At 67.9% G+C, this 53,444-nt stretch carries 53 protein-coding genes, 1 tRNA gene and 3 pseudogenes; 16 read left to right on the top strand and 41 right to left on the bottom strand.

Features of this window, described 5'->3' with window-relative positions; genetic code table 11:
* Positions 1-126: 126 nt before the first annotated feature.
* The 23 genes from ACFVYE_RS39955 to rpsJ all read right to left on the bottom strand — a co-directional run bounded on the left by ACFVYE_RS39955 (position 127) and on the right by rpsJ (position 11,998).
* On the bottom strand, positions 127-783 hold the full coding sequence (locus ACFVYE_RS39955; RefSeq protein WP_114246103.1) for an adenylate kinase: 657 nt from the start codon (positions 781-783) through the stop codon (positions 127-129).
* Positions 783-2,102, bottom strand: a complete 1,320-nt coding sequence (secY, locus tag ACFVYE_RS39950) for a preprotein translocase subunit SecY (RefSeq protein ID WP_093540755.1) — start codon at positions 2,100-2,102, stop codon at positions 783-785. Before secY ends, ACFVYE_RS39955 begins: the two co-directional genes overlap by 1 nt.
* Before the next feature lie 215 nt (positions 2,103-2,317).
* Entirely contained in the window at positions 2,318-2,773 is a 456-nt protein-coding gene (gene rplO, locus ACFVYE_RS39945) for a 50S ribosomal protein L15 (protein WP_018550610.1), read from the bottom strand.
* A 1-nt stretch (position 2,774) separates the two neighbouring features.
* The gene (rpmD, locus tag ACFVYE_RS39940; RefSeq protein WP_018550611.1) at positions 2,775-2,957 is read right to left on the bottom strand and encodes a 50S ribosomal protein L30; all 183 of its coding nucleotides are present in this window, start codon (positions 2,955-2,957) and stop codon (positions 2,775-2,777) included.
* Positions 2,957-3,562, bottom strand: a complete 606-nt coding sequence (rpsE, locus tag ACFVYE_RS39935) for a 30S ribosomal protein S5 (RefSeq protein WP_030914151.1) — start codon at positions 3,560-3,562, stop codon at positions 2,957-2,959. Before rpsE ends, rpmD begins: the two co-directional genes overlap by 1 nt.
* A gap of 47 nt (positions 3,563-3,609) precedes the next feature.
* Positions 3,610-3,993: a 50S ribosomal protein L18 gene (gene rplR / locus ACFVYE_RS39930; RefSeq protein ID WP_093540756.1), complete on the bottom strand. Its 384-nt coding sequence runs from the start codon at positions 3,991-3,993 to the stop codon at positions 3,610-3,612.
* A 2-nt stretch (positions 3,994-3,995) separates the two neighbouring features.
* A complete protein-coding gene (gene rplF / locus ACFVYE_RS39925) occupies positions 3,996-4,535 on the bottom strand; it encodes a 50S ribosomal protein L6 (protein WP_030914145.1) in 540 nt (179 codons plus the stop codon).
* Between the two features lie 21 nt (positions 4,536-4,556).
* Complete coding sequence (gene rpsH, locus ACFVYE_RS39920) at positions 4,557-4,955, bottom strand: 30S ribosomal protein S8 (RefSeq protein ID WP_037688013.1); 399 nt, start codon at positions 4,953-4,955, stop codon at positions 4,557-4,559.
* A 224-nt stretch (positions 4,956-5,179) separates the two neighbouring features.
* On the bottom strand, positions 5,180-5,365 hold the full coding sequence (locus ACFVYE_RS39915; protein WP_003948630.1) for a type Z 30S ribosomal protein S14: 186 nt from the start codon (positions 5,363-5,365) through the stop codon (positions 5,180-5,182).
* Positions 5,366-5,367: 2 nt separating this feature from the next.
* Entirely contained in the window at positions 5,368-5,925 is a 558-nt protein-coding gene (gene rplE / locus ACFVYE_RS39910; protein WP_037688009.1) for a 50S ribosomal protein L5, read from the bottom strand.
* Positions 5,925-6,248 (bottom strand): 50S ribosomal protein L24, encoded by a 324-nt coding sequence (gene rplX / locus ACFVYE_RS39905; RefSeq protein ID WP_028439250.1) that lies wholly within the window; start codon positions 6,246-6,248, stop codon positions 5,925-5,927. The genes rplE and rplX overlap by 1 nt, the downstream gene beginning before the upstream one ends.
* 2 nt (positions 6,249-6,250) lie before the next feature.
* Positions 6,251-6,619, bottom strand: coding sequence for a 50S ribosomal protein L14 (rplN, locus tag ACFVYE_RS39900; RefSeq protein ID WP_003966950.1), 369 nt, complete (start codon positions 6,617-6,619; stop codon positions 6,251-6,253).
* 107 nt (positions 6,620-6,726) lie between these two features.
* Positions 6,727-7,011 carry a 30S ribosomal protein S17 gene (gene rpsQ, locus ACFVYE_RS39895; protein ID WP_030977953.1) on the bottom strand — a complete coding sequence of 95 codons (285 nt, stop codon included), beginning with the start codon at positions 7,009-7,011 and terminating at the stop codon, positions 6,727-6,729.
* Positions 7,011-7,235, bottom strand: a complete 225-nt coding sequence (gene rpmC, locus ACFVYE_RS39890; protein WP_015035581.1) for a 50S ribosomal protein L29 — start codon at positions 7,233-7,235, stop codon at positions 7,011-7,013. The genes rpsQ and rpmC overlap by 1 nt, the downstream gene beginning before the upstream one ends.
* Positions 7,235-7,654 carry a 50S ribosomal protein L16 gene (rplP, locus tag ACFVYE_RS39885; RefSeq protein WP_014047785.1) on the bottom strand — a complete coding sequence of 140 codons (420 nt, stop codon included), beginning with the start codon at positions 7,652-7,654 and terminating at the stop codon, positions 7,235-7,237. The genes rpmC and rplP overlap by 1 nt, the downstream gene beginning before the upstream one ends.
* Before the next feature lie 5 nt (positions 7,655-7,659).
* A complete protein-coding gene (rpsC, locus tag ACFVYE_RS39880) occupies positions 7,660-8,496 on the bottom strand; it encodes a 30S ribosomal protein S3 (RefSeq protein WP_037688007.1) in 837 nt (278 codons plus the stop codon).
* Positions 8,496-8,843 (bottom strand): 50S ribosomal protein L22, encoded by a 348-nt coding sequence (gene rplV / locus ACFVYE_RS39875; protein ID WP_004571827.1) that lies wholly within the window; start codon positions 8,841-8,843, stop codon positions 8,496-8,498. Before rplV ends, rpsC begins: the two co-directional genes overlap by 1 nt.
* Positions 8,844-8,883: 40 nt before the next feature.
* Entirely contained in the window at positions 8,884-9,165 is a 282-nt protein-coding gene (gene rpsS, locus ACFVYE_RS39870; RefSeq protein ID WP_003966956.1) for a 30S ribosomal protein S19, read from the bottom strand.
* A 12-nt stretch (positions 9,166-9,177) separates the two neighbouring features.
* Positions 9,178-10,014: a 50S ribosomal protein L2 gene (gene rplB, locus ACFVYE_RS39865; protein WP_093773282.1), complete on the bottom strand. Its 837-nt coding sequence runs from the start codon at positions 10,012-10,014 to the stop codon at positions 9,178-9,180.
* A gap of 39 nt (positions 10,015-10,053) precedes the next feature.
* Positions 10,054-10,377 carry a 50S ribosomal protein L23 gene (gene rplW, locus ACFVYE_RS39860; RefSeq protein ID WP_014154589.1) on the bottom strand — a complete coding sequence of 108 codons (324 nt, stop codon included), beginning with the start codon at positions 10,375-10,377 and terminating at the stop codon, positions 10,054-10,056.
* Positions 10,377-11,027, bottom strand: coding sequence for a 50S ribosomal protein L4 (gene rplD, locus ACFVYE_RS39855; protein WP_093897249.1), 651 nt, complete (start codon positions 11,025-11,027; stop codon positions 10,377-10,379). Before rplD ends, rplW begins: the two co-directional genes overlap by 1 nt.
* A 4-nt stretch (positions 11,028-11,031) precedes the next feature.
* Positions 11,032-11,676 (bottom strand): 50S ribosomal protein L3, encoded by a 645-nt coding sequence (rplC, locus tag ACFVYE_RS39850; protein WP_031080467.1) that lies wholly within the window; start codon positions 11,674-11,676, stop codon positions 11,032-11,034.
* 13 nt (positions 11,677-11,689) lie between these two features.
* Positions 11,690-11,998, bottom strand: coding sequence for a 30S ribosomal protein S10 (rpsJ, locus tag ACFVYE_RS39845; RefSeq protein WP_003948644.1), 309 nt, complete (start codon positions 11,996-11,998; stop codon positions 11,690-11,692).
* Positions 11,999-12,507: 509 nt separating this feature from the next.
* On the opposite strand from rpsJ, the gene ACFVYE_RS39840 reads away from it, so the two are divergent.
* Together ACFVYE_RS39840 and ACFVYE_RS39835 are read left to right on the top strand one after the other, a co-directional pair.
* Positions 12,508-14,178 (top strand): RNA ligase family protein, encoded by a 1,671-nt coding sequence (locus ACFVYE_RS39840; protein ID WP_383972822.1) that lies wholly within the window; start codon positions 12,508-12,510, stop codon positions 14,176-14,178.
* Positions 14,179-16,440 (top strand): poly(A) polymerase, encoded by a 2,262-nt coding sequence (locus tag ACFVYE_RS39835; protein ID WP_389608606.1) that lies wholly within the window; start codon positions 14,179-14,181, stop codon positions 16,438-16,440. It begins immediately after the preceding gene.
* On the opposite strand, the pseudogene ACFVYE_RS39830 reads toward ACFVYE_RS39835, so the two are convergent.
* A pseudogene (locus tag ACFVYE_RS39830) lies at positions 16,380-16,811 on the bottom strand (Scr1 family TA system antitoxin-like transcriptional regulator); the annotation flags it as partial. The gene ACFVYE_RS39835 and the pseudogene ACFVYE_RS39830 overlap by 61 nt on opposite strands.
* A gap of 565 nt (positions 16,812-17,376) precedes the next feature.
* Here ACFVYE_RS39830 and ACFVYE_RS39825 point away from each other — a divergent pair.
* The 3 genes and pseudogenes from ACFVYE_RS39825 (at position 17,377) to ACFVYE_RS39815 (ending at position 19,291) form a co-directional block, all read left to right on the top strand.
* A complete protein-coding gene (locus ACFVYE_RS39825) occupies positions 17,377-18,351 on the top strand; it encodes a helix-turn-helix domain-containing protein (RefSeq protein WP_383972818.1) in 975 nt (324 codons plus the stop codon).
* A gap of 183 nt (positions 18,352-18,534) precedes the next feature.
* Positions 18,535-18,804: pseudogene (locus ACFVYE_RS39820) on the top strand (amidase domain-containing protein); the annotation flags it as partial.
* 43 nt (positions 18,805-18,847) lie between these two features.
* On the top strand, positions 18,848-19,291 hold the full coding sequence (locus tag ACFVYE_RS39815) for a hypothetical protein (RefSeq protein WP_389608605.1): 444 nt from the start codon (positions 18,848-18,850) through the stop codon (positions 19,289-19,291).
* A gap of 136 nt (positions 19,292-19,427) precedes the next feature.
* On the opposite strand, the gene ACFVYE_RS39810 is transcribed toward ACFVYE_RS39815, so the two are convergent.
* Positions 19,428-19,679: a hypothetical protein gene (locus ACFVYE_RS39810; protein WP_383972814.1), complete on the bottom strand. Its 252-nt coding sequence runs from the start codon at positions 19,677-19,679 to the stop codon at positions 19,428-19,430.
* A 303-nt stretch (positions 19,680-19,982) separates the two neighbouring features.
* On the opposite strand from ACFVYE_RS39810, the gene ACFVYE_RS39805 reads away from it, so the two are divergent.
* Both ACFVYE_RS39805 and ACFVYE_RS39800 read left to right on the top strand, forming a co-directional pair.
* Positions 19,983-20,441 carry a GNAT family N-acetyltransferase gene (locus ACFVYE_RS39805; protein WP_389608604.1) on the top strand — a complete coding sequence of 153 codons (459 nt, stop codon included), beginning with the start codon at positions 19,983-19,985 and terminating at the stop codon, positions 20,439-20,441.
* Between the two features lie 209 nt (positions 20,442-20,650).
* Complete coding sequence (locus ACFVYE_RS39800; protein ID WP_389608607.1) at positions 20,651-22,720, top strand: PIG-L family deacetylase; 2,070 nt, start codon at positions 20,651-20,653, stop codon at positions 22,718-22,720.
* A 104-nt stretch (positions 22,721-22,824) separates the two neighbouring features.
* Here ACFVYE_RS39800 and tuf read toward each other — a convergent pair whose 3' ends face one another.
* From tuf to rpsL, 4 genes are all read right to left on the bottom strand, one after another.
* Entirely contained in the window at positions 22,825-24,018 is a 1,194-nt protein-coding gene (tuf, locus tag ACFVYE_RS39795; protein WP_093897236.1) for an elongation factor Tu, read from the bottom strand.
* Positions 24,019-24,178: 160 nt separating this feature from the next.
* Positions 24,179-26,308 carry an elongation factor G gene (gene fusA, locus ACFVYE_RS39790; protein WP_383971089.1) on the bottom strand — a complete coding sequence of 710 codons (2,130 nt, stop codon included), beginning with the start codon at positions 26,306-26,308 and terminating at the stop codon, positions 24,179-24,181.
* A 38-nt stretch (positions 26,309-26,346) separates the two neighbouring features.
* Positions 26,347-26,817, bottom strand: a complete 471-nt coding sequence (rpsG, locus tag ACFVYE_RS39785) for a 30S ribosomal protein S7 (protein WP_093897234.1) — start codon at positions 26,815-26,817, stop codon at positions 26,347-26,349.
* A 2-nt stretch (positions 26,818-26,819) separates the two neighbouring features.
* Complete coding sequence (rpsL, locus tag ACFVYE_RS39780; protein ID WP_003948652.1) at positions 26,820-27,191, bottom strand: 30S ribosomal protein S12; 372 nt, start codon at positions 27,189-27,191, stop codon at positions 26,820-26,822.
* A gap of 382 nt (positions 27,192-27,573) precedes the next feature.
* On the opposite strand from rpsL, the gene ACFVYE_RS39775 reads away from it, so the two are divergent.
* The 6 genes from ACFVYE_RS39775 to ACFVYE_RS39750 all read left to right on the top strand — a co-directional run bounded on the left by ACFVYE_RS39775 (position 27,574) and on the right by ACFVYE_RS39750 (position 34,722).
* Positions 27,574-28,320: a Crp/Fnr family transcriptional regulator gene (locus ACFVYE_RS39775; RefSeq protein ID WP_383971087.1), complete on the top strand. Its 747-nt coding sequence runs from the start codon at positions 27,574-27,576 to the stop codon at positions 28,318-28,320.
* 154 nt (positions 28,321-28,474) lie between these two features.
* Complete coding sequence (locus ACFVYE_RS39770; RefSeq protein ID WP_383971084.1) at positions 28,475-29,254, top strand: hypothetical protein; 780 nt, start codon at positions 28,475-28,477, stop codon at positions 29,252-29,254.
* A complete protein-coding gene (locus ACFVYE_RS39765; protein ID WP_389608603.1) occupies positions 29,251-31,419 on the top strand; it encodes a hypothetical protein in 2,169 nt (722 codons plus the stop codon). Before ACFVYE_RS39770 ends, ACFVYE_RS39765 begins: the two co-directional genes overlap by 4 nt.
* Positions 31,420-31,457: 38 nt before the next feature.
* Positions 31,458-33,089 (top strand): hypothetical protein, encoded by a 1,632-nt coding sequence (locus ACFVYE_RS39760; protein ID WP_389608602.1) that lies wholly within the window; start codon positions 31,458-31,460, stop codon positions 33,087-33,089.
* Entirely contained in the window at positions 33,086-33,595 is a 510-nt protein-coding gene (locus ACFVYE_RS39755; protein WP_383971075.1) for a Pycsar system effector family protein, read from the top strand. The genes ACFVYE_RS39760 and ACFVYE_RS39755 overlap by 4 nt, the downstream gene beginning before the upstream one ends.
* A gap of 23 nt (positions 33,596-33,618) precedes the next feature.
* Positions 33,619-34,722 (top strand): M48 family metalloprotease, encoded by a 1,104-nt coding sequence (locus ACFVYE_RS39750; protein ID WP_389608601.1) that lies wholly within the window; start codon positions 33,619-33,621, stop codon positions 34,720-34,722.
* 94 nt (positions 34,723-34,816) lie between these two features.
* Here the strand turns inward: ACFVYE_RS39750 and ACFVYE_RS39745 are convergent, their stop codons facing one another.
* The 10 genes from ACFVYE_RS39745 to ACFVYE_RS39700 form a co-directional block, all read right to left on the bottom strand.
* Positions 34,817-38,716, bottom strand: coding sequence for a DNA-directed RNA polymerase subunit beta' (locus ACFVYE_RS39745; protein ID WP_382223464.1), 3,900 nt, complete (start codon positions 38,714-38,716; stop codon positions 34,817-34,819).
* Between the two features lie 129 nt (positions 38,717-38,845).
* Positions 38,846-42,331 carry a DNA-directed RNA polymerase subunit beta gene (rpoB, locus tag ACFVYE_RS39740; RefSeq protein ID WP_093897232.1) on the bottom strand — a complete coding sequence of 1,162 codons (3,486 nt, stop codon included), beginning with the start codon at positions 42,329-42,331 and terminating at the stop codon, positions 38,846-38,848.
* Positions 42,332-42,928: 597 nt separating this feature from the next.
* The gene (rplL, locus tag ACFVYE_RS39735; protein WP_030914109.1) at positions 42,929-43,312 is read right to left on the bottom strand and encodes a 50S ribosomal protein L7/L12; all 384 of its coding nucleotides are present in this window, start codon (positions 43,310-43,312) and stop codon (positions 42,929-42,931) included.
* 85 nt (positions 43,313-43,397) lie between these two features.
* Positions 43,398-43,958 carry a 50S ribosomal protein L10 gene (gene rplJ / locus ACFVYE_RS39730; RefSeq protein ID WP_327273523.1) on the bottom strand — a complete coding sequence of 187 codons (561 nt, stop codon included), beginning with the start codon at positions 43,956-43,958 and terminating at the stop codon, positions 43,398-43,400.
* A 275-nt stretch (positions 43,959-44,233) separates the two neighbouring features.
* Positions 44,234-45,130: a hypothetical protein gene (locus ACFVYE_RS39725; RefSeq protein ID WP_383971069.1), complete on the bottom strand. Its 897-nt coding sequence runs from the start codon at positions 45,128-45,130 to the stop codon at positions 44,234-44,236.
* A gap of 162 nt (positions 45,131-45,292) precedes the next feature.
* Positions 45,293-46,015 (bottom strand): 50S ribosomal protein L1, encoded by a 723-nt coding sequence (rplA, locus tag ACFVYE_RS39720; RefSeq protein WP_266358741.1) that lies wholly within the window; start codon positions 46,013-46,015, stop codon positions 45,293-45,295.
* Between the two features lie 81 nt (positions 46,016-46,096).
* A complete protein-coding gene (gene rplK / locus ACFVYE_RS39715) occupies positions 46,097-46,531 on the bottom strand; it encodes a 50S ribosomal protein L11 (protein WP_006126872.1) in 435 nt (144 codons plus the stop codon).
* Positions 46,532-46,707: 176 nt separating this feature from the next.
* Complete coding sequence (nusG, locus tag ACFVYE_RS39710) at positions 46,708-47,607, bottom strand: transcription termination/antitermination protein NusG (protein ID WP_383971065.1); 900 nt, start codon at positions 47,605-47,607, stop codon at positions 46,708-46,710.
* Positions 47,608-47,680: 73 nt separating this feature from the next.
* Positions 47,681-47,968: a preprotein translocase subunit SecE gene (secE, locus tag ACFVYE_RS39705; RefSeq protein WP_327273526.1), complete on the bottom strand. Its 288-nt coding sequence runs from the start codon at positions 47,966-47,968 to the stop codon at positions 47,681-47,683.
* A 106-nt stretch (positions 47,969-48,074) separates the two neighbouring features.
* Positions 48,075-48,147 (bottom strand) — tRNA-Trp (locus ACFVYE_RS39700).
* Positions 48,148-48,372: 225 nt separating this feature from the next.
* On the opposite strand from ACFVYE_RS39700, the gene ACFVYE_RS39695 reads away from it, so the two are divergent.
* Complete coding sequence (locus ACFVYE_RS39695; RefSeq protein WP_383971062.1) at positions 48,373-49,599, top strand: pyridoxal phosphate-dependent aminotransferase; 1,227 nt, start codon at positions 48,373-48,375, stop codon at positions 49,597-49,599.
* A gap of 246 nt (positions 49,600-49,845) precedes the next feature.
* Positions 49,846-50,853 (top strand): annotated as a pseudogene (locus ACFVYE_RS39690) (adenosine deaminase); the annotation flags it as partial.
* Between the two features lie 62 nt (positions 50,854-50,915).
* On the opposite strand, the gene ACFVYE_RS39685 reads toward ACFVYE_RS39690, so the two are convergent.
* On the bottom strand, positions 50,916-51,521 hold the full coding sequence (locus tag ACFVYE_RS39685; protein ID WP_383979419.1) for a TetR/AcrR family transcriptional regulator: 606 nt from the start codon (positions 51,519-51,521) through the stop codon (positions 50,916-50,918).
* Positions 51,522-51,608: 87 nt separating this feature from the next.
* Between ACFVYE_RS39685 and ACFVYE_RS39680 the strand changes: the two genes are divergently transcribed.
* A complete protein-coding gene (locus ACFVYE_RS39680) occupies positions 51,609-52,244 on the top strand; it encodes an NAD(P)-dependent oxidoreductase (protein WP_383979416.1) in 636 nt (211 codons plus the stop codon).
* A 12-nt stretch (positions 52,245-52,256) separates the two neighbouring features.
* On the opposite strand, the gene ACFVYE_RS39675 is transcribed toward ACFVYE_RS39680, so the two are convergent.
* Positions 52,257-53,312: a UDP-N-acetylmuramate dehydrogenase gene (locus ACFVYE_RS39675; protein ID WP_389608600.1), complete on the bottom strand. Its 1,056-nt coding sequence runs from the start codon at positions 53,310-53,312 to the stop codon at positions 52,257-52,259.
* Positions 53,313-53,444: the final 132 nt, after the last annotated feature.

Below are 53,444 nucleotides of genomic sequence, written 5' to 3'. Positions count from 1 at the left end.
CCCTCTCTCATGGGCTCTGCTTAGATGGGGGGGGGGGGGGCCCTAAAAAACCCATCCGCCCAAAACCGCCGCCCGCGCCCCCCATGGACGCCGCGGCCGACTGCACAAGTACTGCGGGGTTTTCTCTCAGCCCTTGGCGGACTTGAGAGCCTCCATCGCCCGCTCGGTCACATCGGTGACCTTGCCGAGCGCGGAGATGGTGACCACCAGGTTCTGGGCCCTGTAGTAGTCGATGATCGGCTCGGTCTGCGTGTGGTAGACCTCCAGCCGAGTACGAACCGTGTCCTCGGTGTCGTCGTCGCGCTGGTACAACTCGCCGCCACAGGTGTCACAGACGCCCTCGGTCTTCGGCGGGTTGTACGTCACGTGAAAGACGTGCGAGCCGTCGTTCCGGCAGATCCGGCGGCCGGCGATGCGCTTGACCACCTCGTCCTCGGGGACCTCCAGGTCCAGGACCGCGTCCAGCTTGGTGCCCTCGTCCTTGAGCATGGCGTCAAGAGCCTCGGCCTGACCCACATTGCGCGGGAAGCCGTCCAGCAGGAAGCCGTTCTCGGCGTCCGGCTGGGACATGCGGTCCTTGGCCATCCCGATGGTGACCTCGTCCGGCACCAACTGCCCTGCGTCCATGAAGGCGCGGGCCTGCTTGCCAAGGTCGGTGCCCTGGCTGATGTTGGCACGGAAGAGATCGCCCGTGGAGATCTGCGGAATCGACAGGTTCTTGGCAAGGTACGCAGCCTGCGTTCCCTTGCCGGCACCGGGCGGCCCGACGAGGACGATTCGCATCAGCGGAGGAACCCTTCGTAATTGCGCTGCTGGAGCTGACTCTCGATCTGCTTCACGGTCTCCAGCCCCACACCCACGATAATCAGGATGCTCGTCCCGCCGAACGGGAAGTTGGCGTTCGCACCACCGAAGCCGGCCAACGCCATCGTCGGCACAAGAGCGATCAGACCCAAGTACAGCGAGCCCGGCCAAGTGATCCTGTTGAGCACGTAGCTCAGGTACTCGGCAGTAGGTCGACCAGCCCGGATACCCGGGATGAACCCACCATACTTCTTCATGTTGTCGGCGACTTCCTCGGGGTTGAACGAAATCGCCACATAGAAGAAGGCGAAGAAGACGATCAACAGGAAGTACGCCGTGATGTAGTACGGGTGGTCGCCCTTGACGAAGTTGTCCTTGATCCAGGTCGCCCAGCCCGCAGTGGAGTTGGAGAACTGGACGATCAGGGCCGGGATGTAGAGCAGCGAAGAAGCGAAGATGACGGGAATCACACCCGCCTGATTGACCTTCAGCGGAATGTACGTCGAGGTACCGCCGTACGACCTGCGGCCGATCATGCGCTTCGCATACTGCACCGGGATACGGCGCTGGGCCTGCTCGACGAAGACGACGAGGCCCACCATCACGAAGCCGATCAGGATGACGGTGCCGAACTCGATCCAGCCGTCGGCCAGCTTGCCGCTGGTCTTGATGGCCCACAGGGCGCCGGGGAAGCTGGCGGCGATCGAGATGAACATCAGGATCGACATGCCGTTGCCGATGCCGCGGTCGGTGATGAGCTCACCGAGCCACATGACGGCCGCGGTACCCGCGGTCATCGTGATCACCATGACGATGGTCGTGAAGATCGACTGGTTCGGCACGATCTGGTCGGCGACCGGGCAGCCGCTGAACAGCGCGCCACTGGTGGCGGTGGCCACCAGGCCGGTGCCCTGGAGGATGGCGAGCGCGACGGTCAGATAACGCGTGTACTGCGTGATCTTCGCCTGCCCGGACTGCCCCTCCTTCTTGAGCGCCTCGAGTCGGGGAATCACCACGGTCAGCAGCTGAAGAATGATGCTGGCCGTGATGTACGGCATGATGCCGAGCGCGAAGATCGTGATCTGCAGCAGTGCACCACCGCTGAACATGTTCACCAGGCCGAAGAGGCTGTTGTTGCCCTTGCTGGCCTGATCAACACAGGTCTGGACGTTCTCGTAGCTCACTCCCGGTACCGGGATGTGTGCCCCGAGCCGGTAGAGCACGATGATGCCGAGCGTGAAGAGCAGCTTCTTGCGCAGGTCGGGCGTCTTGAACGCCCGGGCGAACGCGGTGAGCACGGTGCCTCCTGCGACCCCCGCGCAATGCGTAGAGGTGACGGTCTTGAGGATCGACGAATACGTAACAGTCAAAGGTCCCCGGGCGGGCGCCCAGGGGGTTACCACACAACAACGCACGCCACCTTACCGGCGACCATGCCCACCTAGGAACGACCAACCGGGGATGCCCCATATGAGAGGCATCCCCGGTCGGATGTTCAGGCCATCGAGTTGTCTCAGACGAGCTCGGTGACGGTGCCGCCGGCGGCGGCAATCTTCTCCTTGGCGGAGCCGGAGACGGCGTCAACCGAAACCTGCAGTGCCACGGAGATCTCGCCCTGTCCGAGGACCTTGACGAGGTGGTTGTTGCGCACCGCACCCTTGGCGACCAGGTCGGCCACGGTGACCTCTCCACCCTCGGGGTAGAGCGTCGCGAGCTTGTCCAGGTTCACGACCTGGTACTCGGTGCGGAACGGGTTCTTGAAGCCCTTGAGCTTCGGGAGACGCATGTGGAGGGGCATCTGCCCACCCTCGAAGCGCTCCGGAACCTGGTAACGGGCCTTGGTGCCCTTGGTGCCACGACCGGCGGTCTTACCCTTGGACGCCTCACCACGACCCACACGGGTCTTGGCGGTCTTGGCGCCCGGGGCGGGCCGGAGGTCATGGGCCTTCAGCGGCTTGTTCTCCGCCATGTCAGTCGACCTCCTCAACCGTCACGAGGTGGCGGACGGTGTGCACCATTCCGCGGAACTCGGGGCGGTCCTCCTTGACAACCACGTCGTGCAGGCGCTTGAGCCCGAGCGAACGAAGGGTGTCGCGGTGGTTCTGCTTGCTGCCGATGTACGACTTCGTCTGCGTGATCTTGAGGCGAGCCATTACGCACCCGCTCCCGCACGTGCACGAAGCAGAGCCGCGGGGGCGACGTCCTCGAGGGGCAGACCACGGCGAGCCGCGATCTCCTCGGGACGCTGCAGGCCCTTGAGGGCCGCCACGGTCGCGTGCACGATGTTGATCGCGTTGTCGGAGCCGAGCGACTTCGACAGGATGTCGTGAACGCCGGCGCACTCCAGAACGGCGCGCACCGGGCCACCGGCGATAACACCGGTACCGGGGGAAGCAGGCTTCAGCAGGACGACGCCCGCAGCCTTCTCGCCCTGGATCGGGTGAGGAATGGTGCCCTGGATACGCGGAACCTTGAAGAAGTTCTTCTTGGCTTCTTCCACGCCCTTGGCAATGGCCGCGGGAACTTCCTTGGCCTTGCCGTAGCCGACACCGACGGTGCCGTCACCATCGCCCACCACGACCAGCGCGGTGAAGCTGAAGCGACGACCACCCTTCACAACCTTGGCGACGCGGTTGATCGCGACAACGCGCTCAACGTACGCGGTCTTCTCGGCGGCAGCTGCGCCGCCGTCACGGCCCTTCCGGTCCCGCCGCTCGCCGCCACCGGCACCGCTTCCGCGGCGCTGGGGTCCAGCCATTGGATTTACCTCTCTCTGTTACGTCCGCTGTGCGTAGGAACCGGGGCTTAGAACTTCAGCCCGGCTTCACGGGCGGCGTCAGCCAGAGCGGCAATCCGCCCGGCGTACTGGTTACCACCGCGGTCAAACACGACGGCCTCGACGCCTGCGGCCTTGGCACGCTCAGCGACCAGGGCGCCGACCTGCTTGGCCTGGGTGCTCTTGTCGCCCTCGCCACCACGGATGGAGACGTCCAGGGTCGACGCCGACGCGAGCGTGTGGCCCGCGATGTCGTCGATGACCTGAGCGACCATGTGGCGGTTGGACCGCGTCACGACCAAGCGCGGACGCTCCGGCGAACCGGAGATGTGCTTGCGGACACGGATGTGGCGACGCTTGAGGGCGGCACGCTTGTAGGCGTCGCCCTTGGCGATCTTTACGCCGTATGCCATGGCTACTTACCAGCCTTTCCGACCTTGCGGCGGATGACCTCGCCGGCGTACTTGACGCCCTTGGCCTTGTACGGGTCAGGCTTCCGCAGCTTGCGGATCTTGGCCGCGGTCTCGCCGACCTTCTGCTTGTCGATGCCCTCGACGGAGAACTTCGTGGGGGACTCCACCTTGAAGGTGATGCCCTCCGGGGCCTCGATCAGGATCGGGTGGCTGTAGCCCAGGGCGAACTCCAGGTTGGAGCCCTTCGCCTGGACGCGGTAACCGACACCACTGATCTCGAGCGCCTTGGTGTATCCCTGGGTCACACCGGTGATCATGTTCGCCACCAGCGTGCGGGACAGGCCGTGAAGGGCCTTGTTCTGACGCTCGTCGTTCGGGCGGACGACGTTCAGAACGCCGTCCTCACCCTTGGTGACCTCGATCGGCGACGCAACGGTGTGCGAGAGGGTGCCCTTGGGGCCCTTCACTGCGACCGTACGGCCATCGATGGTGACGTCCACACCGGCGGGAACCTGGATGGGGAGCTTGCCGATTCGCGACATGAGCTATTCCTCCGTTCCCGACTACCAGACGTAGGCGAGGACTTCCCCACCTACGCCCTTCTTGCTGGCCTGCTGGCCGGTCAGGAGACCGTGGGACGTGGAGATGATCGCCACGCCCAGGCCGCCGAGGACCTTCGGCAGGTTGGTGGACTTTGCGTATACACGCAGACCCGGCTTCGAGATTCGCTTGATGCCGGCGATCGAGCGCTCGCGGTTCGGGCCGAACTTCAGCTCGAGGACGAGGTTCTTACCAACCTCGGCGTCCTCGACCTTCCAGCCGGTGATGAAGCCCTCCTGCTGGAGGATCTCCGCGATGTGCGACTTGATCTTGCTGTGCGGCATCACGACGGAGTCGTGGTACGCCGAGTTCGCGTTACGCAGACGCGTGAGCATGTCTGCGATGGGATCAGTCATGGTCATGAATTGGCCTTCGGCCTCTCTCGCCGGGGTTTCCTGTATGCGCCATCCCTCTCCCTACTCAGAGGCAGGACGGGTGCGGTGCGGGGACCTACGGCGTAGTAAGTCGGTCTTGGGCGGCAGGCGCCCAACCCCACAAGCCTACGGCATGTGAGGGCGGGCTCCTGCCGACCAGATGCTTACCGAGAGCTTCCGTCAATTCCCAACGCCCAGAGGGCGAAGGAGAATTACCAGGAGCTCTTGGTCACGCCCGGCAGCTCGCCACGGTGAGCCATCTCACGAAGGCACACGCGGCACAGGCCGAACTTGCGGTAGACGGAGTGGGGCCGGCCGCAGCGCTGGCAGCGGGTGTACCCGCGAACGCCGAACTTCGGCTTACGGGCGGCCTTAGCGATCAGAGCCTTCTTCGCCACGGTCAGTTCTCCTTGAACGGGAAGCCGAGGTGACGAAGGAGGGCACGACCCTCGTCGTCATTGGTCGCCGTGGTGACCACGGTGATGTCCATGCCCCGGACCCGGTCGATCTTGTCCTGGTCGATCTCGTGGAACATGACCTGCTCCGTGAGACCGAAGGTGTAGTTGCCACGGCCGTCGAACTGCTTCGGCGACAGGCCACGGAAGTCACGGATACGCGGCAGCGCGAGCGACAGCGTACGGTCCAGGAACTCCCACATCCGGTCACCACGAAGGGTGACGTGGCAGCCGATCGGCTGACCCTCGCGCAGCTTGAACTGCGCGATGGACTTGCGGGCCTTGGTGACAGCCGGCTTCTGGCCGGTGATCGTGGTGAGGTCGCGCACGGCGCCATCGATCAGCTTGGAGTCGCGGGCGGCGTCGCCCACACCCATGTTGACCACGATCTTGACCAGGCCGGGAATCTGCATGACGTTCTCGTACGAGAACTCCTCACGCAGCTTGCCGGCGATTTCCTCGCGGTAGCGCGTCTTGAGACGCGGCGCAGTGGTGGCAGTCATCAGATGTCCTCACCGGTCCGCTTGGCAACGCGGATCTTCTTGCCCTCGTCGTCAAAGCGGTAGCCGACGCGGGTGACGACCTTGTTGCCGTCCTTCTCCACGACCAGCTGAACGTTGCTGACGTGAATCGGGGCCTCGGTGGTGACAATGCCACCCGTCTGCGAGCCGCGAGCCGTCTGACCGGCCTTGGTGTGCTTCTTGACCCGGTTGACACCCTCGACGAGGACGCGGTCCTGAGCGGGGTAGGCCACGATGACCTTGCCCTGCTTGCCCTTGTCCTTACCGGTGATGACCTGAACCAGGTCGCCCTTCTTGATCTTCATGCTTACAGCACCTCCGGCGCGAGCGAGATGATCTTCATGAACTTCTTCTCGCGCAGCTCACGGCCCACCGGGCCGAAGATACGGGTGCCGCGGGGGTCGCCGTCGTTCTTCAGAATGACGGCGGCGTTCTCGTCGAAGCGGATGTACGAGCCATCCTGACGACGACGCTCCTTGACGGTGCGAACGATGACGGCCTTGACGACGTCACCCTTCTTCACGTTGCCACCGGGGATCGCGTCCTTGACGGTGGCGACGATGACGTCACCGATGCCCGCGTAGCGGCGACCCGAACCACCGAGAACACGGATGGTGAGGATTTCCTTCGCACCCGTGTTGTCGGCGACGCGAAGTCGCGACTCCTGCTGGATCACGTCTATCTCCTGATCGTCTGCCGGTTCCCGGCGGGGGCCACTCCGTTACCGGAGCGGACCCCCACCGAGCCTGGCGGAACTTGCCTGAGGGGAATGCCCCTCAGGAATTACTTGGCCTTCTCGAGGATCTCGACGACGCGCCACCGCTTCGTGGCGGACAGCGGCCGGGTCTCCATCAGGAGGACGCGGTCGCCGACGCCTGCGGCGTTCTGCTCGTCGTGCGCCTTGAGCTTGTTCGTACGGCGGATGACCTTGCCGTACAGCGCGTGCTTGACACGGTCCTCGACAGCGACGACGACGGTCTTGTCCATCTTGTCGCTGACGACCAGACCCTCACGGGTCTTGCGGAAACCGCGGTCGGTGTTCGTCTCAGTCACAGTCTTCTCGCTCATCAGGCGCTCTCCACCGTCTCGATGCCCAGCTCGCGCTCGCGCATCAGGGTGTAGATCCGGGCGATGTCCTTACGGACGGACTTGAGCCGGCCGTGGTTCTCGAGCTGCCCGGTCGCCGCCTGGAAGCGGAGGTTGAACAGCTCTTCCTTGGCCTCGCGGAGCTTGTTGAGGAGCTCCTCGTTGCCCAGCTCGCGCAGCTCGGACGCCTTGGTACCGGCCGACATCACGACTCACCTGCCTCGCGCCGAACGATCCGGCACTTCATCGGAAGCTTGTGAGCAGCGCGGGTAAGCGCCTCACGAGCAATCTTCTCGTTCGGGTAGGACAGCTCGAACATCACCCGACCCGGCTTGACGTTCGCGATCCACCACTCGGGAGAACCCTTACCGGAACCCATGCGGGTCTCGGCAGGCTTCTTCGTCAGGGGGCGGTCCGGGTAGATGTTGATCCAGACCTTGCCGCCACGCTTGATGTGGCGGGTCATCGCGATACGAGCTGCCTCGATCTGACGGTTCGTCACGTACGCCGGGGTCAGCGCCTGGATGCCGTACTCGCCGAACGCAACCTGCGTGCCACCCTTGGACATACCGCTGCGCTTCGGGTGGTGCTGCTTGCGGTGCTTGACCCTACGGGGGATCAGCATTTCGGTCAGGCCTCCGTTCCGGTGCTCTCAGCCGGAGCAGCGGCGGCGGGAGCGTCGGCCTTGGGGGCCTCGGCTGCCGGCGCGGACTGCTGCGGCTTGCGACCGCGACCGCCACGCTCGCCACCGCGGCCACCACGGCCGGCCGGGCGGTCAGCGCCGCCACGGGCCGGGCGGTTGCCAGCGCGGGCAGCAGCGTTCTCGGCGCGGACCTCGGCGATGTTCTTGACATCGCCCTTGTAGATCCAGACCTTCACACCGATGCGGCCGAAGGTCGTCTTGGCCTCGAAGAAGCCGTAGTCGACGTTCGCGCGGAGCGTGTGCAGGGGCACACGGCCCTCGCGGTAGAACTCCGAGCGGGACATCTCGGCGCCGCCGAGGCGGCCACCGCACTGGATCTTGATGCCCTTGGCGCCGGCCTTCATCGAGCTCTGCATGCTCTTGCGCATGGCACGACGGAAGGAGACGCGGGAGGAGAGCTGCTCGGCGACGGCCTGGGCCACCAGCTGAGCGTCCACCTCGGGGTTCTTGACCTCGAGGATGTTCAGCTGGACCTGCTTGCCGGTCAGCTTCTCCAGCTCGCCACGGATGCGGTCGGCCTCGGCGCCACGGCGACCGATGACGATGCCCGGGCGGGCGGTGTGGATGTCAACGCGGACGCGGTCGCGGGTGCGCTCGATCTCAACCTTCGAGATGCCGGCCCGCTCCATGCCCTTCGTCATCATGCGACGAATGGCGACGTCTTCCTTGACGTAGTCCTTGTACAGCTTGTCGGCGTACCAACGGGACTTGAAGTCCGTGGTGATGCCGAGCCGGAACCCGTGCGGGTTTACCTTCTGGCCCATTACCGGGTTCCTTCCTTGCTGCTGACGACCACGGTGATGTGGCTGGTCCGCTTACGGATCCGGTAGGCACGGCCCTGAGCACGCGGACGGAACCGCTTCAGGGTCGGGCCCTCGTCCACGTACGCCTCGCTGATGACCAGCGAAGAGGCGTCGGTGTGGTCGTAGTTGTGTGCAGCGTTGGCAATGGCGCTGTCAAGCACCTTGCCAACCGGCACGCTCGCGGCCTGCGGGGCGAAACGCAGGACCGCCTGAGCCTCCGTGGCATCCATGCCACGGATGAGGTCCACCACGCGGCGGGCCTTCATGGGCGTGACGCGGATGTACCGCGCCTGGGCCCTGGCTTCCATGGTTGTCCCTTCGGTGTAAGTCATAGTCAGTCACCCCGCGTTAGCGGCGCTTCGACTTCCGGTCGTCCTTGACGTGGCCGCGGAAGGTGCGAGTCGGCGAGAACTCGCCGAGCTTGTGGCCGACCATCGACTCGGTGACGAACACCGGGACGTGAATCTTGCCGTTGTGCACCGCGATGGTGTGACCCAGCATGGCCGGGACGATCATCGAGCGACGGGACCAGGTCTTGATGACGTTCTTGGTGCCTGCCTCGTTCTGTACGTCCACCTTCTTGATGAGGTGGCCGTCGACGAAGGGCCCCTTCTTGAGACTGCGCGGCATCTAAACCCGCTCCTAGCGCTTCTTGTTCGTCTTGCGGCGGCGGACGATGTACTTGCTCGATGCCTTCTTCGGCGAGCGAGTACGACCCTCCTTCTGACCCCACGGCGAGACCGGGTGGCGACCACCGGAGGTCTTGCCCTCACCACCACCGTGCGGGTGGTCAACCGGGTTCATCGCGACACCGCGGACGGTCGGGCGAACGCCCTTCCAGCGCATGCGGCCGGCCTTGCCCCAGTTGATGTTCGACTGCTCGGCGTTGCCGACCTCGCCGATCGTGGCGCGGCAGCGGGCGTCGACCAGGCGGATCTCACCCGACGGCATACGAAGGTGGGCCATGGTGCCCTCCTTCGCCAGCAGCTGCACGGAGGCACCCGCGGAACGGGCGAACTTCGCGCCGCCGCCGGGCCGCAGCTCGATGGCGTGGATGGTCGTACCGACCGGGATGTTGCGCAGCGCCAGGTTGTTGCCGGGCTTGATGTCGGCGGCCGGGCCGTTCTCGACACGGTCGCCCTGCGTCAGGCCACGCGGCGCGATGATGTAGCGCTTCTCGCCGTCCGCGTAGTGCAGGAGCGCGATGCGCGCGGTGCGGTTCGGGTCGTACTCGATGTGCGCGACCTTGGCCGGCACGCCGTCCTTGTCGTGACGACGGAAGTCGATCACTCGGTAGGCGCGCTTGTGGCCACCGCCCTGGTGGCGAACGGTCACACGACCGGCGTTGTTACGGCCGCCCTTGCTGTGCAGGGGGCGGACCAGCGACTTCTCCGGCGTGGACCGCGTGATCTCGACAAAGTCGGCGACGCTGGAGCCACGACGGCCCGGGGTCGTCGGCTTGTACTTGCGGATACCCATTTCTCAGTCCTCGTCCGATTCCGGACGACTCGACCTCCGTCAGGAGGTCGGGCCGCCGAAGATGTCGATACGGTCGCCCTCGGCGAGGGTCACGATGGCGCGCTTGGTGTCAGCGCGCTTGCCGAAACCGGTCTTGGTGCGCTTGCGCTTACCCTGCCGGTTGATCGTGTTGACCCCGGTGACCTTGACCGAGAAGACCGCTTCCACGGCCTGCTTGATCTGGGTCTTGTTGGAGCCGGGCGCGACGATGAACGTGTACTTGTTCTCGTCGAGCAGCGCGTAGCTCTTCTCGGAAACGACCGGCTTGACGAGAACGTCGCGCGGGTCCGAGTAGGTCTTGCTGGTAACGGTCGCCTCGCTCATCAGGCGTCGCTCCCTTCGGTCTCAGCGGTCTGGGGGCCAGACACGAAGGACTCGAAGGCGGCCTGGGTGAAGACCACGTCGTCAGAGACGATCACGTCGTACGTGTTCAGCTGGCCCGGCTCCAGGATGTGCACCTGGGGCAGGTTGCGGGCGGACAGCCACGCGGCCTCGTCGGCGCGGTCGACGACCAGGAGCAGGTTCTTGCGCTCCGAGATCTTGCCGAACAGCGTCTTGGCGGCCTTCGTGGAGACTGCACCGTCGACCACGCCGGTGACGACGTGGATACGGGAGTGGCGTGCCCGGTCGGAGAGGGCACCGCGCAGGGCGGCGGCCTTCATCTTCTTCGGGGTCCGCTGCGAGTAGTCACGCGGCTGCGGGCCGTGGACGACGCCACCGCCGGCGAACTGCGGCGCACGGGTCGAACCCTGGCGCGCGCGGCCGGTGCCCTTCTGGCGGTACGGCTTGCGGCCACCACCACGGACTTCGCCGCGGGTCTTGGTCTTGTGCGTGCCCTGACGGGCAGCTGCCAGCTGTGCGACGACGACCTGGTGGATCAGCGGAACGCTGGTCTTCGCGTCGAAGATCTCCGAGGGGAGCTCGACGGTACCGGCCTTGTCGCCTGCCGGCGAAAGGATGTCAATGGTGCTCATTACCTCAAGCCCCCTTGGCCGCGGTACGGACCAGGACGAGGCCGCCGTTCGGACCGGGGACTGCGCCCTTGATGAGGAGCAGACCCTTCTCCGCGTCAACCGCGTGGATGGTCAGGTTCTGGGTGGTGACACGCTCGTTGCCCATGCGACCCGCCATGCGCATGCCCTTGAAGACACGGCCGGGGGTGGCACAGCCACCGATGGAGCCGGGCATGCGGTGCACACGGTGGGCACCGTGGGACGCCTTGCCACCCTTGAAGTTGTGACGCTTCATCACACCGGCGAAGCCCTTGCCCTTGCTCTTGCCCGTGACGTCAACCTTGACGCCGGACTCGAACACCTCGGCAGTGACCTCCTGGCCCAGCGTGTACTCGCTGGCGTCAGGGGTGCGGAGCTCCACCAGGTGGCGGCGCGGGGTCACGTCGGCCTTGGCGAAGTGGCCCTTGAGGGGCTTGTTCACCTTGCGCGGGTCGATCTCGCCGAAGGCGATCTGGACCGACTCGTAGCCGTCGCTGTCGTTGGTGCGGACCTGGGTGACGACGCAGGGCCCGGCCTTGACGACGGTCACCGGGACGACCCGGTTGTTCTCGTCCCAGACCTGGGTCATGCCGAGCTTCTCGCCCAGGACGCCCTTAATGTTCTTAGCCATCTCGCGCGTCACCTCAGAGCTTGATCTCGATGTCGACGCCCGCCGGCAGGTCGAGACGCATCAGCGAGTCAACCGTCTTCGGCGTGGGGTCGAGGATGTCGATGAGGCGCTTGTGCGTGCGCATCTCGAAGTGCTCGCGCGAGTCCTTGTACTTGTGCGGCGACTTGATGACGCAGTACACGTTCTTCTCAGTGGGCAGCGGCACCGGGCCCGCGACCGACGCACCAGTGCGGGTCACCGTCTCGACGATCTTCTTCGCCGAGGAGTCGATGACCTCGTGGTCGTAGGCCTTGAGCCGGATGCGGATCTTCTGTCCCGCCATGGCTACTAGTAGTCCTGTCTCTCGTAACGCTCTGGAACCCGGGGGTTCTAAGGACTCCGTCTCCGACCCACGCGGTCGGGCGTGTCGCATCCCCTCTACGCAGATCTCCCGAAGGATTTCCCAACCAAGGGGGTGCGGGCCCGAGGACCGCTGGACCGGGGGCGGAACACCCACCGGGTGCCTGGCCGGTGCCCCACTGACGCTTCCCGGAAGATTCCCGTACGTCCGACCCGCAGGGGGTCGACGAGTACTGTGGGACTCGCTTCCGGTCCTCCCGGCGGGAGGCGCGCAGCATTGACACTCAACCGAGCAACCTGGTCAGTGTGCCATACGGGGCGTGAGCCTGGCCAATCGGGCGGAGGATCTTACCCCGCGTGGTCATTCGGTCAAACGCGGGCGTGCAGCGGGAGCAATGCCGGGCACCGCTCATCGTAATTCGGTCGAGCGCCGTACGGCCCCGCCCCTACAGTGACCGGCCGGGCACGCCGTCGTCATCAGGGGCATCGATCATGCGTACGCACTATCCGCGCACCGCGCATCTGCCCTGGTCCCCGGGGGCCACCTCGGACGACGTACGGATCGCGGACCTGTCCGGGCTGACCGGTCGCGAGGTCGTCGTCACGGAGAAGCTGGACGGCGAGAACACCACGCTCTACGCCGACGGACTCCACGCCCGCTCGCTCGATTCCGCCCATCACCCCTCGCGGGGGTGGGTGAAGGCGCTGCAGGGCCGGATCGGGGCCCGTATACCCGAGGGGTGGCGGGTGTGCGGGGAGAACATGTTCGCGCGCCATTCGATCCCGTACGAGGGCCTGGAGAGCTTCTTCTACGGCTTCTCCGTCTGGGACGGGGAGCACTGCCTGGGCTGGGACCGGACCGTCGTCTTCCTGCGCGAGCTGGGGATTCCGGTGCCGCCGGTGCTGTGGCGCGGAGTGTTCGACGCGCGGGCCGAGAAGGTGCTGCGGGCGTTGAGGCCGGACACCGGACGGCAGGAGGGGTACGTCGTACGGCCTGCGGACGGCTTCGACGCACCGGACTTCGGGCGCCGTGTGGCGAAGTGGGTGCGGCCCGGCCATGTACAGACCGATACGCACTGGATGCACTCCTCCGTCGTGGAGAACGGGCTCGGCCCGGCCGCCGCCCTGTGGGCCGTGCGGTCGGGGGCACCGGTCGACGCGGCGGCACTGGCCGACGCGGCAGGCACGGCACCGGGTGACGCCGGGGCTGCCGTGGCGATGGGCGATTCCCTCGACGCGTTGGGCCGGACGGGCGACGACCGGCTGACCGGCGTACTGGCCGCGCTGCTGCACCGCGGACGGCGTGCGGAGCTGGCGCCCGCGCTGGCGGGGGCGCTGGGGATGCCATCGGCCCGGCGCATCGCGGATCTCGTCGGACTGCACCCAGCACTGCACCGCCCGTACCCGGACGAGGAGCGCAGGACCGGCCTGGTCCGGATGTCGTTCGCCGCCGATCTGCCTCTGCTGCACGCGCTGGCCGCCGCCGTGGCGGACACCGACGGGACGCGCGAACAGGTGGAGTGGTCGGCGCTGCACGCGGAGGACGTACGGGAGCCGGACGGGCTGCGCGAGGCATTCGCGGATCTGGAGCCGGCGGCCGCCGACCGCTGCCGGGCACAGGCACGTGAGGCGTACGCCCTGGGCCGGGTCACCACTGCCGAGGAGGCCGTCGCCGCGACGTGGCGGTGGCGGACCGGGGACTTCCCGCGCCTGGTCCATCTCGTCGGCCCCTCCGGCAGCGGCAAGAGCACCTTCGCGCGCGCTCTGCCCGGTGTCGACACGTATCTCTCGCTCGACGATCTGCGGCTGGCCCGGGGATCACGCGCCGATCAGAAGGCCAACGGGGAGGTGCTGCGCGAAGGGCTCGACCGGCTGGACACCGCGCTCGCCGCGGGTGGCACGGTCGTCTGGGACGCCACCTCGCTCAACGCGCACCAGCGCTCCCTGGTGCATGCGGTCGCCCGGCGCAGGGACGCGCTGCTCACCCACGCCGTGGCCCTGGTCGACGAGGCGGAACTGATCCGGCGCAACGAACGCCGCACCCACCCGGTGCCCCCTCAGGTGCTGACCTCGCAGCTGCACCGGTTCGTACCCCCGTACCCCGGCCAGGCGCACCGCACCTGGTACATCGGCGCGAGCGGAACCGTGGAGGACAGGGCGTAGATGCGTACCAGCGAGGAGATCTACCACCGGGTCCGCTGGGACGCCCGGTTCGACCCGGCGCGCTTCGTGATGGGCGTGGCGCAGCGCGGGACCGTGCCCAAGCGGGTGCCGCTGCCCCGGTTCACGCCCGGCGGGGACATTCCCTGGCACCGGGTGCTGTTCTTCGAGGCCGATGGTGAGGTGGTGTGGGACCGGTCCTCGGGCGTGGACCGGATCGACGCGGCGGACGCCGGACGGGTACGCACCCCGCGCCGGCTGCCGTCCCCGTACTTCACCTCCCGTACGCCGCACGCGTACTCCGTACCGGAGGCCGCCTGGACACCGGCGCCCGAGGGCGCACCGGCGCCCGCGCAGTCCGCTTCCCTGGCGCTGCTGACCTGGAACACCCTCTGGGACCGCTACGACAGCGACCGCATCGACACCGCCCGGCGCCGGCCACTGCTCCTCGACGCCCTGCGCGCGGCGGACGCGGATGTCATCGCTCTCCAGGAGGCCGAACCCGCCCTGCTCGACCTGCTTCTGGCCACGCCCTGGGTCCGCGAGAGCTACGTCCTCTGGGCAGAACCGGCCGGCCGGGATGTCGCCGACTGCGGTCTGCTGCTGCTCAGCAGAGTCCCCGTGCGGGAGGCGGGCCTGCATGTCCTCGGCCCGCACAAGGCGGTCGCCGCCGTGGTCGTGGAGACCGCGGAAGGACCGGTCACGGTCGCCGTCACCCACCTCAGCAGCGACCACTCGGCGAACGGCGCCGGCCGGCGCGATGCCGAACTGGCCGATCTGGCAGCGGGGTTGGCCGCGATCGAGGGTGATGTGATATTGCTCGGCGACTTCAACGACGGCGGCGACACTCCGCAGGACCGGCTGGGGATGGCGGACGCCTGGATCCGGGTGCACGGCGCGGGCGACCGGACGCCGACCTTCGATCCGTCCGTCAATCCGCTGGCCGCCGTCTCCTCGCTGACGAGGCGTGTGTCCCGGCTGGACCGGGTGCTGGTCCGCTCGGAGCGGCTGCGGCCCGTGTCGGCGGCGCTGCTGGGCGATGTACCGACCCCGGACGGGCTGTACGTGTCGGACCACTTCGGGGTGCGGGTCGAGCTGACCGGTGCGGCGGAGGACGGATCGGAAGCCGACGCGGCGGAGATCGTCCGCCGGGTGGCCGCCGCCCTGCCCGAGGGCCGCGTCCATCCGGTCGGCTCGCGGCGGATGGGCTGTGCGCTGCCCGGCGCCGATGTGGACCTGGTCGCGGCGCTGCCCGGTGACGGGGATCTCCCGGGGATACGGGAGCGGCTGACCGCTGCCCTGCCGGAGGCCGTCGATCTGCGCGAGGTGACCGGTGCGCGCATACCCGGTCTGCGTTTCTGCCTCGACGGGCTGCGGGTGGACCTGGTGATCGTCGCGACCGTCGGCCTCTCCCCCGACGTGGCGGTCGCCCGCCGCAGCGAACTGGGCGAGGCGGCGGCCACGGCGCTCAGTGCGGTGAGCGACGCGGACGCGGTGCTCGCGGCGGCGGACCCGCACCGGGCCGCGTTCACCCGCCTCGCGCGCGAGGTGAAGGCCTGGGCCCGGGCACGCGGCCTGGACTCCGCACCGTGCGGCGGACTGCCCGGCCTCGCCTGGTCCGTACTGGCGGCCCGCACCGCCCACGAGGCGGGCGAGCTGCCGCCGCTCCCCCTGCTCCGTCACTTCTTCGCGACCTGGGCCGCGTGGGACTGGAGCCGGCCGGTCGGCTCCGGGGAGGCGGACGAACGCCCCCTCACCGTGCTGACTCCGACCGCCCCCGTCCGCTCCTGCACCTCGCAGGTCTCCCCCGCAGGCCGCGACCTCATCGCCGAGGAACTCTTCCGCGCCTGGGAGATCCTGGAGTCCGCCGCCGACTCCGACCCCGTACCGCACGCCCTGCTCTGCGCCCCGCCGCCGCTGCGTCAGCGCCACGCCGCCTGGGCGATCGTCTCCGTGCGGCACGGCACGGACGAGGGGCGGCTGCGCGGCCGTCTCCTCTCCCTGGCCGCCGCCCTCGCCGGGGCGGGTGCCCCGGACTCCCGTATCTGGCCGCGCCCCCTCACCGCCGACGGCCGGGCGGGATACGCGATCGGCCTGGGCGCCACACCGCCCGACGGGCACCGACTGGCGGAGATCGGGGCGGAGATTCTGCGCGGCTTCCCGGACGCCTCGCTGGCCCGGGTGGAACTGTCCGAGCTCCGGTCGAACAGTGCCCGCGCATGGCCCGGAGTCTGCAACAGCCCATGCAGTCCGTGCGCCACATAGGCCGCAATCTCGACCGCCTTCGCTTCCACGCCCGCCAGATCCCGGATCTTCTTCGGGTACCGGACCTCCGCCACGTCCTGCTTCATCGCGGCGATCTTCCCGCCCGCCCCCAGCACCTCGTCCGCTCTGTCCAGGAGCTCCGGGCGGGGGATACGACGGCCACCCTCCACCTTGTAGATCTGGTCTTCTCCGTACCCGATCGCGGCTCCGAACTCGCCGGCCCGCAGTCCCGCCGCCTCCCGCCAGGCCTTGATCTGGCGGCCCACCGCCGCGACCACGGCCGCCCCCGGCTCGTCATCGGGATCGACGTCCCAGCCCGGTTCGTCCGCCCCGGTGTCCCCTCGCTCCGTACCGGCCTCATCCACGCTCATCCGTGCCCCACTTCCGACGCGCTTACCGTTCTTGACCCAACCCCCTGGTGTCCCCGGTACGTCACCCCGGACAGCCGGGACAACACTGGACAAGCCCTGGACAACCCCCCGGACGCAGGGGGCTCATTGCTCTTCACGGTACGTACGCCCAGCCACGCTGAGAGACCTGCCACAAGAAATCACCCGAACCGAACATTCCACTCCCACACGGCAATTCACCGTGTCGCTCTCCCCCACCCGCCGAGGTGCCAAGATCTGGGCCGAACCCGGCCTCGTACCGCGACCGCTCCACCGGGTCGCGGAAACCCACAACCCGGTGAACCACGTCCCCGCGCTCCACGACGCATAAAGCTTTAAAGAACCTGGGGAAATCACCCTCCCCACCCAAACCCGACCCCACCCCCGCTCCCGTCACTCACTCGGGTGACATGGGACAACTGGGCTGGATTTCATGCGGGTTGGCTGGCATATGCTCGCCGCGACAACTCCAGACATGCGACGGCCCCCGACCGAGATTCGTAGTCTCAACCGGGGGCCTGACCACCGAGGAAGAAGAGCCTTCCCGATGGATACCCCGCAGATTACCGCGCCCCCGCGCGGCCCGTCCTCCGTACCCGGAGACACCACACCGTCATCCGGTGTCATCCACATCAACTTCCGGCATGCCGCAGGCTTCACTGTCATCGGCAACCACCTCGCCCAGCACCGAGGACTCTCCCTCACCGCGATCGGCCTCGCCGCCCACATCCAGTCGCTCCCCGCCGGAGCCAGGATCGGCATCAAGCGCCTCGCCGAACGCTTCCCCGAGAGCGAGACCCGCATCGCCGCCGCCCTGCGCGAACTCGAAGCCCACGGCTACCTCCACCGCAGCCGCGTACGCCTCGCCGACGGCCGCATCGTCACCCGCACCGTCTCGTACAACCAGCCCGGCGCCGACGCGTCCACCGCCGCAGCGCCGCAGCCACGGACCAGGCGCAGCAAACCGGCAGCCCCGCTGCCCACACCACAGCCACCACGCGAGACCGCCCCCGAACCGCGCCCCGCACCACCCCCGGCACCCGCGCCGCAGCCCACCCCCGTCCTCGCACCGGCCCCCACCACGCACACGACGCCGCCACCGCCGCTCCCCCAGCCGCAGGAACTCACGCCGGAGCTCCAGCGCGTGGCCACCGCACTCCTCGCCGACCTGCGCCGCCACGCGCCTCAACTCGTCCTCGCCGAGAACGACATCCACACCCTCGCCCCCGGCGTCGCCACCTGGCTCGAACGCGACGCCCACCCCGACACCATCCGCCACGCCCTCACCACCGATCTCCCCGTCCCCCTGAAACACCCGGCGAAGCTCCTCCGCCACCGGATCACGACGCTCCTGCCACCACCGCTCCCGGGAGCCCAGGACGTCGCGGCACGCGCACGCCCCGGCGTCATCGTCATCCCGCTCCAGAACTGCGACCACTGCGACCGCGCCTTCCGCTCCCGCCACCCCGGCCACTGCCGCGACTGCCGCGCCGAACAGACAGACCTGCGCAGAACGGCCTGACAACCACCAGCCGCTCCGCCCGCAACTCCAGGACCCGTCCCCGAGAACATCGCCGCAGCCATCGTCGGACGCACCGCACAGGGCCCGGGCAACCGCCGGCCACACAACAGTGGAAAAGCCTGGTGGTCGCCGCCCGGACTCCTCAAGGAATGAGCCATTCCGTGATCACAATCAACGAGCTACACCTGGGCCGGCGCAGAGAATTGGTACTGGTTCACGATAAAACACTCGAAGCGAACCAAATCGCTCGACAACGTGTACAAACTCGCCAGTTCTGATGTTCTGCAAGCCGACTGGGACCGTAACGGGAACATCAACCACAGCATGATCGTCACCAAGAAGTACAACGGAGTTCCGTACCTCACTTACCACACCACCAACACGCACAACAAGAGCCTGAAGAAGCTTGTGGCTGATCACGGGGGTGCCTGGTGGTACGCACACCGAACCTGACAGGTTCACCAAAGGGCCTAGCGTGACATTCCGGGGAGAGACAATGCACCGACGGCGACTCGTCATCACGATATTGACGGCACTTCTTTTGTCCGCGTGCGGCTCCGATAAAAGTTCAGGCAGCGCCGAAGAGGGCAAGAAAGGCGCACGCAACGCAGTCGAGTCCTACGTGGATGCTCTGAATTCACGCGACGCGGATCACCTGATCGAAGTGGGCGGCATTCCTGACGACTCCCGGGCTCGCCGGGAAGCCGGTCGGATCCTCGCCGACAAGGGCGGTCGAGGACTCTCGATCACGGAGATTCAGATTGACCTCGACATGGGGCCGGACGCCGGATCGGCAAAGCTGACAGCGAAGGAGAAATCCGGCGAGACAACACAGGACTCCTTCAGCGTGGTCAGGGTAGACGGCGCGTGGCACCTGACCGTCTTCACTGACAGGCCGGTTCCGTCCGGCAAGGCAACATCGTCAACGGAGCAGCTGTAGCCGATGTGCCGGAATCACCTCCCAGGGAGCCCCGCCCTGGGAGGTGCGGCATGGCAGCCCCGCGCAGAGCGGCCTGACGACCGCCGGCCGCTCCACCCTCAGCGACAAACGCTGACGCCGCGCCGTTGTATCGCTCTCAGCCGAGCGGCCGGCCCTGCGTGTCCAGGATCGACTGCCACCGCTCTCGCACCGGCTCGGCCCACGCGGCCTCCGTGCCGAGCGCGTAGGCGATGAGGCCGTCGACGTGGTGCACCAGGCCCGCGAGAGACGCGAAGTCGCGGTGCCGCTGGTGGGCGCGGAGCCCGAACCCCGTCGCGGCCTCAACCGCAACGTCGAGCTCGGCGTCATCCTGCACGACTCGCGGACGGTCGGCAGGCTGGTCGACCACTTGCGCTGGCTGACCGGCCCCGACGGCCTTCTCCGCAGAGCCTGAGCGCCTGCCCGTGCAGCACCCCTCCCGGGCACGGGCAGGACCCCCACGCCTGGCCCCGCCCGTCCGGCGCAGACGCGTCCCACATCCAGTACGCCATCGGCCTGGGGCGGACCCCGCCGGACGAGGCCCGGCTCGCGGAGATCGGCGTCCGGCTGCTGCGTGGCATCCCTGAAGCGGGCCTGCGCCGGACGGGCCGGGGCGCGGCGCCGGAGCTGCGGTGACGGAAACCGGCGGGAACCCGCCTGCGAGAATCCAGCCGTGAACGAGAGCACCATTGCGGCCTGGACCCTGCGCCCCGCCGAACCGGAGGACGTCGAGGTCATCGCCGAGCTCAGGGCCACCGTGATGCGCCCCGACCTGGAGCGACTCGGGCGCTACGACGAGCACCGCGTACGGCAGCGGCTGCGGGACGTCTACGCACCGGAGCACACCTCGGTCGTCGTCGCGGACGGCGAGTTCGCGGGCTGCGTCACTCTGCGGCCGGTCGAGGACGGGCTGTGGCTGGAGAATTTCTACCTCTCCCCCACCCTCCAGGGCCGCGGCATCGGCACCGCCGTGCTGCGCTCGCTGCTCGCGCGGGCCGATGAGGAAGGCATGCCCGTGCGCCTGGACGTGCTGCAGGGCAGCGCCGCCCGCGCGCTCTACGAACGGCACGGGTTCACCGAGGAACGACAGGACCCGATCGACGTGTTCATGGTGCGCATGCCCGCACGCTAGGCCGTCCGGGCCCTTCGGCCCACACCCGTAAAAACCCAGGTAACCCACCCCTGGGAATCTCCGTTATCCCCCGCAGCAGCGGCCGGCTCCCCGCCGCCGCCTGCACGGACTCGGCACGCAGCACAGGGCCGCACAGCCGCCCGCTGCGGGGGAAGTGGACGGAGCAAGGTGTGACGGATCGACCTGCGTTGCGCGCATCTCTCGCAGGAGTGCCGCGGCGCACTCTGCTGACGGCGGCGGCCGGTGCGATGAGCCCGGCAGCCCTCAGCGCCTGCACCGCGCCTTCGCCGCCCCGCCGCCGCAACCCCACCGCGGATCCGACGCCCGGCCTGCCGATCAGCACCTCGCGCCCGGCCCTGATGATGCAGATCCTCGCCCACCCGGACGACGACCTGTACTTCATGAACCCGGACACGCAGCAGGCCCTCGACACCGGAACACCGCTGGTCTGTGTCTATCTGACCGCGGGCGAGGCCACCGGCATCAACCGCGCACCCGGCCGCCCGCTGCCCGCCCCCGACAAGGCCGCGTACTCCTCCTCCCGTCATCAGGGGCTCCGGCAGGCGTACGCGACGCTGCTGGGCCTCGGCAGGTTCACGGACTGGCAGAAGTCCGTCATCGGTCTGCACGGCAACCACCGCGCCGAGATCAACAGCCTCAGCAATGGCGGCCGCAAGGTCCGGCTGATCTTCGTCAACACCGCCATACACACCTCGTACGGGCGTCTCGGGCTGCCCAGCCTCTGGCAGGACCGCAGGCTCGTCCTGCCGACCGTCGTCGCAGACGACTCCCCGTTGAAGCGGGCCGGTTCGTACACGTACGACGGGCTGATCGACGTCCTGGCCGGGCTGTTCGACCGGTTCCGGCCCAGCACGGTGCACACCATGGACCCGGACCCCGACGTCCAGCACAGCAGCGAACTCGTCCGCCGCCGGGACAGCGAGCAGCAGGGCTACTCCGACCACCCCGACCACACCGCGACCGCGCTGTTCACCTGGACGGCGCTGATCCGGTGGGTGGCACAGGCCACCGAGGACGGCGGTGCGGTGCCGAGCTTCGCCACCACGGCGTTCCGCGGCTACTACAACCGGCACTGGCCGAAGAATCTGCCACCCGCCGTGCTGGCGGAGAAGGCCTCGCACCTGGTGCCGTACGGGGGTTCGATCCGCTGGCGCTGCGGCAACTCCGCGGGCTGCGGGGACTACAACGTGGGTGGCAACCGGCCGCTGACCAACCGGAAGGGCTGGGTACGGTCCACCCACTACCGCTACCCGGGCCCACGTCCCGCCGTCGCCACCGACCCGGACGGCAGGCTCGTCGCATACGGGGTGCTGGGGCTGCGGGCGGTGCGCTGGCGCGAGAGCGCGCCGGGCAGCGGGGTGTGGGACACGCCGGACGACCTCGGCGGCGGCCCGCTCGCCCCGGTCCTGGGCAGCGCGACCCTGCCGGACGGGCGGCAATTTCTCTTCGGACTGCGGTTCGCGGCGCTCAGCGGGCACGGGGCGGACAACGAACGCGAGATCGTCGCGCTGGAGCAGCGCTTTCCCGGCGGCGGCTTCCGTGCCTGGCAGGGGCTGGGGAACCCGGTGCGTGATCACGACGGCGGGCGCCGGATCGGAGTACCGGTCGCGGTCGCCGCGCCCGACGGGCGCGTCCATCTCTTCGTGCGGAACGCGGAGAAGGGCCTCAGTACGCGGGTACGGGACACGGACGGCCGGTGGAGCGAGTGGCGGGACACCGGCGGCCGCGAGGTCCAGGACGGGCTGGCCGCTGTGGTGGACGACGCGGGGTGTGTCCATGTCTTCGCGGCGGGCCGTTACGCGGTGCATCACTGGACCCAGGACGCGCCCGGGGACGAGGTCACCGCACGCACCCAGATCAGCGGTGTACCGGTGCCGGGGGACGGCCCGGCCGCGCTGCCCGGTGCGGACGGGACCGTCGAGCTGTTCTACCGCGCGGCGGCGAAGGCCGCTCTGACGACCGTAATGACCGGGGAGACGGCTGACGAGACCGGCATCGACGGCTATGGGCGGCTGATCAAGGACCGGGTGGGCTTCGACGGGTACGGGCCGGTGTCCGCCGCGGGGTCGCCGCGCGGCCCGGTGCTGCTCGGCCGCACAGAGAAGGGCCTGATCCAGCTCCGTACGTCCCAAGGGATCTCCGTACGCGAGCGCGGGCCGGTGGCGCTGGACGGACCCGCGCTGCAGGTCGGCAGGGACGGGCGGCCGACGGTGGTGGCCCTGGGGCCCGACGCCCTGCCGTGGCTCTGGCGCCCCTGAGAAGTCTCAGAACATGCCGAAGGGCCCCGGTCCACCGCTTGCGCGGCGGGCCGGGGCCCTTCTTGGTGCTCTGTGCGGAGCAACCAGGTCAGACAGTCAGGTAATTACTTGACGATCTTGGTGACCTGGCCGGCGCCCACGGTCCGGCCACCCTCACGGATGGCGAACTTCAGGCCCTCTTCCATGGCGACGGGCTGGATCAGCGAGACGTTCATGACGGTGTTGTCGCCCGGCATGACCATCTCGGTGCCCTCGGGAAGGGTCACAACGCCCGTCACGTCCGTGGTACGGAAGTAGAACTGCGGGCGGTAGTTGTTGAAGAAGGGGGTGTGACGGCCACCCTCGTCCTTCGACAGGATGTAGGCCTGGGCCTCGAACTCGGTGTGCGGCGTGACCGAACCGGGCTTGATGATGACCTGGCCGCGCTCGACGTCCTCGCGCTTGATGCCACGGAGGAGCAGACCGACGTTCTCACCGGCCTGGCCCTCGTCGAGCAGCTTGCGGAACATCTCGATGCCGGTGACCGTGGTGGTGGTCTTCTCGGTCTTGATACCGACGATGTCGACGGTCTCGTTGACCTTCAGGACACCACGCTCGATACGACCGGTGACGACGGTGCCACGACCGGTGATCGTGAAGACGTCCTCGATCGGCATCAGGAACGGCTTGTCGACGTCGCGCTCGGGCTGCGGGATCGACTCGTCGACGGCCTTCATCAGGTCGAGGACGGTCTGGCCCCACTCCTTGTCGCCCTCAAGAGCCTTGAGCGCCGAGACCTTGACGACCGGAAGGTCGTCGCCCGGGAACTCGTACTCGGAGAGGAGCTCACGGACCTCGAGCTCGACGAGCTCCAGGATCTCCTCGTCGTCCACCATGTCGGCCTTGTTCAGGGCGACAACGATGTACGGAACGCCGACCTGGCGGGCCAGGAGCACGTGCTCCTTGGTCTGCGGCATCGGGCCGTCGGTGGCGGCGACCACGAGGATGGCGCCGTCCATCTGCGCCGCACCCGTGATCATGTTCTTGATGTAGTCGGCGTGACCCGGGCAGTCGACGTGCGCGTAGTGACGCGACTCCGTCTGGTACTCGACGTGCGCGATCGAGATCGTGATACCGCGCTGGCGCTCCTCGGGAGCCTTGTCGATCTGGTCGAAGGCCGAGGCCTCGTTCAGGTCCGGGTACGCGTCGTGCAGCACCTTGGTAATGGCGGCCGTGAGGGTCGTCTTACCGTGGTCAATGTGACCGATGGTGCCGATGTTGACGTGCGGCTTAGTCCGCTCGAACTTCGCCTTCGCCACTGGGTCCTCCTGTGGAGTGGTTCTGTACGCCTTGCTTCATCGGCGCCAGGTGATCTTTGCTGGGATGCCGGGGCCGGGGGCATTCACCGCATTGCTTGCGCTCTGCGACGAATGCCCCACCAGGCTCCGGTGACAAGCCTAAAGCGTGAGCTCGGGAGAGTTACTCGCCCTTGGCCTTCGCGATGATCTCCTCGGCGACGTTCCGCGGAACCTCGGCGTAGGAGTCGAACTGCATCGAGTAGCTTGCGCGACCCGAGGTCTTGCTGCGGAGGTCTCCGACGTAGCCGAACATCTCCGAGAGGGGCACGAGGCCCTTCACGACGCGAGCGCCGCTGCGCTCCTCCATGGCCTGGATCTGGCCACGGCGGGAGTTGAGGTCGCCGATGACATCGCCCATGTAGTCCTCGGGCGTGGTGACCTCGACGGCCATCATCGGCTCGAGGAGCACGGGGGACGCCTTGCGGGCACCCTCCTTGAACGCCTGCGAACCGGCGATCTTGAAGGCGAGCTCGGAGGAGTCGACCTCGTGGTAACCACCGTCGAGAAGGGTGACGCGGACGCCCACCATCTCGTAGCCGGCCAGGATGCCGAACTGCATGGCCTCCTGAGCACCCGCGTCCACCGAGGGAATGTACTCACGGGGGATGCGGCCACCGGTGACCTTGTTGACGAACTCGTAGGACGCGTCGCCACCCTCGATGGGCTCAAGGGCGATCTGCACCTTCGCGAACTGGCCGGTACCACCAGTCTGCTTCTTGTGCGTGTAGTCGATGCGCTCGACGGCCTTGCGGATCGTCTCGCGGTACGCGACCTGCGGCTTGCCGACGTTCGCCTCGACGCGGAACTCGCGCTTCATGCGGTCGACGAGCACCTCGAGGTGAAGCTCGCCCATACCACCGATGATGGTCTGGCCGGTCTCCTCGTCGGAGTGCACCTGGAAGGACGGGTCCTCCTCGGAGAGGCGCTGGATGGCGACACCCAGCTTCTCCTGGTCACCCTTGGACTTGGGCTCGATGGCGACCTGAATGACCGGCGCCGGGAAGTCCATGGACTCCAGGATGACCGGGTTCTTGTCGTCACACAGCGTCTCACCGGTGGTGGTCTGCTTCAGGCCCATGACGGCGATGATGTCGCCCGCGCCCACCGACGAGATCTCCTCACGCTTGTTCGCGTGCATGCGGTAGATCTTGCCGATGCGCTCCTTCTTGCCCTTGACCGAGTTCAGCACCGCGGTGCCGGCCTCGAGGCGACCGGAGTAGATCCGGACGAAGGTGAGCTTGCCGAGGTGCGGGTCGCTCGCGATCTTGAACGCCAGGCCGGAGAACGGCTCGTCGTCCGAAGGCTTGCGCTTGACGACAACCTCGGGGTCCTTGACGTCGTGGCCCTCGATGGCCTCGACGTCCAGGGGGGAAGGCAGGTAGCGGACAACCGCGTCGAGCAGGGGCTGGACGCCCTTGTTCTTGAACGCCGTGCCACAGAACACCGGGGTGACGGTGACGGAGCCCGCGCCGCCCTTCGATGCGAGGGTGATCCGACGGATCGCCTCGTGCAGCTGCTCCTCGGTGGGCTCGACGCCCTCCAGGTACAGCTCCATCATCTGGTCGTCGTTCTCGGAGACGGCCTCGAGCAGCTTGCCGCGCCACTCCTGAGCCGCCTCGATGTGGGTGTCCGGGATGTCGACCGTGTCGTACATCTCGCCCTTGACGGCCTCTTCCGGCCACACAAAGGCCTTCATCGACACGAGGTCGACGACGCCCTTGAAGTCGGCCTCGGCGCCGATGGGGAGCTGCATGACCAGCGGAACCGCACCGAGGCGGTCGACGATCATGTCGACGCAGCGGTGGAACTCGGCACCGGTGCGGTCGAGCTTGTTGACGAAGCAGATACGCGGCACGCCGTAGCGGTCCGCCTGACGCCAGACGGTCTCGGACTGCGGCTCGACGCCCGCCACACCGTCGAACACGGTGACAGCGCCGTCGAGAACGCGGAGCGAACGCTCCACCTCGACGGTGAAGTCGACGTGACCCGGGGTGTCGATGATGTTGATGGTGTGGTCAACATCATTGAGCGGCCAGTGGCAGGTCGTCGCGGCGGACGTGATCGTGATGCCGCGCTCCTGCTCCTGCTCCATCCAGTCCATCGTGGCAGCGCCGTCGTGGACTTCACCGATCTTGTACGAAACGCCGGTGTAGAACAGGATCCGCTCAGTGGTGGTCGTCTTGCCCGCGTCGATGTGGGCCATGATCCCAATGTTGCGGACCTTGGCCAGGTCAAGCGAAGTGGTGGCCATAAGGCTCAATCTTCTCTCGGTCTCGATGTGGGTAGCGACTACCAGCGGTAGTGCGCGAAGGCCTTGTTGGACTCGGCCATCTTGTGGGTGTCCTCGCGCTTCTTGACGGCAGCGCCAAGACCGTTGGAGGCGTCGAGCAGCTCGTTCATGAGGCGCTCGGTCATGGTCTTCTCGCGGCGGGCGCGGGAGTAACCCACGAGCCAGCGCAGCGCGAGGGTGGAGGCGCGACCGGGCTTGACCTCGATCGGCACCTGGTAGGTGGCGCCACCGACACGGCGGGACTTGACCTCGAGCGAGGGCTTGACGTTCTCAAGCGCGCGCTTCAGCGTGATGACCGGGTCGTTGCCGGTCTTCTCGCGGAGGCCTTCCATGGCGCCGTACACGATCCGCTCGGCAGTGGAACGCTTGCCGTTGAGCAGGATCTTGTTGATCAGCGAGGTGACAAGAGGAGAACCGTAGACCGGGTCGATGATGACCGGGCGCTTCGGGGCGGGGCCCTTACGAGGCATTCTTACTTCTCCTTCTTGGCGCCGTAGCGGCTGCGGGCCTGCTTGCGGTTCTTGACACCCTGGGTGTCAAGGGAGCCGCGGATGATCTTGTAACGAACACCCGGCAGGTCCTTCACACGGCCACCACGCACGAGCACGATGGAGTGCTCCTGCAGGTTGTGTCCCTCACCCGGGATGTAGGCCGTGACCTCGATACCGGAGGTCAGACGCACACGCGCGACCTTACGGAGTGCCGAGTTCGGCTTCTTCGGGGTGGTCGTGAACACACGCGTGCAGACGCCGCGGCGCTGGGGCGAACCCTCGAGTGCGGGCGTCTTGTTCTTCTCGACCTTGTCCTGCCGGCCCTTCCGGACCAGCTGCTGGATCGTAGGCACTACTTCTCCGGTTTCTGTGTGCCGTTCGTGAAACTAACCTGGAACGTCGCCGACCCACGCGGTCGGGTGTGTCGAATGCTGCAGGCTCCTGCCGCAAGGCAGGAGGGAGCGCAGATTGCGGTGGCCACTGACGGACTCGCCATGCGGTTGAGGACACGCACACGAGCCCAGGCACACCCCAGGCACAAGGTCTGAGCGTACCTACCTCGTCGACTCCGGTCAAAACAAATGCTGTCCACCAGGACACGCCGGACTTCCGCAGCTCACGGCCGACGGGATTGAGACAGGCGACCGCGGGCGTACGGCAGGAAAACGACCTTGGTCGTTCGACCATACGCGTCTTCAGTACATTGAACCGCGCGGTGGACGATCGGGGGACGGGATGGCGGCGGCGTACGTACCCGATGGCGACGGACTCGACGATCGTGTGCCCTTCCTGGCCCGCCTGGAACGCGAGGACCGGGTATCCCTGCTCGGACTGGGCCGCGAACTGAGTTTCGCCTCCCGCACCCCTCTGCTGAGGCAGGACGAGCCGTCCGCGTACGTCCTGCTGATCGTCAACGGATGGACGAAGGTCACCACATCCGCGCCGAACGGTTACGAGGCGTTGCACGCCCTGCGCGGTCCCGGCGACATCGTGGGCGAATCGGCCGCGTTGACAGGCCGGCCGCGCTCGGCGACGGTGACCGCGCTCTCCCCCGTACGGGCCGTGGTCGTGGCCCACGAGAAGTTCCGCGCGTTCGTGGCAGGCTCCGCCAAGGTCTCCCTCACGCTCCTGGCGTTGACCGCCGACCGGACGCGCGCCGCGGACCGGCGCAGCCTGGAGTTCGCGGCGATGACGGTGCGAGAGCGCTTCGCCGTCCTGCTGCTGGATCTGGCACACACCCATGGTGGCCGCACGGACGAAGGCATCGAACTCGACATACCGCTCAGCAAACAAGAGCTGGCCGGGGCAGTCGGGGCGTCCAGGGAGATGGTCCAGCGGCTGCTGAAGGACCTGCGTGAGCGGGGCATCGTACTGACCGGGCGGCGGGCGATGGTCATCGTGCGGCCGGACGCGCTCCGCCGGATCGCCCGGGCACAGGACTCCGTCCGACCGGTCGTCCGCGAAGCCCCGCATACCCCGTAGAACGGGCCTCGCACGCTCCGTGGAGGTAATGCGGCCGCGCGTGAGTCTGTGCACACGGTCACAGTGCGAGTGAGTCATCCGCCCTCACCACGACAGTCCCATCGGCCCCACGCTCGTGTCTTCGGCCCACGGAGACCCGAGCGAGAGGCGCCCCATGAACGATCCCGTGAACAGCACAATCCTGCTGCTCGACATCGAGAAGTACAGCGAGCGGGACGATGTCGAGCAGGCGTATCTGCGCCGCATGCTCTACGACCTCAACGACCGGGCGCTGCTGGCCGCCGGGATCGACGAGACCCGGCGCAGGCGGGCGGACCGCGGTGACTCCGTGATGGAGCTGATCGACGCCAACTGCTCGGTGATCGCCCTGCTGCGGGCGCTGCTGACCGAAGTACCGGCCCAGTTGCGCAGCCAGAACCGGCGCGCCTCCGCCTCGGCTCAGATGCGGCTGCGCGGAGTGGTCGCCTCGGGGTACGTCGCCGTGGACCAGCTCGACGGATGGGTCGGCAGCGATCTCAACCACGCGTGCAGGCTGCTGGACGCGGAGTTACTGAAGGACGCGTTGCGGGAGCGCCCGGACGACTTCGCGCTGTGTGTGTCCGATCCGGTCTACCGGGGGGTCGTGCGGCACAGCCACACCGGCGTACCGGCCGACGAGTTCCACTCCGTCACGGTGGACAGCAAGAACGGCCCACTCGCCGCGTGGCTGCACGGTCCGGTTCCATGTGAGCGCCCGCGCCCCGAGAGCGGGCAGGCGGACGCCCCGTCGGCCCCCGACGCCGCACCGCACACCCCACAGGCACCGGCCCAGGCCTTCGACTTCGGCGGCGCCACAGTCACCGGAGGTGTCTTCGGCGGGACCAACCACGGCATCGGCGGCGGCACCTTCTCCGGAGACATCCGCCTCGGCGGCGGCCCGGGGGACCGTCGATGAGCGCCGAGGAGCAGCCGCACGGCCCCCAGCCTTCGGCAGGGGGCGACCAGACCTCCGAGGCGCAGAACGGCCATCAGGGCGACGGGGAGGCGGCCGAGGAGACCGACCAGCCGCAGCCCGCCTGGGCGGCCCGGCGGGACCTGGCGAACCACACCCCGCGGACCATGGGATTCGGGGATGCCCAGATCGACGGGGGCGTCTTCGGCGGGATCAACTACGGCATCGGCGGCGGCACCTTCTCCGGGGACATCCTGCTCGGCAAGACCGAGATCATCTACCAGTTCGGCACGTCCTCCGCGCTCCACGCCTCGGGCGAGATCGCGCAGTCCACGCTGGAGGAGCTGTCGGCCTGTTTCGTGCCCGCGTGTGCCGACTTCGAGGCGTGGGTCGACCGGCTGCGCGAGGACCACGTCCTGGTGGTCTCGGGCCCCTATTACGCGGGCCGGCGGACCGCCGCGCTCATGCTGCTGCACCAGGTCGGCGCCCACCCGGTCCAGGCGATCGGCCGGGACACCACCCCCGGGCAGCTCGCCGCCGGCCTCGGCGGCGGTGAGGCGCGGGACGGCCGGACCGGCCATGTCCTCTGCGATCTGATCACCGAGCCCGGTCGGCCGCTACGTGAGGCGGACCTGCTGGCCGCCCGCAAGGAGCTGGGCAAGGACGCGTATCTGGTGATCACCGTGGGACCGACGGCCCTGCTGGAGGACGTACCAGTGGTGAGCTGGCGGGCTCCCCTGCCGCGTGACGTCCTCTCCGCGCACCTGGGCGTGCTGGTGGGCGAGGACAACGTGGCGGAGCTGATGTCCCTGCCTGCCGTGACCGCGTTCCTCGAACGCAGCCATCAGCCGCGCGAGGCCGCTGAGTTCGCCCGGCTTCTGGCGAGGTATGCGGCCGGGGAGGCCGACGCCGCACAGCTCGGGGACTTCTCCCTGGTCGCGTTGGAGAACCAGGTCCAGGAGTGGTTCGAGGACGACGGGACCGTGCTGCACCTGCGGGACAAGGCGTTCCTCGTCGCCCTGGCCGCCTTCGACGAAGGCCCGTACGCCCTGACAGCGGAACTGAGCGATCTGCTCTACGTCTTCCTTCAGGAGACCGAGAACGGGGCGCGGTTCCCCACCGTCCCGGTCTTCGGCACGCACATCGGCAAGCGGCTCCAGCTGGCCCGAGCCCGTCGGTTCGAGGACGAGGAGGCCACGGAGTGGGGTCCGGTCCGGCAGGTGAAGGCCGCCTACCGGGACGAGCGGGCCTCGCTCGTGCTGCTGCGCGAGATGTGGACCGGTCACCCCTCGGCACGGCCCGCGCTCGTGCGCTGGCTGCAACGACTGGCAGGGGACGGGCGACCGTTCGTCCGCACCCGCGCCGCCTCCACCGTCGCCGTCCTCGCTCACACCGATCTGCCGTCCGCCATGGCACTGGTAATCGAGCCGTGGGCTTCCTCCAGCCTTTACCGGCACCGCCTCGTCGCCGTCAACGCGCTCACGCTCGCGCACTTCCTCGGCACTCCCAACGTGCCGCGCATTCTCGACGCCTGGTGCGAGAGCGACGATTCACCGCTGCGCTGGGTGGCCATCCGCGCCCATGGGCTGATCGGCCCGGAGCGCCCCTTCGAGACCCTGGCGGCGCTGCGCGCGGCGGCCCGGCACCAGGCAGGACAGCCGGAACCCGACGAGGACCTGTCGGGGCAACTGGCAGAGTCCGTAGAGCTGTTGCTGCTGTCACCGGCCGGCGACGACGTGCTCGCGGGGCTGCTCAGGACGCTGCACGACGACCGTCCGGCGACCGAACTCGCGCTTGGCGGCTTCATCAGCGCCTGTCGTCGGACCGAGCAGGACGAACGCCACGGACAGCCGCTCGTACTCTCCTGGTACGCGCGGGCGTCGGCCGCGCGGACACCGGCCGCCACCGGCATCGCCGAGCTGTGGCGCACCGCTCTGGAGAACCGCGACCACACCCGGGACGCCCTCGACGTGCTGCGCCGCTGGGTGCTGTCGGCGGACCACGACCCCGGAACGGAGTGGGCGCTCGCCGCTCTGCTGTGCTCGCTCGTCACCACGTCGTCGGAACACCAGCGGCTCAGCCATCTCCTGCGGACCATGCCCGGCGAGGACGGCACCGATCCCCCGCCCGTCGCAGGCCGGCTGCTGGCCGCACTCCCACATCCCTGATCCGCACGACCTCATCCACGGCAACAGGAGAGTGCACCATGCCCGAGTTCCGCCGACCGCCCGACTGGGACCAACAGGCCGACCGTGGAACGCGGTTGACCGACCCGGTGGTCACCGTCCGGCAGCTGTCCCGCTTCGGATTCGCCCGCCGGCCGCTCACCCGCATCGACCACGCCCTGGTCTTCTCGGCCCCCGACGGCTCGTACGACACCTACCTCCCGCCGGTCCGGCCGACCCGGGCCGGGGCCGCCGCGAAGCGGTACACCTCGGTGTACGAGGTCGACATGGGCGTCCATCCCGTGCGCGAGGAGATCGGCCTGCCGAGCGACGACGACGCCTTCGAGTTCGGGGTGGTCGTCGAACTGTCGTGGCAGGTCGTCGATCCCGCGCTGTTCGTGGCGAGCCGACACCGTGACGTACCACGACTACTGATCAGCGAACTGGAACAGGCGGCCCGGCCCGTCACCCGCCGCTACTCCGTCTCCCGGAGCGCGGACGCCGAGCAGGCCCTGCTGCGGGAGGTACGCGCGCAGGGTGCGCTCGGCACCGGGGTGGGGCTCGCGGTGACCTGGACCGTACGGCTGCGCAGGGACCAGGGGGCCATCGACCACGTACGGCGTATGAGGTCCATCGACCACACGACCACCGAGCAGATCCACACCGAGCAGCGCGGCAGGGAGCACGATGCCGCGATCGACCGGCGCATCAGGGAGCAGGACGCACTGCAGTGGGGGCGCGCGGCCGAATTCGATGAGCAGCAGCACGAACTGAGGTTGCGACAGCAGAAGTGGCAGCACGCGGAGGCGGTCTACCGGGCCCGTCGGCAGATGGAACTGCAGCAGGTGAACGCGGAAAAGATCGCCTTCTACGAAAAGCACCTGGAGCAGGGTGGGGTCCGCGCATGGGCGCTCCATCTGGCCGACCATCCCGAAGACACCAAGCTCGTGGTGAACAGCCTGCGCCAGGACCAGCTGCACATGATCAAGGCGCAGATGGAGCTGGCCGGCGAGCTGCTGAACGGCGACAGCGCGGAGAACCACGAGCTGGAGGTGCCCAAGAAGAAAGCACTCCAGGCGCTGATCGACGTGCTGAACCAGCACCTGCCCGGGGTCACCGCGCAGAGCACGGCCGCAGGCCGGCTGACCGTGTCGATGCCGGAGGACGCGCCGCGTGCGGTGCCGGGGACGGTCATGCGTGGCACATCCCGGCCGGACATCGACCGAACCGACGGCATCGGCTTGAACAGCTGGGACGCGCACAGGCTCGACGCGACACCGTTCCGCGCGGCCGATCCGGAGGCGGGCGCCCCCTTGAGCGCCTTCCCGGGCTGGCAGCCGCCGCCGGGCTATGGCAGCGCTCCCCTGAGACCGACGAGCACGGCCAGGCCGTCGGCGGGTGCGGAGAACGTGCACGGAGCAGCAGATAGGACCGGTGTGCCCAAGGCCGGGGCGGCGACTGCCGCAGCCTCTCCTCTCCCCCGGCCGGCCCCCGTCTCCGTCTCCTCCGAGGACACGACGGCGGACGCCGCCGGAGCGGCGGACCGGGGCGGAGCAACCGACGCGGCCGAGCCTGCGGACATGTCCAGGGCTGCGAACGCGCCGAGGACAGCGGACACGCCCGGGGCCACGGACGTGGCGGGAGCGCCGGACCAGGAGGACGGCAGCCCATGACCGACAACCCACCGGCCCAGAACACCGACGCCGGGACGCAGCTCCTCCTCGATCTGCGGGCCGAGATCGCACGGGCCGACAGCAAGGCGTCCGTGCTGGTCGCCGCGCTCGGCATGACCGCGGGAGTGATCAGCGGCTGGCTGGCGGGCAGCGAGTGGCGCCCGAACGCGCTCTCCGGCCCCGGCACGGCCCTGTGGTGGACAGGCACCGGCGGGCTGGCGACGGCGCTGCTCTCCATGCTGATGGCCGTGCTCCCGCGCTACCGCAGCAGCGCCTGGACCCCCGGGGCCCCGCTCACCTACTTCGCGGATATCCGGCGCGCCGCCCGCCAGAACCGGTTGGCGGAAGCGCTCGACGCCACCCGATGCGCCCCGGCCACCGCGCTCGTCATGGCCCTGACTGAAACCAGCCGGATCGCCGTACGCAAGCACCAGTGGATACGTGTGGGGCTGCTCGCCTATTCCGTGGGCGCCGTCCTGCTCCCCGCCTCGCTCCTTCTCGGCTGACGCTCTCACGCAAAGGGATGATCATGACCCGACCAGCACCTCAGCCCCAGGACCCGGGCAATGGGCCCGTACCGGCGGACGGCGGCCCCCGGCAATCTCCGCCCAACGGCGGGGCCGTACCGCCCCCGGACCACGGCCCGGACCCACACCGGACCGCCACCGCACCATCCGCGCCCGATGACTTGATCTACGAGCACGGGCCGGGCCGACGCGTGTACTACACCGCGCACCAGCGGCGCGTGGACGTCACCGCACTCGGACAGCTGGCGCTGGCACTGCCCGCCTTCCTGATGAGCACGCTGGTGGTGCTGCTCGTGAGCTCGATCCTGGACGGCTGCCTCGGGCTGCCGTTCTGGATACCGGCCGCTCTCTGGCTGGCATCCGGCGCCCTGGTCTTCCACCGGCCCACGGAGGACCTTCTCGCCCGCTACCTGCTCAGGCTCCGGCGCCCGATGCCCCAGGAGGCCGCGCGGCTGGAGCCGGTCTGGCGGGAGGTGACGGCCATCGCCGGGATCGACGGAGCGCTGTATCAGCTCTGGATCGAGGAAAGCGACGAACTCAACGCGTACGCCGCCGCAGGCCACATCGTGGGGGTCACCCGGTTCACAGTGGAACAGCTGCCGAGTGGCCAGCTGGCCGCCGTACTCGCCCATGAACTCGGTCACCACACCGGCGGTCATGCGTGGTCGTCACTGCTGGGCCACTGGTACGGGCTGCCGGGCCGGGCGGCCTGGCGCGCCCTCCGCGCAATGGCCCGCTCCGTCGTCACACCGGCCAGGTGTGCCGTCTACCTCACCGTTGGCGTCCTGCTCCTGGCGATCGGCGGACTCGCATCCACCGCCGCCGCGGTCCTGTACGGGTGTCCGCTGCTTCTCGTGTTTCCGTATCTGTCGGCAGCGGTGGGACGCCGTGCCGAACTGCGTGCCGACCGCCACGCCGCCGCGCTCGGATTCGCACCGAAGCTGGCCGAGGTGCTGCAGATCATGCATGCGAACGAGGTCCGGACTCGGCAGAAGGCGCTCGCCGTCATGGGACAGAGGATGGAGCGGGAGTCGACTCCTGCGCGGCTGCTCTCCACCCACCCCGACTTCGCGACCCGGCTACATCATCTGCGGCACCACCTGTAGCCGCGACCGCCGGTGCGGCTCAGCGGGACACGCCGAAGGGCGGCCACCCCGCTCGCAACGGGGTGACCGCCCTCCGGTCGATCAAGCGACTCGCTTACTGGTTGTACGGACCGTAGTCGTAGTCCTCCAGCGGAACGGCCTGGCCGGAGCCCGTGCCGAACGGCGAGTAGTCGATGTCGTCGTAGCCGACGGCCGAGTACATCGCGGCCTTGGCCTCCTCGGTCGGCTCGACCCGGATGTTGCGGTAGCGGGACAGGCCCGTACCGGCCGGGATGAGCTTACCGATGATGACGTTCTCCTTGAGGCCGATCAGGGAGTCCGACTTGGCGTTGATCGCCGCGTCGGTCAGAACCCTGGTCGTCTCCTGGAAGGACGCCGCCGACAGCCACGACTCGGTGGCGAGCGAGGCCTTGGTGATACCCATCAGCTGCGGACGGCCGGAGGCGGGGTGACCGCCCTCGGTGACCACACGACGGTTCTCGGTCTCGAACTTCGAGCGCTCGACGAGCTCGCCCGGCAGCAGCTCCGCGTCGCCGGACTCGATGATCGTCACGCGGCGCAGCATCTGCCGGATGATGATCTCGATGTGCTTGTCGTGGATCGACACACCCTGCGAGTTGTAGACCTTCTGGACTTCGCCGACCAGGTGGACCTGGACCGCGCGCTGACCGAGGATCCGCAGCACGTCGTGCGGGTTGGTGGCACCCACGGTGAGCTTCTGGCCCACCTCGACGTGGTCGCCCTCGCCCACCAGCAGACGGGCACGCTTCGAGATCGGGAACGGCGTCTCGTCGCTGCCGTCGTCCGGGGTGACGACGATCTTCTTGGTCTTCTCGGTCTCCTCGATACGGATGCGGCCTGCCGCCTCCGAGATCGGGGCGACACCCTTGGGCGTACGGGCTTCGAAGAGCTCGACGACTCGGGGCAGACCCTGGGTGATGTCGTCACCGGCCACACCACCGGTGTGGAAGGTACGCATCGTCAGCTGGGTGCCGGGCTCACCGATGGACTGGGCGGCGATGATGCCGACCGCCTCACCGATGTCGACCAGCTTGCCGGTGGCGAGCGAGCGTCCGTAGCAGAAGGCACAGGTGCCGACCGCGGACTCACAGGTCAGGACCGAACGGGTCTTGACCTCCTCGACGCCGGCGCCCACCAGGGCGTCGATCAGGACGTCACCGAGGTCGACGTTGGCAGGTGCGATGACCTTGCCGTCGACGACGACGTCCTCGGCGAGCATGCGGGCGTAGACCGAGGTCTCGACGTCCTCCGTCTTGCGGAGCACACCGTCCGCACCCTTGACGGCGATCTTCAGCTTGAGGCCACGGTCGGTGCCGCAGTCCTCCTCGCGAATGATCACGTCCTGCGAGACGTCCACCAGACGACGGGTCAGGTAACCCGAGTCGGCGGTACGCAGGGCGGTGTCCGCCAGACCCTTACGGGCACCGTGCGTGGAGATGAAGTACTCCAGAACGGTGAGGCCCTCACGGAAGGACGCCTTGATGGGACGCGGGATCGTCTCGTTCTTGGCGTTGGACACCAGACCACGCATACCGGCGATCTGACGCATCTGCATCATGTTTCCTCGGGCACCCGAGTCAACCATCATGAAGATGGGGTTCGTCTTGGGGAAGTTCGCGTTCATCGCCTCGGCAACCTCGTTGGTCGCCTTGGTCCAGATCGCGATGAGTTCCTGCGTGCGCTCGTCCTTGGTGATCAGACCGCGCTCGTACTGCTTCTGGACCTTCTCGTCCTGCGCCTCGTAGCCGGCGACGATCGCCTTCTTGGCCTCGGGGACCACGACGTCGGAGATGGCCACGGTGACACCGGAACGGGTCGCCCAGTAGAAGCCCGCCGCCTTCAGGTTGTCGAGCGTCGCCGCCACGATGACCTTGGGGTAGCGCTCGGCGAGGTCGTTGACGATCTCGGAGAGCTGCTTCTTGCCGACGGAGTAGTCGACGAACGGGTAGTCCTCGGGCAGCAGCTCGTTGAAGAGCGCACGGCCCAGGGACGTACGCAGCCGGAACGTGTCGCCCTGCTGGTACTCCTGCTCGCCCTCCTCGGCGACCGGCGGCACCCAGCCACGCGGCGGGATGGTGCCCACCGGGAAGCGGATGTCGACCTTCGCCTGGAGCGACAGCTCGCGGGCGTCGAAGGCCATGATCGCCTCGGCCGTGGAACCGAAGGAACGGCCCTGGCCGACGACCTTGCGCTCCTCCTCGTCCGTGGTGAGGAAGAACAGGCCCAGCACCATGTCCTGGGTCGGCATGGTGACGGGACGACCGTCGGCCGGCTTCAGGATGTTGTTCGAGGACAGCATCAGGATGCGGGCCTCGGCCTGCGCCTCCGCGGAGAGCGGCAGGTGCACGGCCATCTGGTCACCGTCGAAGTCCGCGTTGAACGCGGTGCAGACGAGCGGGTGGATCTGGATGGCCTTGCCCTCGACCAGCTGCGGCTCGAAGGCCTGGATGCCGAGGCGGTGCAGGGTCGGTGCACGGTTCAGCAGCACCGGGTGCTCGGCGATGACCTCTTCGAGGACGTCGTACACCACGGTGCGGCCACGCTCGACCATGCGCTTGGCCGACTTGATGTTCTGCGCGTGGTTCAGGTCGACCAGGCGCTTCATCACGAACGGCTTGAAGAGCTCCAGCGCCATGGCCTTGGGCAGACCGCACTGGTGCAGCTTCAGCTGCGGACCGACGACGATCACGGAACGTGCGGAGTAGTCCACACGCTTACCGAGAAGGTTCTGACGGAAACGACCCTGCTTGCCCTTCAGCATGTCGCTGAGGGACTTGAGCGGGCGGTTACCGGGACCGGTGACCGGGCGACCACGGCGGCCGTTGTCGAACAGCGCGTCGACGGCCTCCTGCAGCATCCGCTTCTCGTTGTTCACGATGATCTCGGGGGCACCGAGGTCAAGGAGACGCTTGAGGCGGTTGTTGCGGTTGATCACGCGGCGGTACAGGTCGTTCAGGTCGGAGGTCGCGAAGCGGCCACCGTCCAGCTGCACCATCGGACGCAGGTCCGGCGGGATGACCGGCACGCAGTCGAGCACCATGCCCTTGGGCTTGTTGCTGGTCTGCAGGAACGCGGAGACGACCTTGAGGCGCTTGAGCGCACGGGTCTTCTTCTGGCCCTTGCCGGTACGGATGATCTCGCGGAGGCGCTCGGCCTCCTCGTCGAGGTCGAACGACTCCAGGCGCTTCTGCAGAGCAGCGGCACCCATGCAGCCGTCGAAGTACGTGCCGAAGCGGTCACGCAGCTCGCGGTAGAGCAGCTCGTCGCCCTCCAGGTCCTGGACCTTGAGGTTCTTGAAGCGGCTCCACACCTCGTCGAGACGGTCGATCTCGCGCTGCGCACGGTCGCGCAGCTGCTTCATCTCACGCTCGGCACCTTCGCGCACCTTGCGGCGCACGTCGGCCTTGGCACCCTCGGCCTCGAGCTCGGCCAGGTCGGTCTCGAGCTTCTTGGCGCGGGCCTCAAGGTCGGCGTCGCGACGGTTCTCGACCTGCTGACGCTCGACGGAGACGTGTGCCTCCAGCGAGGGCAGGTCACGCGTACGGCGCTCCTCGTCCACGAACGTGATCATGTACGCGGCGAAGTAGATGACCTTCTCGAGGTCCTTCGGCGCGAGATCGAGCAGGTAGCCGAGGCGCGACGGGACGCCCTTGAAGTACCAGATGTGGGTGACAGGAGCGGCAAGCTCGATGTGGCCCATGCGCTCACGGCGCACCTTGGCGCGCGTGACCTCGACGCCACAGCGCTCACAGATGATGCCCTTGAAGCGGACACGCTTGTACTTGCCGCAGTAGCACTCCCAGTCCCGGGTCGGACCGAAGATCTTCTCGCAGAAGAGTCCGTCCTTTTCGGGCTTGAGCGTGCGGTAGTTGATGGTCTCCGGCTTCTTCACTTCGCCGTGGGACCAGGTCCGGATGTCGTCCGCGGTGGCAAGGCCGATCCGCAGCTCGTCGAAGAAGTTGACGTCGAGCACTTGTCGTCAATCCCTCTTTCGGGGGTTCGAGCCCCCTCGCGTCACGCGAGAAATCGGGGCACTTCAGCAATGGTCTGAACGGGTCCGGGGAGAGCCGGCCGGATCACGGGGATCCGGCCGGCCAACCCGTCAGACCTCTTCGACGCTGCTCGGCTCGCGCCGGGACAGGTCGATACCGAGCTCCTCCGCCGCGCGGAAGACGTCCTCGTCCGTGTCGCGCATCTCGATGGACATGCCGTCCGAGGACAGCACCTCCACGTTGAGGCAGAGCGACTGCATTTCCTTGATGAGCACCTTGAAGGACTCGGGAATGCCGGGCTCGGGGATGTTCTCGCCCTTGACGATCGCCTCGTAGACCTTCACGCGGCCGGTCACGTCGTCGGACTTGATCGTCAGCAGTTCCTGGAGGGCGTATGCGGCGCCATAAGCCTCAAGGGCCCACACCTCCATCTCACCGAAGCGCTGTCCACCGAACTGAGCCTTACCACCCAGCGGCTGCTGGGTGATCATGGAGTACGGGCCCGTCGAACGAGCGTGCAGCTTGTCGTCGACGAGGTGGTGCAGCTTGAGGATGTACATGTACCCGACCGAAACCGGGTCCGGGAACGGCTCACCGGAGCGGCCGTCGAACAGCTTGGCCTTGCCGGAGGGCTGGACCAGGCGGTCGCCGTCGCGGTTCGGGATCGTGGCCTCGAAGAGACCGGAGATCTCGTCCTCGCGCGCACCGTCGAAGACGGGGGTGGCGACGTTGGTGCCGGGGGCGACCTGGTCGGCGCCGATGGCCTGCAGGCGCTTGGCCCACTCGTCACCGAGGCCGGAGACGTCCCAGCCTCGGCTGGCGAGCCAGCCGAGGTGGATCTCCAGGACCTGTCCCGGGTTCATTCGGGACGGGACACCCAGCGGGTTGAGGATGATGTCGACCGGGGTGCCGTCCTCCAGGAACGGCATGTCCTCGATCGGGAGGATCTTCGAGATGACGCCCTTGTTGCCGTGACGGCCGGCGAGCTTGTCACCATCGGTGATCTTGCGCTTCTGCGCGACGTAGACGCGGACCAGCTGGTTCACGCCCGGCGGCAGCTCGTCGCCCTCTTCGCGGTCGAAGACGCGGACGCCGATGACCTTGCCGATCTCACCGTGCGGCACCTTCAGCGAGGTGTCGCGCACCTCGCGCGCCTTCTCACCGAAGATCGCGCGGAGCAGGCGCTCCTCGGGGGTCAGCTCGGTCTCACCCTTGGGCGTGACCTTGCCGACGAGGATGTCACCGGCGACGACCTCGGCACCGATACGGATGATGCCGCGCTCGTCGAGGTCGGCGAGGACCTCTTCGGAGACGTTCGGGATGTCCCGGGTGATCTCCTCCGGGCCGAGCTTGGTGTCACGGGCGTCGACCTCGTGCTCCTCGATGTGGATCGAGGAGAGGACGTCGTCCTGCACGAGGCGCTGCGACAGGATGATCGCGTCCTCGTAGTTGTGACCCTCCCACGGCATGAACGCCACGAGCAGGTTCTTGCCGAGGGCCATCTCACCGTTCTCGGTGGCCGGACCGTCGGCGAGGACCTGGTCGGCGACGACCCGGTCGCCCTCGGAGACGACAACCTTCTGGTTGACCGAGGTGCCCTGGTTGGAGCGCATGAACTTGGCGATGCGGTACGTGGTGTACGTGCCGTCGTCGTTGGTCACGGTGATGTAGTCCGCGGAGACCTCCTGGACCACACCGTCCTTCTCGGCCTTCAGCACGTCACCGGCGTCGGTGGCGCAGCGGTACTCCATACCGGTGCCGACGAGCGGGGCCTCCGACTTAATCAGCGGCACCGCCTGACGCATCATGTTCGCGCCCATGAGGGCACGGTTGGCGTCGTCGTGCTCCAGGAAGGGGATCATCGCGGTGGCGACGGACACCATCTGGCGCGGCGAGACGTCCATGTAGTCGACGTCCGTGCCCGGCACGTAGTCGACCTCTCCGCCACGGCGGCGGACGAGGACGCGGGGCTCGACGAAACGCAGTTCCTCGGAGAGGGTCGCGTTCGCCTGAGCGATGACGTAGCGGTCTTCCTCGTCGGCCGTGATGTAGTCGACCTCGTCGGTGACCTGGCCGTCGACGACCTTGCGGTACGGCGTCTCGATGAAGCCGAACGCGTTGACGCGGCCGTACGAGGCGAGCGAACCGATCAGACCGATGTTCGGGCCTTCAGGGGTCTCGATCGGGCACATGCGTCCGTAGTGGGACGGGTGCACGTCACGGACCTCGAAGCCGGCCCGCTCACGGGACAGACCACCGGGACCCAGAGCCGAGAGACGACGCTTGTGCGTCAGACCCGACAGCGGGTTGTTCTGGTCCATGAACTGGGACAGCTGGCTGGTACCGAAGAACTCCTTGATGGAGGCGACGACCGGCCGGATGTTGATCAGGGTCTGCGGCGTGATCGCCTCGACGTCCTGGGTCGTCATGCGCTCACGCACGACGCGCTCCATACGGGCCAGACCCGTACGGACCTGGTTCTGGATGAGCTCGCCGACGTTGCGCAGACGACGGTTGCCGAAGTGGTCGATGTCGTCGGTCTCGACGACGATCGAACGACCGGACTCGCCGACCGTCTCGGTCTCACCGGCGTGCAGCTTGACCAGGTACTTGATGGTCGCGATGACGTCGTCGGTGGTGAGAACGCCGGCGTCCAGCGGCTCGTCGGCGCCGAGCTTCTTGTTCACCTTGTAGCGGCCGACCTTCGCGAGGTCGTAGCGCTTCGGGTTGAAGTAGAGGTTCTCGAGCAGCGTCTGAGCAGCCTCGCGCGTGGGCGGCTCGCCCGGGCGGAGCTTGCGGTAGATGTCGAGCAGCGCGTCGTCCTGGCCCTGGGTGTGGTCCTTCTCCAGGGTGGCGCGCATGGACTCGTACTCGCCGAACTCCTCGAGGATCTGCTCGGTGGTCCAACCGAGAGCCTTCAGGAGAACGGTCACGGACTGCTTGCGCTTGCGGTCGATGCGGACACCGACCATGTCGCGCTTGTCGATCTCCATCTCCAGCCAGGCACCCCGGGACGGGATGATCTTCGCGGAGAAGATGTCCTTGTCGGACGTCTTGTCGATGGAGGAGTCGAAGTAGACACCCGGCGAGCGGACCAGCTGCGACACGACGACACGCTCGGTGCCGTTGATGACGAAGGTGCCCTTGTTGGTCATGAGCGGGAAGTCGCCCATGAAGACCGTCTGGGACTTGATCTCGCCGGTCTCGTTGTTGGTGAACTCGGCCGTGACGAAGAGCGGGGCGGCGAACGTGAAGTCGCGCTCCTTGCACTCGTCGATCGAGTTCTTCGGGGGCTCGAAGCGGTGGTCGCGGAACGTAAGCGACATCGACCCGGAGAAGTCCTCGATCGGTGAAATCTCCTCGAAGATCTCCTCCAGGCCGGACTTGGTGGGGACGTCTTGTCCACTGTCCAGAGCAGCCTCGACGCGAGCCTTCCAGGCGGCATTGCCGAGGAGCCAGTCAAAGCTCTCGGTCTGCAGCGCGAGGAGGTTCGGAACCTCGAGGGGCTCCTTGATCTTTGCAAAGGAGATGCGCAGCGGGGCGGTGCTGGCACCGTTGTTCGTATTCGCGGTCGAGGCGTTGCGCGAGGCGGCCAAGAGGGGGTCCTTCCGAGGGCTCGGACTCACTACGCGCGTACCGGTCCCAAGTTGGACACGGAGACAGAAATCCCAGGTCAGGGAGGATCGGCCATCGGTGCTCAAGCGTGGGCATGCCCCTGGTGACGGGCAGGAGGCAGCTAACAGGCAGCGCAAAGGGTCAGTGTAGCCAAACGGCACACTGATGTCCAGTCGGGGTTCTCAGAGACCCACGTTGCTCTCAACAGCTGTTCTCAACACCTATGGCTAGCCCTTGCGCGCGGTGCGCTCTTCTTTACTGCCCTCTTCGCCCACGATCCATGCCTCGGATTCGGATCGATGTGACGACGCGTCCTGAGAATTGCGCGCCGCGTGCAGTTCGTCAAGGCCCCCCTGCCGGGACAGCGCCGCGCGGTCCTCGCCCGACCGCCTCCCGACGCCGGCCCGCCGCCCCCGAGAGGCAACGGCGAAGATCACCATACTCGTCGCCGCCGGAAGAGCAAGGCAGCCGCTGCGGGTACGCCGAAGGGCGACCACCCGGATGGGTGATCGCCCTTCGTGATTTGACGTCCGTGCCGTGCGGCACAGCAGTCAGAAGGAGTCAGCAGACTCCCTGAGTCACTTGACCTCGACGGAAGCGCCGGCGGCCTTGAGGGACTCGGCAGCCTTCTCGGCGGCCTCCTTGGCGACCTTCTCGAGGACCGGCTTCGGGGTGCCGTCGACGAGGTCCTTGGCCTCCTTCAGACCCAGCGAGGTCAGCTCACGCACGACCTTGATGACCTGGATCTTCTTCTCGCCGGCGCCCGTGAGGATGACGTCGAACTCGTCCTGCTCCTCGACGGCCTCAGCGGCGGCGGCAGCGCCACCGGCGGCGGCAACGGCGACCGGAGCGGCAGCCTTGACGTCGAACTTCTCCTCGAACGCCTTGACGAACTCGGAGAGCTCGATGAGGGTCAGGGTCTCGAACTGCTCGAGCAGCTCGTCCTGGGACAGCTTCGCCATGATGGCGTCCTTCCACTAAGTCGGCAGGTGCCGGGTGTATATGAAGGCGGGCGTACGGGCCCGCTGCGAGCCGTGGAGCGGAGGGTTACTCCGCCACCTCGGCGTCGGCGGGAGCCGGCGTACCGGCACCGCCCTGCTCGACCTTGGCGCGAAGCGCGTCCGCGGTGCGGACGAACTCCGACAGCGGGGCCTGGAAAGTCGCCGCGGCCTTGGCCATCGACGCCTTGATTCCACCGGCCACCTTGGCGAGCAGAACCTCGCGGGACTCGAGGTCCGCGAGCTTCTTGATCTCATCCGCGGTCAGCGCCTTACCGTCAAGGACACCGCCCTTGATGATGAGGTTGGGGTTGTCCTTGGCGAAGTCACGAAGACCCTTCGCCGACTCCACCGGGTCACCGGTGACGAAGGCAACCGCCGTCGGACCTGCGAACAGGTCGTCCAGCGTGTTGATCCCGGCCTCGTTGGCCGCAATCTTGGTCAGCGTGTTCTTCACCACGGCGTACTGGGCGTTCTCACCGAGCGAACGGCGCAGCTGCTTGAGCTGTGCCACGGTGAGACCCCGGTACTCGGTCAGCACAGCGGCGTTCGAGCTGCGGAACTGATCCGCGAGCTCGGCTACCGCGGCAGCCTTGTCGGGCCTTGCCATGAGCGTCGGCCTCCTTCCGGGTGATGAGGACCGCTCAGAAGGGGCCGGGAAAGACGAAACGCCCCGGCGCAGGCGCCAGGGCGTAGCTCGACCGAACGAAGTCCGGGAGCTTTCCACAGTCACCTGCGCAGGTCGCCCGTACTCAACGGATCCTTCGGTCGCTGTCCCCTCTTGCGAGAGCACAGCAACGACCAGCGGTCTTTGGCTTCTGTAGGAGAGTACGCGACCGGGGTCGCGCCGAGCAAATCCGTCCCTCTTCGGGCGGTGCGGGAGGTTTAGTTCGTGCCCGAACCGGTCCCCTGCTGCTTCATGAGATCGGTGAAGTCGACCGTGTCGCCGGCCGGGGGCTTCTCGACCGAGACCTCGGTGCCGTAGTCGCTGTAGTACACCGTCGAATTGAGCTCGCCGGTCTTCATCTGGCCGCGCTCGATCTTCTTGACCAGCAGGTTGTTCTTGTCGACCCAGATGTCGACCTTCTCCGTGGTGATCCCGGCGTCGCTCAGCTGCTTCTTCAGCTGGTCGAGCTGGTCGGCATCGAGCGCGGAGTTCTTCGCGGTCAGTTGGGCAACGTCGACGGTGCCGGAGTAGTGCGTGGCCGAGACCCCGCGTACGTCCTCCTGGCCGACCTTCTTCACGTCACCGGAGGCCAGCAGGGACTTCACACCCTGGTCGGGGGTGGTGTTCTGCATCTGCTGCTTCATCGCCTCGCCGGAGGCGCCCGCGAGCTTGGCGAGGTCGGCGTAGCCGTAGCTGATCCAGTGCTTGCCGCCGGCCTGCTTGGCGAAGGCCTCGCCCATGTTGGCTACGTAGCCGTCCTTGAAATAGCGGGCCTGCATCGTGCCGCTGCCACCGTTCTGCTTCATGGCGTCCGCCATGCTGCCGCCGGTGTACGTGATCTCCATGCTGCCGGTGAGACCGTCGGACCAGTCGATGGTGCCGCTCTGCTTCATGGACATGGTGGTGCCCATCTGGGTGGTGCCCTCGACCTTCGCCGAGTTCTCCCCACCGGTCTTCTTCTGTACGTCGCGCAGCGCGGCGATGGGATCGGCCTTCACCACGGCGCTGCCGCGGTTGTCGCCGCCGCCGTCCGATCCCCCGCAGGCCGCGACCGACGTCAGCGCCGCCGCCACCGCTATCGACAGACTCAAACGTCGCGCAGTACTGGTCCTCATGTCCGCTTCCACCCCTCGTTCGGCTCTCGAAGCCTCACGCTAACGCACAGCTCCGACACAGCCACCGGTTCCATACGGATACGAGGACGGGCCCCGCACCTCGAAAGGTTGCGGGGCCCGTCAATGTCACACGTGACGCGGCTTGCTGCCGAGCGCTGAGGCTCAGACGGCGGCCGGGTCCTCCTCGACGAGGAGGTTACGGGTGCGGTTGGCGTCCAGCGGGATGCCGGGGCCCATCGTGGTGGCCAGGGTGGCCTTCTTGATGTAGCGGCCCTTGGCGGCGGACGGCTTCAGACGGAGGATCTCCTCCAGCGCCGCTGCGTAGTTCTCCACCAGCTTGGTGTCGTCGAACGAGACCTTGCCGATGATGAAGTGCAGGTTCGAGTGCTTGTCGACGCGGAACTCGATCTTGCCGCCCTTGATGTCGTTGACAGCCTTCGCGACATCGGGGGTGACGGTGCCGGTCTTCGGGTTCGGCATCAGACCACGCGGACCGAGCACCCGGCCGAGGCGGCCGACCTTGCCCATGAGGTCCGGGGTGGCGACGACGGCGTCGAAGTCCAGACGGCCCTTCGCCACCTCGTCGATGAGCTCGTCGGCGCCGACGATGTCGGCGCCCGCGGCTTCCGCGGCCGCAGCACGGTCACCGGTCGCGAAGACCAGGACCCGGGCGGTCTTGCCGGTGCCGTGCGGGAGGTTCACGGTGCCACGGACCATCTGGTCGGCCTTGCGAGGGTCAACACCCAGGCAGAACGCGACCTCGACGGTGCCGTCGAACTTGGTGGAGGCGGTCTCCTTGGCGAGACGGACGGCCTCGAGCGGGGCGTAGTTGCGCGCCCGGTCGATCTTGGCGTCCGCAGCGCGGAGGTTCTTGCTGCGCTTCACTTCTACTCCTGTGGTTTCAGGGTGTGGAGTCGTGGTGCGGGCCAGCGCTTGGCCCTACCACTGAGGACGTGAGGGGCTGAATCAGCCTTCGACCGTGATGCCCATGGAACGGGCGGTGCCAGCGATGATCTTCGACGCGGCGTCGAGGTCGTTGGCGTTCAGGTCGGGGAGCTTCGTCGTGGCGATCTCACGGACCTGGGCAGCCGTCAGCTTGGCGACCTTGGTCTTGTGCGGCTCGCCGGAGCCCTTCTCCACGCCCGCGGCCTTGAGGATCAGCTTCGCGGCCGGCGGAGTCTTGGTGACGAAGGTGAAGGAGCGGTCTTCGTAGACCGTGATCTCCACCGGCACGACCATGCCACGCTGCGACTCGGTCGCGGCGTTGTAGGCCTTGCAGAATTCCATGATGTTGACGCCGTGCTGGCCGAGCGCGGGGCCGACCGGCGGGGCCGGGTTGGCCGCACCGGCGTTGATCTGGAGCTTGATAAGCCCCGTGACCTTCTTCTTCTTGGGAGGCATTGCTCTCTCCGGGTCCTAGTGAGAGTTTTTCGCCGCCGTCCGGTCATCCGGATGGAGGCATACCGCACAACGATAACGGGTATAGCTGCGCGACCAAAAACCGAGCAGGTCAGACAGGCTGTGAAGCCGGTCTGACCTGCTGGGTAGGCATGTGTCCAGAAACTGGCGGGAAGCCGCTAGTTCTTCTGGATCTGGTCGAAGCTGAGCTCGACCGGCGTCTCGCGGCCGAAGATCTCGACGAGACCCTTGACCTTCTTCGAGTCGGCGTTGATCTCGTTGATCGTCGCCTGCAGCGTCGCGAACGGGCCGTCGGTGACCGTGACCGAGTCGCCCACCTCGAAGTCCAGCACCTGGACCTCGACCTTGCGGGACGGAACCGGCTTGCCCTCGGCCTCGGCGGCCTCGCGGGCGGCCTTCTCCTCGGCCTCCGGGGCGAGCATCTTGACGATCTCGTCCAGGGTCAGCGGGTACGGGTCGTAGGCGTTGCCCACGAAGCCGGTGACGCCGGGGGTGTTACGGACGACGCCCCAGGATTCGTTCGTCAGGTCCATGCGCACCAGGACATAGCCCGGGAGCTTGTTCTGGCGGACGTTCTTGCGCTCGCCGTTCTTGATCTGGACGATCTCTTCCTCGGGCACTTCGGCCTGGTAGATGAACTCCTCGACGTTGAGCGAGACGGCGCGCTGCTCCAGGTTGGCCTTCACGCGCTTCTCGTAACCGGCGTACGTGTGGATGACGTACCACTCGCCGGGGAGGCCGCGCAGCTCGTCGCGCAGGGCGGTGACGGCGTCGACGGGGGCGGCCGGCTCGGCCTCTTCCCCGGCTTCCTCGTCGGCCTCGGCGGGCTCGTCGTCGTTCTCGTCGCTCTCGGAACCGGCGTCGGCCTCGGCGGGCTCGTCGTCGTCCTCGGTGTGCAGAGCGGCCTGCTCGGCGGGCTCACCTGCGGCGGCGTCGGCAGCTTCGGCCTGGTCCGGCTCCTCGGCGTCCGCCGCCTCGACGATGTCGAGCTCGTCCTCGGCGGACTCGAAGGCGCCCGCCGTCGGCTCGACGGCGTCGTTCAGGTTCGGGTCAGACACGGTGGCTGCTTCTTCCTGGATACAAATGGGTGGAACATGCGAAAGGGGCGCCCATGAGGCGCCCTCCGCGGGATCAGCCGAAGACGTACTTGATGACCCGCTGGAATCCGAAGTCAATCACGGTCACCAGACCAATCATGACGACGACGAAGACAATCACCACTGAGGTGTATGTCGTCAGCTGATTACGAGTCGGCCAGACAACCTTGCGCAACTCGGCGACGATCTGGCGGTAGAACAGCGCGAGGCGGCCCAGAGGACCCTTCTTACCGCGCTTGCCGCCCTTCCGGGCCTTCTTCTTCGACTCGGGTACTTCATCCTCGGCATCAGGCATGTCGATGGAGCCCACGGCGTCCGTCACGCTTCTCACCTGATTCCGGGTCATGGCCGTGCCGCGCCCGGTGGAGCCGCACGGCGGTGCATTGAAGTACGTACATGCGCACACATCCTGGCGAAGGAATGTGTAGCAGGGCCGGAGGGACTTGAACCCCCAACCGCTGGTTTTGGAGACCAGTGCTCTACCAATTGAGCTACGACCCTTTGTGGTTTCCACCAACCTACCGCATCTTCCCCGATGCTCCGGGTGCAGGAACGGTGCGGCTGGTGAAGGCCAACGACAGGTGAGTGTACGTGTTCAGCGGCCCGGCGTCGAACAGATAGCTCCCGACAACTCCTGGTCGCATGTTGTCCGCATGCTGTCCGAGTCCTGTCCGGTCCCTGAAACCCCTGTGCCGACAGGGATTGCGGTCTGGGACCATGGGGGCCATGAGCGCTGCAACTTCTCCCTCCGAGCGCCGGGTCTCCGCCCGCATCGGTGCAATCTCCGAGTCCGCCACCCTCGCCGTCGACGCCAAGGCCAAGGCCCTCAAGGCCGCCGGCCGTCCGGTGATCGGCTTCGGTGCCGGTGAGCCCGACTTCCCGACCCCCGGCTACATCGTCGAAGCCGCGGTCGAGGCCTGCCGCAACCCGAAGTACCACCGTTACACCCCGGCGGGAGGGCTCCCGGAGCTCAAGGCCGCCATTGCGGAGAAGACGCTGCGCGACTCCGGCTACGAGATCGACGCCTCCCAGATCCTGGTGACCAACGGCGGCAAGCAGGCCATCTACGAGGCGTTCGCCGCGATCCTCGACCCGGGCGACGAGGTCATCGTCCCGGCTCCGTACTGGACCACCTACCCCGAGTCGATCCGGCTGGCCGGCGGTGTCCCGGTGGAGGTCGTGGCCGACGAGACCACCGGATACCGGGTCTCCGTCGAGCAGCTGGAGGCGGCGCGCACCGAGCGTACGAAGGTCGTCCTGTTCGTCTCCCCGTCGAACCCGACCGGCGCCGTGTACAGCGAGGCCGAAGCCGAGGCGATCGGCCGCTGGGCCGTCGAGCACGGCCTGTGGGTGCTCACCGACGAGATCTACGAGCACTTGGTCTACGGCGACGCGAAGTTCACCTCACTGCCCGCGATCGTGCCCGAGCTGCGTGACAAGTGCATCGTGGTCAACGGTGTCGCCAAGACGTACGCGATGACCGGCTGGCGGGTGGGCTGGATCGTCGGCCCGAAGGACGTCGTCAAGGCCGCGACCAACCTGCAGTCGCACGCCACGTCCAACGTCTCCAACGTCGCCCAGGTCGCAGCGCTGGCCGCCGTCTCCGGGAACCTGGACGCGGTCGCCGAGATGCGCACCGCCTTCGACCGGCGCCGGCAGACCATCGTCCGGATGCTCAACGAGATCGACGGCGTGCTGTGCCCGGAGCCCGAGGGAGCGTTCTACGCGTACCCCTCGGTGAAGGAGCTGCTCGGCAAGGAGATCCGCGGCAGGCGTCCGGCCACCGCGGTCGAGCTGGCGGCGCTCATCCTGGACGAGGCAGAGGTCGCGGTCGTACCGGGCGAGGCCTTCGGCACGCCGGGCTACCTGCGGCTCTCGTACGCCCTGGGTGACGACGACCTCGTCGAGGGCATCTCGCGGCTCCAGAAGCTGCTGGGCGAGGCCAAGGCCTGACGCCTCCGTAGTGCGCGTAAGCGGGTCCCCGGCCGAGCCGGGGACCCGCTTACGCGTTCAGGCAAGCGCTCGTTCGATGAATCCGGCTGCCTGGACCGAGATCCTTGCGGCAGGATCTTGGAGTGACTCCTCCCCCTACAAGAGGGGGCTTCTCATGTGGTCGACTATTGGCCGCATGACGGACAAGCCCTGCCCGACGCCTTTCGGCACAGTGCGGAGCGTAACAGCTACAGAAGGTGATCGGACATGGATCGTGACGTCCGACTGTTGCCCAAGGCCCACCTGCACTTGCATTTCACCGGGTCGATGCGGCCCACGACCCTGCTCGAACTCGCCGACAAGTACGGCGTGCATCTGCCGGAGGCCCTGACCGGCGGCGAGCCGCCCAGGCTGCGGGCCACTGACGAGCGCGGATGGTTCCGCTTCCAGCGGCTCTACGACATCGCCCGGTCCTGTCTGAGGGCCCCCGAGGACATCCAGCGGCTCGTGCGCGAAACGGCCCAGGAGGACGTCGCGGACGGCTCCGGCTGGCTGGAGATCCAGGTCGATCCCACGTCGTACGCCCCGCTGCTCGGCGGGCTGATCCCGGCGATCGAGATCATCCTGGACGCGGTGGACAGCGCGTCGCGCGAGACCGGTCTGCCGATCCGGGTGGTGATCGCGGCAAACCGGATGAAGCATCCGCTGGACGCCCGGACGCTGGCCCGGCTCGCGGTGCGGTACGTAGACCGGGGCGTCGTCGGATTCGGGCTCTCCAACGACGAGCGCCGCGGAATGGCCCGGGACTTCGACCGGGCCTTCGCCATCGCTCGTGACGGCGGTCTGCTGGCGGCCCCGCACGGCGGCGAGCTGGCCGGCCCTGCGAGCGTGCGTGACTGTCTGGACGATCTGGACGCGGCCCGGATCGGGCATGGCGTACGGGCCGCCGAGGACCCGCGGCTGCTGCGCAGGCTGGCGGAGCGCGGGGTGACCTGCGAGGTGTGCCCGGCGTCGAACGTGGCGCTGGGCGTCTACGAGAAGCCCGCCGACGTACCCCTGCGCAAACTGTTCGAAGCCGGGGTGCCGATGGCGCTGGGTGCGGACGATCCGCTGCTCTTCGGCTCCCGGCTGGCCGCGCAGTACGACCTCGTACGGCGCCACCACGCGTTCACGGACGAGGAGCTGGCGGAACTGGCCAGGCAGTCGGTACGCGGCTCCGCAGCGCCGGCCACGGTACGGACGGAGCTCCTGGCGGGCATCGATGACTGGCTGTCGAAGCCGGCGGGCCAGGAACCTGGCCCGGGACTGATTTCCCCCGGCCACCGGACGGGCCCGGCCTACGCCCCGACGCCCCGTATCAGCGTCCTGGCCACGGACGCGGCGAACGCGTCGAGGGACTGCGGCGGCCCCCCGTCCTCCGTGGCCTCGTAGGCGAACGCCCGCTGCGCGCAGGCCCCCAGGAGCAGCGACGCGGCCGCATAGGTGTCCGCGTCGGCCCGCACCCGCCCGGCGGCCTGCTCGGAGCGCAGATACGCGTCCAGACCGCGGATGGGCATGTGCGGGCCGGTGCCCAGCTCCCTCATAGCCGCGTTGTGGCGTTCCTTGAGCCTGGGCTCGGCGTACAGCGAGGCGGCGATCGGGAAACTCTGTTCGTAGAAGAGGGCGGCCTGGCGGGCGATCTCGGTGAGGTTCTGCTCGACGGTGCGCTCCCCCGCTCCAGGGGTCGCGATGAGCCGCTTCAGCAGCGGGTTGAGCCTGGGCAGCCGCTCTTTGAGCACGGCCACGAACAGCTCTTCCTTGCTGGGGAAGTGCTTGTAGAGCGCGGCCTCCGAGCAGCCTGCGGCTCTGGCGATCTCCTTGGTGGTGGCGCGGGCCAGGCCGATGGTGAGCATCAGCTGATGGGCGGCGTCGATGATGCGGACGCGGGCCGGCTTCTGCTCCATGTGCACTCCAATGAAGCTTGACGAGGTGGTGAGTATCCGCTCACCCTAGGGGTGAGTGAATACTTACCCACCCCGGGAGGGTGCGCAATGAGGATCACGGTGTTCGGTGCGACGGGCGGCATCGGTCGGGAAATCGTCCGCCAGGCGGTGGCGGCGGGCCATGAGGTGACGGCGGTGGTCCGCGATCCGGCACGACTGCCCGTCCCGCTCTCCGGCGTACAGGTCCATACGGCGGCGCGCATCGACGACCCGGAGGCGCTGCGCGAGGCGGTCGCGGGCCGGGACGCGGTGCTTTCCGGTCTCGGTTCGCGCGGCCGGAAGGCCGACGGGATCGCCGAGCGGCTCACCCGGTCGGTGCTGCGGGCGATGGAGGCCGAGGGGACGCGGCGGCTGCTGGTGGTCAGCGCGGCCCCGGTCGCGCCGAAGCCCGCGGACGACCCGCTGCTGGACCGGATGATGCTGAAGGCGATCGGGGCGATCCTCAAGGAGGTCTACGCCGACCTGACGCTGATGGAGGCCGCGCTGGCCCGCAGCGTGACGGACTGGACGTCCGTACGGCCGCCGAAGCTCACCGACGGGCCGCTGACGGGGACGTACCGCACGGTCCACGGCAGCAACCCGCGCAGCGGCCGGTCCATCTCGCGGGCCGATGTGGCGCACGCGATGCTGGCGCTGGTCGACGATCCGGCGGCGGTGAAACAGGGCGTGGGCGTGGCGTACTGAGCGGCGCGCCTGCTACAGGCTCACTCCGACCGTCACGGGTTCGTTGACGAGCGTGACGCCGAATGCCTCGTGGACCCCGGCGACGACCTCACGGGCGAGCGCGAGGAGGTCCTCGGTGGTCGCGCCTCCGCGGTTGGTGAGCGCGAGGGTGTGCTTGGTGGAGATACGGGCCGGTCCCGTGCCGTATCCCTTGGTGAAACCGGCCTTGTCGATGAGCCAGGCCGCGGAGGTCTTGGTGCGTCCCCCGCCCGCGGGGAAGGCGGGGGGCGTCACCTCGGGGCCGAGCCGGTCCTTGGCGCGGGCGAGGAACGCCTCGTACTCCGCCTCCTCCAGGATCGGGTTGGTGAAGAAGGAACCGGCCGACCAGGAGTCGTGGTCCTCCGGGTCCAGCACCATGCCCTTGCCGGCGCGGAGCCTGAGCACCGTTTCGCGGGCGGCCGCGGCGGGCACACGCTCGCCCTGTTCGACGCCCATGGCGCGGGCCGTTTCGGGGTACTTCAGGGGCGCGGACAGACCGCCCGCCTCTTCCAGCTCGAAGCAGACACGCAGCACCACGAAGCGATCGGGTTCGGCCTTGAAACGACTGTGCCGGTACGAGAATGCGCACTCGGCGTTCGGGATGGTGACCGTTTCGCGGGTGTACCGGTCGTAGGCGACGACCTCCGTGATGGTGGAGGACACTTCCTGGCCGTAGGCGCCCACGTTCTGAATCGGCGTCGCCCCCGCGGAGCCCGGAATTCCGGCCAGGCACTCGATGCCTGCGAGACCGGCTTCGACGGTGCGGGCGACGGCGTCCGTCCAGACCTCCCCGGCGGCCAGTTCCAGCGTCGTACCGTCCAGGGCGAAGCCCTCGGTCGCGATGCGCAGGGCGGTGCCGTCGAAGCCCTTGTCGCCGATGACCAGGTTGCTGCCGCCGCCGATGACGAGGAGCGGGGTGCCGCTCTCGTCGGCCTCGCGCACGGCTTCGATCACCTCGGCGTCGGTCGTCGCCGTGAGAAGGCGGGCGGCGGGGCCGCCGAGCCGGAAGGTGGTCAGGGGGGCGAGGGGGGCGTCGTGGAGTTCCTGCACGGGGACAAGAGTACGGTCCGTGGGCCCCCCCCCCGGGGGGGGGCCCCGCCCCGAACCCCGGAGCCCGGGGGCAGGCGGCCCCCGGGGCCCCCCCCACCGCCCCCCCCGGCGGCCGGGGCCAGGGGGGGCGGC

The sequence above is a fragment of the Streptomyces sp. NPDC058239 genome (assembly GCF_042882185.1).
Classification (GTDB): Bacteria; Actinomycetota; Actinomycetes; order Streptomycetales; family Streptomycetaceae; genus Streptomyces.
The sequence above is the reverse complement of the archived record's forward strand: the minus strand, read 5'-3'. Positions and strand labels throughout refer to the sequence as shown.

Excerpts from the sequence above, each read along its gene's own strand:
- rplP (WP_014047785.1), bottom strand. The coding sequence starts at position 7,654 with ATGCTGATCCCCCGTAGGGTCAAGCACCGCAAGCAGCACCACCCGAAG.
- rplW (WP_014154589.1), bottom strand. The coding sequence starts at position 10,377 with ATGAGCGAGGCGACCGTTACCAGCAAGACCTACTCGGACCCGCGCGAC.
- ACFVYE_RS39765 (WP_389608603.1), top strand. The coding sequence starts at position 29,251 with ATGAGCGCCGAGGAGCAGCCGCACGGCCCCCAGCCTTCGGCAGGGGGC.
- fusA (WP_383971089.1), bottom strand. The coding sequence starts at position 26,308 with ATGGCCACCACTTCGCTTGACCTGGCCAAGGTCCGCAACATTGGGATC.
- ACFVYE_RS39815 (WP_389608605.1), top strand. The coding sequence starts at position 18,848 with ATGCACCGACGGCGACTCGTCATCACGATATTGACGGCACTTCTTTTG.
- rpmD (WP_018550611.1), bottom strand. The coding sequence starts at position 2,957 with ATGGCTCGCCTCAAGATCACGCAGACGAAGTCGTACATCGGCAGCAAG.
- ACFVYE_RS39695 (WP_383971062.1), top strand. The coding sequence starts at position 48,373 with ATGAGCGCTGCAACTTCTCCCTCCGAGCGCCGGGTCTCCGCCCGCATC.
- rplD (WP_093897249.1), bottom strand. The coding sequence starts at position 11,027 with ATGAGCACCATTGACATCCTTTCGCCGGCAGGCGACAAGGCCGGTACC.
- rplL (WP_030914109.1), bottom strand. The coding sequence starts at position 43,312 with ATGGCGAAGCTGTCCCAGGACGAGCTGCTCGAGCAGTTCGAGACCCTG.
- ACFVYE_RS39835 (WP_389608606.1), top strand. The coding sequence starts at position 14,179 with ATGCGTACCAGCGAGGAGATCTACCACCGGGTCCGCTGGGACGCCCGG.
- rpsH (WP_037688013.1), bottom strand. The coding sequence starts at position 4,955 with ATGACCATGACTGATCCCATCGCAGACATGCTCACGCGTCTGCGTAAC.
- rplJ (WP_327273523.1), bottom strand. The coding sequence starts at position 43,958 with ATGGCAAGGCCCGACAAGGCTGCCGCGGTAGCCGAGCTCGCGGATCAG.
- ACFVYE_RS39760 (WP_389608602.1), top strand. The coding sequence starts at position 31,458 with ATGCCCGAGTTCCGCCGACCGCCCGACTGGGACCAACAGGCCGACCGT.
- ACFVYE_RS39680 (WP_383979416.1), top strand. The coding sequence starts at position 51,609 with ATGAGGATCACGGTGTTCGGTGCGACGGGCGGCATCGGTCGGGAAATC.
- rplO (WP_018550610.1), bottom strand. The coding sequence starts at position 2,773 with ATGGCGGAGAACAAGCCGCTGAAGGCCCATGACCTCCGGCCCGCCCCG.
- rpsC (WP_037688007.1), bottom strand. The coding sequence starts at position 8,496 with ATGGGCCAGAAGGTAAACCCGCACGGGTTCCGGCTCGGCATCACCACG.
- rpsJ (WP_003948644.1), bottom strand. The coding sequence starts at position 11,998 with ATGGCGGGACAGAAGATCCGCATCCGGCTCAAGGCCTACGACCACGAG.
- rplX (WP_028439250.1), bottom strand. The coding sequence starts at position 6,248 with ATGAAGATCAAGAAGGGCGACCTGGTTCAGGTCATCACCGGTAAGGAC.
- rplK (WP_006126872.1), bottom strand. The coding sequence starts at position 46,531 with ATGCCTCCCAAGAAGAAGAAGGTCACGGGGCTTATCAAGCTCCAGATC.
- ACFVYE_RS39755 (WP_383971075.1), top strand. The coding sequence starts at position 33,086 with ATGACCGACAACCCACCGGCCCAGAACACCGACGCCGGGACGCAGCTC.
- ACFVYE_RS39685 (WP_383979419.1), bottom strand. The coding sequence starts at position 51,521 with ATGGAGCAGAAGCCGGCCCGCGTCCGCATCATCGACGCCGCCCATCAG.
- rpsE (WP_030914151.1), bottom strand. The coding sequence starts at position 3,562 with ATGGCTGGACCCCAGCGCCGCGGAAGCGGTGCCGGTGGCGGCGAGCGG.
- ACFVYE_RS39775 (WP_383971087.1), top strand. The coding sequence starts at position 27,574 with ATGGCGGCGGCGTACGTACCCGATGGCGACGGACTCGACGATCGTGTG.
- ACFVYE_RS39770 (WP_383971084.1), top strand. The coding sequence starts at position 28,475 with ATGAACGATCCCGTGAACAGCACAATCCTGCTGCTCGACATCGAGAAG.
- rplV (WP_004571827.1), bottom strand. The coding sequence starts at position 8,843 with ATGGAAGCCAGGGCCCAGGCGCGGTACATCCGCGTCACGCCCATGAAG.
- ACFVYE_RS39955 (WP_114246103.1), bottom strand. The coding sequence starts at position 783 with ATGCGAATCGTCCTCGTCGGGCCGCCCGGTGCCGGCAAGGGAACGCAG.
- ACFVYE_RS39750 (WP_389608601.1), top strand. The coding sequence starts at position 33,619 with ATGACCCGACCAGCACCTCAGCCCCAGGACCCGGGCAATGGGCCCGTA.
- rpsS (WP_003966956.1), bottom strand. The coding sequence starts at position 9,165 with ATGCCGCGCAGTCTCAAGAAGGGGCCCTTCGTCGACGGCCACCTCATC.
- rplR (WP_093540756.1), bottom strand. The coding sequence starts at position 3,993 with ATGGCATACGGCGTAAAGATCGCCAAGGGCGACGCCTACAAGCGTGCC.
- rpmC (WP_015035581.1), bottom strand. The coding sequence starts at position 7,235 with ATGTCGGCCGGTACCAAGGCGTCCGAGCTGCGCGAGCTGGGCAACGAG.
- ACFVYE_RS39825 (WP_383972818.1), top strand. The coding sequence starts at position 17,377 with ATGGATACCCCGCAGATTACCGCGCCCCCGCGCGGCCCGTCCTCCGTA.
- ACFVYE_RS39840 (WP_383972822.1), top strand. The coding sequence starts at position 12,508 with ATGCGTACGCACTATCCGCGCACCGCGCATCTGCCCTGGTCCCCGGGG.
- rpsG (WP_093897234.1), bottom strand. The coding sequence starts at position 26,817 with ATGCCTCGTAAGGGCCCCGCCCCGAAGCGCCCGGTCATCATCGACCCG.
- rplB (WP_093773282.1), bottom strand. The coding sequence starts at position 10,014 with ATGGGTATCCGCAAGTACAAGCCGACGACCCCGGGCCGTCGTGGCTCC.
- rplE (WP_037688009.1), bottom strand. The coding sequence starts at position 5,925 with ATGACTGCCACCACTGCGCCGCGTCTCAAGACGCGCTACCGCGAGGAA.
- ACFVYE_RS39725 (WP_383971069.1), bottom strand. The coding sequence starts at position 45,130 with ATGAGGACCAGTACTGCGCGACGTTTGAGTCTGTCGATAGCGGTGGCG.
- rpsQ (WP_030977953.1), bottom strand. The coding sequence starts at position 7,011 with ATGAGCGAGAAGACTGTGACTGAGACGAACACCGACCGCGGTTTCCGC.
- rplF (WP_030914145.1), bottom strand. The coding sequence starts at position 4,535 with ATGTCGCGAATCGGCAAGCTCCCCATCCAGGTTCCCGCCGGTGTGGAC.
- rplC (WP_031080467.1), bottom strand. The coding sequence starts at position 11,676 with ATGGCTAAGAACATTAAGGGCGTCCTGGGCGAGAAGCTCGGCATGACC.